Below are 55,999 nucleotides of genomic sequence, written 5' to 3'. Positions count from 1 at the left end.
ATACGAGAGCACGATATCGACACGCGGCCAGTCGACCTGCGTTTCAGCAGCGAGAAGGCCGGGAGCGGCCAGCGCGGCCGCACGACGCGCGTCCGTCAGTGCATGCCGACGCCAGACCACCTGTGCGTCCGCGTCGACACGTGCCAGCGGGCCGAACGGTGGTGCCTCGAACGCGTTCAGCTCGAAGCTCGACGCCTTGCTGACGTCCCGTGCGTCAAAGACCAGTCCGTCCATCACGACCAGCACACCGGCGCCGCGCGAGGCGGGCGCGCTGGCCACCGCCACTGCGGCCCGCAGGTTCGCTGCGACGTCGCTGCCCGCGGTGTTCGCGGGGCGCTGCGCGCCGGTCAGCACCACTGGCGCGTCGAGCGAGAGGGCCAGCGACAGAAACCATGCGGTTTCTTCCAATGTCGCGGTCCCGTGAGTCACCACGAAACCGTCGATGCCCGGGTCGCGCGCGGCGTTCTGGTGAATCAGACGCGCCAGCGCCAGCCAGTCGTCCGGGCCGATCGAGACGCTGCCGAGACTTCGGAAGGAAAGCGGCAACAGCTCGACGTCGGGCGCGATGTCGCCGAGCGTGCGCAGCAGATCGTCGATTGGATGCACGACGCCGCTCTCCGCGTACTCGACCCAGTCGAAGCGGTGCCGCGCATGCATCGCGAACGTGCCGCCGGTGCCGATTACCGCGATGCGCGGCCGTCTGCGTTGCGCCGGCGCCGATGCGGCGGCCGTCGCGCCGTTGGCACGGCCGCGGCCTGGATGGTCGGCGCTGCTCATGCGCTCAACCGCACCAACAGTTGCCCGTCGGTCACCTTCACCTGGTGCCGGCGCGTGTCCCGCACGATCGGCGCGGTCAGCGCACAACCCGTGCGCACGTCGACGAGCCCGGCATGCAGCGGGCATTCGACTTCGTGACCTTCGAGAAAGCCGTCGCTGAGCAGGGCAGCGCCGTGGGTGCAGATGTCGTCAAGCGCGAAGAACTCGCCGTCGACCCGGAAGATGCCGACCTTGACGCCGTCCAGCACGGTGCCCATGCAGTCGCGGCTGGCAAACAGGCTGGCGACCTCGCCAACGGTGTGCCAGCCCGTCTGGTCCTCGGTGGCAATGGTGCCGGTAGCGTTGACAACACTGTTCATAGCGGTGCTCCTCCCTGTTGCAACGGGATCGGTTCGTGGGGGCGCATGGCGCCGATCAGGCTGCGCAAGGCCGAAATGCCGCGGCGTTCGCAAAAGGCCGTCAACTCGTCGATGACGCTGGGCATGGCGGTCGGCGAGATGAAGTTGGCCGTACCGACCTGGATCGCCGTGCAGCCGGCGAGCATGAATTCGAGTGCATCGGCGCCCGAGGCGATGCCGCCGCAGCCGATTACGGGGATCTGGACCGCCTGTGCGCACTGATAGGCAATGCGCAGCATGATCGGTTTGGTCGCCGCGCCGGTCAGGCCGCCCATCATGTTCGCCACGCGTGGGCGGAAGGTCTCGACATCGATGGCCATCGCAAGGATCGCATTGCTGACGACGAGCGCCTCGGCGCCAGCCTCCTCGGCCGCAAGCGCGACCTCGACGACGTTGCCGGCGTTCGGCGTCATCTTTGGCCAGATCGGCAGCCCGCTCGCCGACTTCATCGCGCACACCACCTGATGCGTCGCCTCGGCGTCCATGCCGAAAGCCTTGCCGTCTTTCTTGAGATTCGGACACGACACGTTCGCTTCGATGGCGGCGACGCCGCTGCCCGCCAGCTTGCCGGCGAGCGTGCCGAACTCTTCGATGGTGTTGGCCGAAATGCTGGCAATCAGCGGTGGGCTGTAGCGCCGGTAGAACGGTACTGTCTCTTTCAGGTAGTAATCGCCGCCCTTGCTCGGAATGCCGATCGAGAACAGCGTCGCGTCGCGGAATTCGGCGACGCGTGGCGGGGGCACGCCGTCGCGGATGTCGTCCGTGATCGTCTTGGTCACGATCGCGCCGAGCCGGTTCAAATCGAAGAACTGCGCGTTGCCTTCGGCGAACGTGCCGGAGGCGGGCATCACCGGATTGGCCAGCGTCAGGCTGCCCAGGTTCACACTGAGGTCTACCATGGCAGCGTCTCCTGGATGTCGAACACCGGACCGTCCCAGCACACGCGTCGATAGCTGCGCCGCCCGACGTCGCCTTCGGCGCGGAACGGACGCACGCACGCATGACAGGCACCTATGCCGCAGCCCATCAACTGCTCGATCGCGACCTGACCAGGCACGCACCATTCGGCGCCGAGCCGCTGGAGGAGGGCCAGCATGCGGTTCGAGCCGCAGGTCGCCAGGAAACTGAACGGGTTCGATCCATGCAGCACCCGCAACTTCGCTTCGAGCGGGACCAGGTCGCTGCTGCGGTCGTCGTCCAACACGATGTGCGCATGTGCACCGACCTCGCGCAAATAGGCTTCGGACATCACCAGTGCACGGCTGCGCGCGCTCAGCACCGCGGTGACCCGAGCCCCCGCGGCGACCGCATGGCCGGCCAGCGGGGCGAGTGTCGCGAGACCCACGCCGCGTGCCAGCAGCAGCACGTGGTCGCAGGCGTCGGGGAGCGCGAAGCCGTGACCGAGCGGTCCGAGCGCGTTGAGCGTGTCGCCCGCGACCATCTCCGAAAGGCCCTGCGTGCCGACGCCCTGCACCTTGTAGAGGAATTCGATACGACCGTCGGCCGGCTCGATACGGTAGACGCTCATCGGGCGCCGCAGATAGGCGGTGCCCCGTTGCCCCGACGGACATTCGAGATGGAAGAACTGGCCGGGACGCGCTGCCAACGCAGCGGCGGGCGCACTCACAACCATGTGCTTGTACTCGTCGTTGACCCACTCGTTCGAACGGATCACGCAGAGATGTTGAGCCATCGTCCCGGCGCAACCATCGCCGGGGCTGTCGGAACCGGATTCAAAGGGTGCGGCGCAGGCGCCAGCGGTCCCGTCCGTGTGGGCGCCGTCGCGCAGCGGCGGCGCGTCCGACATCGATATCGCTTGATTCATCGTTGGGTTTCCCGAGAGATCATGCTGCGGAAAGTGTTGAATGCCTCACCGGCGTGCGTCGCTTCGATTGCCGCTCAGGGCATCGAGCGCCTGGAAATTGGTCGCGAGCCTGGCCTCGTCTTCCGCCAGTGCAAGCATGTGCAATTGCTCGAAACGCATGCGTGCAATGCGCCAGTCGCCGGTCGGCTCGCGCCGGTAGTGCTCACGCGTGACGCCGCCCAGCCAGACGGCGCGCCCGTTGTCGTTGCGTATGGCGACCTGCGTCAGCCGCCAGACCGCCTCTGCGCGGTTGGTGTCGACGTCCACGCGGATCGATTCGCTGGTGTAGCAGTGCATCGCGAAGCGCCAAGGCATGCGGCGAAACCAGTCGTGAAGCGCCGGGCGGCCAGTCAGGTCGCCGCCGAATCCGTCGCCACCGGCCCACACGGCGTCATCGGTGAAGCACGCTGCCTGCAGGCCCGCGATGCGGTCGAGTTCCGCTGGTTCGCACGGTAGACCGCTGGATTGGTACTTGGCGTCGGCAAGCGCGCCGTAGTGCGCTTTCAGGGCGCGGATCTCCTCGATTGCCTCCAGACGCGCGAGCCGTGAGGCGATGTCGCCATTCGGCGTGGCGGCGGACGGTGGCAGGCTGGACAAGGTCATCGCGCGAGCTCCCGCAACGGGACGGTCGGGTCCGCGAGTCGGCCGACATCGACCGTGCCGCCGCCGGCCACCAGTTTTTCGAGATGGCGCCGCTCACGTCCCTGGTCGATCAGCACGCATGCTCCCAGGCGTTCCCCGCGGAGCAGCATGATGGCTGCCGGTCCGTCCGCGGGCGCGCCGCGTGTCACGGCGACGTCGCCGGCTTGCGGAACGCCGATCACCTGGATGTTGCGACCGTATTGGTCGGTCCACATCCATGGCGTTTCGCGATACGGCTCGATGCGGCCCATCAGGAATTCGGCGACAGCGCGGCTCTGATTCTCCGCATTGCGCCAAGTCTCCTGCCGCACGTTTCGACCGCTCGCCGGGTCTGGCGTGCAGGCCACGTCGCCGGCCGCGTACAGCCAGGGATGAAGCGTGCTCCTGCACCGTGCGTCGACGACGATGCCGTCCGGGCCGGCGATGCCGCTATCGGCGAGAAAGTCGGGCGTGCAATCAACCCCGATCGAGAGCAAGACGGCGTCCGCATCGAGCCGGAAGCCGGTGCCCTCGCGATCCTGACCAAGCACGACGAGGGCGCGCTCGCGGCCCGGTTCGATGCCATTGGTGCGGGCTTGCATGAACTGGCGCACGCCACGGGCTTGGTGCTCGCCGGCGAGCCATAGCGACACGTCGGGGGGCAGACAGCGCGCCATGATGTGCGTGCCGGCTTCGATCACGGACACCTCAGTGCCCATCGAGACCGCGGAGGCGGCGACCTCCATGCCGATCACCCCCCCGCCAATCACCACCAACCGGCGCCCGGGGCCGAGTACGCGGCGCAGCGCCAGGCTGTCTTCGATTGTGCGCAGCACATGAACCCCGTCCAACGATGCGCCAGGCACGCCGTGGCGGCGCGGGCGCCCGCCGGTGGCCACCACCAGTCGATCGAAGTCGATGGTGCGACCGTCGGCCAGGCTCAGACGGCGTGCGTCCGCATCCAGGTTGCCGACCCGCGTGCGGATGTGCGCGATGCCAGCCGCGTCCAGCGCATCGGCATGCCAGAATTCCGTGGGGCCGAGCGTCAGTGCTTCCGCTTCGAGGCTGCCGTCGAGCAACGCCTTGGACAGCGCCGGCCGCTCGTAAGGGGCGTGGACTTCGTCCCCGATCAACGAGATCGGACCGCGATGACCCAGCGCGCGCAAGTGCTGCGCGACCCGGCCACCGGCGTGCCCGGCACCGACGATCGCGACGCGCATCGCTGACTCGTCACGCGACTCGGTCATTGCGCGGCCTCCTCGTCATTGGCGTTGCTCGCGCCCGCGGTTGCAACGGCGGCGCGATACAGCACGCCTCGCGCGGACCGGCAGGCAAAGCGGCGCGCTTCGTGCGGCGGAATCAGGATCGCCTCGCCCGTTGCCAGACGGTAGTGCTCGCCAGCGGCGTCGATCTCGAATTCCCCCTCGAGCACGGCGGCCACTTCCTCGCCTCGGCTACCCTCGGCCGATTCCCGGACTTCGTCCCGCGCGAGAATCTCGATGCCCATGGTCAGCGTATTGCCGGTGACCTCGAAGCGGCCCTCCGGCCGTGCCTGATCCTGCCAGGTGTCGCCGACCGGCAGACGCTGGCAATGCTCGGCGGCCGGCGCCGCGTTCTGCTGGTTCGATGCGCTGCTCATGTCTGCCGGTCCGCCAGAGGGTAGTAGGGTTGCGGGTCGGCCTTGCCGTATTCGGCACGCGGCGGCGACACCACGTTCAGCCGCATGCTCACCCCAGCGGGCCCGTAGCGGTTGACCCCGTAGTGGCTCAGACCGGCCGGGATGATTACCGCGTCGCCCTGTTCCATCGATTGTTCGGTCTCTGTCGAACGATCGCCCGGGACTTCGAAAATCGAACACGCGCCAACGATCTGCAACGACGCTTCCTCGCCGTGATCGTGCGCCTTGGCCGGTAGATCCTTGCCTTTCGCTTCGACAAACTTGACGACTGCCACGCTCATCGTTTCGCCGAGCATGGTCTTCATGTAGAGACCGTTCTCGACCACGGTGCTGAGCCCGTCGTCTATCCTGAAAACTTGACACCGCGCCATGCTGTTCTCCTGTCTATGTGAGTCGTCGGGGCCGCTTACGGCCTTGGCTTCATCAGGAAGTCCTCGTCCGCGACGAAGCGGCGCGTGTCATAACCGTCGATCACGCCGGGCTGCTGGTAGAACTCGACCGCCGGCGCCACCTCAGCCAGCGACAGCAGCAGATACATCAGCGTCAGCGCTTCCTCGTTTTCCGAGAGGGTCGCCAGTTCGAACTGGTTGAGCCATGCGACGACTTCGTCGACCTGCGGCAGCAGCGCGTCCTTGAACGCGACGATGGCTTCCATGCCGATGGTGTAGCGTTGTGTGTTGCGTTCCGTCTCGGTCGCGAGCGCCCAATCGGCCACGAACGGCGAAAGCGCCGCGAATTGCGCCGGCAGCGGGCGCGGCGCGGCCGGTTTGCGGCTGGGTGTCAGATAGATCGGCTGTTCCATGTCTCAAGCCTCCTGAATGGCTTCGCCGGCCGCCAGCAGGCGCTCGACGACGTGATAGCTGTGCCGGACGAGAAGCTCGTTGTCCTGCAGAATCATGTGCTTCTTCGCGCCGGTCTCGGCAGCGCGCTGGGTACGTTCAAGCGTGCTGAAGTCCTCCAGCAGGACGTCGCGCAGCGCCACCTTCATGTACTCCAGGAAGAAACGACCGCCGGGCGTGGTCATCTCCGGGTAGTAGACACGCGCTTCGACCAGCGTCTTGTTATGGGCGACGGGACGGAAGTTGTACGCCTGGCAGTAGTTCGGCCGCAGCGACAGGTAGAAGTCCGGGAACACGACGTTGATGTCGAATAGCCAGTTGGGGCTGTTGGTCCAGTTCAAACCCGCCGGCAAGGATTCGAGCGGAAAGCTGTGACGGGCGCTGCCGATTCCCGCGCGCAAGGCCGCGGCGGCGATCGGCCGCTTGCTGGCGGCGTCCGACAAGGCCTGCTTGGCGGCCTCACCGCCGGACGTCACTGCCTTCGGATTGCCGTAGACCGACTTCTGGTTGCCGGCCAGCGACAGGCGACGGTGATATTCGCCGCACAGTGCGTCGAGTGGCGGCATGCTGTCGTTCTCGGACTTGTCGATGGCGTCCGCGATCGAGTTGCCATGGACATAGGCGACGTGATACGCCTCCTGGAACGCGTCGAGTGCCAGTTTCCAATTGCAGTTGACTACCGTGCTCCAGGAGAACCCCGAGGTCAGCTTCTCGAACGGATAGCCCTCGATGCCGGCGTACATCGGTTTCAGGAAATCGGCCAGCGAGACGGCCGGTTCCGGATCCATATTGACGAAGATGAAGCCCTGCCAGACCTCGCACGCGACGCGGCTCAGGCCGAACTGCTCGCGATCCAGTCCGAAGAAGCACTTCTCGTCGGGCACGCCGGTCAGGTTGCCGTCCAGGTCGTACGCCCAGCCGTGGAACTTGCAGAAGAACTTGCGGGTCTTGCCCCGCTTGTCGTAGACGATCTCGTTCAGCCGGTGCGCACAGACGTTGTGCATCGCGCGAATCTGGCCTTCGCGATTGCGCACCACGATGATCGACGTATCGCACGCCGCCAGATCGCGCACGAAATAATCGCCGGCGGTCGGGATTTCCTCGACCCGTCCGACGTGCAGCCAGGTCTTCTTGAAGATGTGCGCCTTCTCGCGTTCGAAGTACTCGGGCGAGATGTACGGTTCGACCGGAATCGGCCCGGTACCCAGTTCCGGGTACCGGGCGGTGAGCGTTCCTTCGGGGGCAGGGGACAGCAACATGTCGATGGCCTCACTAACGAATGCCGTTTAATAATGAATGACATTCTGTTTTCGACAATTTTCGATGTCAAGCGGAAAAGCCCGCGTCGTCCGCCGACCCGATGGTTGAATGATTTGCCCGTCCGCGGCCGATCAAGGCCGGAGCGGGGCGTTTGCTAAAATGTGCGCGCGCAAACATCAGTCGGGGGAGACGTGCCGCAGGTAAAAAAGGCCGATCGGCGAGAGGCCATCTTGGAGGCAGCCTTCGAGCTGTTCAGCAGCCAGGGCTACAGTAGCAGCACGATGTCCCAGATCGCACGTGCGGCGGGCATGACGGTGGCGAATCTCTACGTCTACTTCGATTCGAAGCTGTTCATCCTCTACGAGATCTATCAACCCTGGCTGTACGAGCAACTTGACGCTTTGCGCTCACGCGTCGAGGCCCTGCCGAGCGCGCGTGACAAGGTCAGGCAGATCCTCATTGGGGTTTGGCGCGACATTCCTGCCGCCGACCATTCGTTTGCCAACGCGCTGATCGAGGCGCTCGCCAGTGCGCCGCCGCAGTCGGGTAAACCCGTCAAGCTGCTGACGGCGGTCGAGGATTTCCTGACCGAGCTGCTGATGAGCGCACTGCCGCGTGCCGCGCGCGAGCGCGTTCGCGATGGCGTGCTTGCCCACATCATCTGGATGGCATTCGACGGTTTCGTCATCAACCAGCGGATTGGCGACGTGCGCGACATCGAACCGATCGCCGATCGCATGAGCGATCTCCTTCTCGGGCGCTCCGCGAACGCATCTGCTTGAGAGCCTGCGCGCGGCGCATCGCGCCTTGTAGAACGCCTGATCCGTCGTCCTCCTTCCCACGACGGAAGCGTTCATGGTTTTCCCGTATTCGCGAGATGCCAGCGCGTCGCTGGTGGCCGCACCTGCTTGGTGCGCGATCCAGCACGCGCCAATAAATAGTGGTGCAAGGGTCGTCGCGCACATGCTGCAACCCTCGGCAAACCCTGCCCGGACGAATTTTGAAAAGCTTTGACGTGCCAGAATAAATAATGGCATTCTTTATTCGTCGCCTCGACTGGTGCGTCGCCGTGGCCGACATGCTGTTCGACCCGCAGTAAGCAGTGCCTCCTCCATCAACGCGATAGCCGGTCTGAGACGGAGCACGAACTTCCCATATCAGGAAGCGTGACAGTCGCTTCAGCTGGTAGATACGTTCTACTAAATAGAAGGCATGAAACCCACATCCGCAACCAATGCGTTGCCCGGCCTGTCCCCGACGCCGCGCACCACCTACACCGTACTTCTGCTCTGTTTCCTCGCAATCGTCTCCGAGGGCTACGACGTTGGCGTCATGGGCGTCATCGTTCCGGCACTCCTGCACGATTCGCAATGGCATTTGACGCCGGTCCAGATCGGCGAAATGGGCAGTGCGGCGCTGTTCGGAACGTTGTTCGGCTCCTACTTCATCGGCTTCCTCAGCGACATGCTTGGGCGCAAGCCGCTGATGATCGGCTGCGTAGCGTTGTTTTCGCTTTCGATGATCGGGGCAGCCTGGGCGCCGTCGCCGCTGGCGTTTTCGATCGCTCGCTTCATCGGCGGGCTCGGCCTGGGTGGCGTGATTTCAGCGGCTGCGGCACTGACTGTCGAATATTCGCCCGTGGCGCGGCGCAACCTCAATTTCGCGCTGATGTATTCCGGCTATTCGCTGGGTGCGTTGCTGTCGGCGTTGATCGGCATGGCGTATCTGCCGTCGCACGGTTGGCGCTTCGTCGTTGCGCTGGGCGCGGCGCCGTTGCTGCTGGTGCCGGTGCTGATGATCTACCTGCCCGAATCGCTGCAGTTGCTGGTCGAGCGCGGCAAGACCCGTGAGGCAGGCACGCTCGCCGCGCGTCTCGGCTTGCGTGATTTCGATGCCAACGCGCTGCGCGTGGTGCGTGGTCCGTCCGAAGGATGGCTGGCATCGGTGCGTGCGATTTTCTCGCGCGGTCAGGCGTCGACGACCTTCTGTCTGTGGTTGGCGCAGATTGCCGCGGTGATGGTCATCTACGGGCTTGGCACGTGGCTGCCGCAGATCATGCGCAAGCTCGGCTACGAGCTGGGTCCCAGTCTGTCGTTTCTCGCCGTCTTCATGCTGTCATCGGCGGTCGGCGGTGTCGTGATGGGACGGGTGAGTGACCGGCTCGGCGCACGCAGGACGATCGCCGGCGGCTATGTGATTGGTGCACTCGCAATTGCGCTGTTGACGGTGCCGGGGGGAGGCCTGCTGCGCAACTACACGCTCGTCGCGCTGGCCGGGCTGGGCAGCGTCGGCGTCGCGATGGTGCAACTCGGCCATATCGCGACCTATTACGCTGCCAGCATCCGCGCCAGCGCCACGGGCTGGGCGGTGGGCGTCGGTCGCTTCGGCGCGATGGCCGGACCAATCATCGGCGGCTATCTCGCTGCGCAGAGCGTCGACGTCAAGTGGAACTTCTACGTTTTCGCTTGCGCCTCGCTCGTCGCCGGCATCGCCATCATCTCGACGCCACGGACGTCGGTAACCGTCGCGGATGCCGTCGGCAAGGACGCGCAGCTCGACACACCCGCGCACTGAGCACGGGCGCCTCGCCGCGTCGTCAGCCGCCTCGCGCAGGCACCGCCTCCGGGCGGCGATAACCAGTTTCCCTCCTGAACGATCCAACGGCAGCAAGCATCGACTTGCGCCGTGTGGCACAACGCACGTCAAAAAAATGAAAGGAATCAAGCGCAGTGCGAGAATTGCAGTGGTCGTGTCGAGCAGCGCCGTGTGGAGCGCGGCGGTTGCACAGACCAGCGCCGTGACGCTTTACGGCAGCATCGACGAAGGCATTACCTATGTGAACAATCAGGCCGGCGGCGCCGCCTGGATGACCGGGGTGGTCGCGGTGCCGGACAAGTTCGGTTTCAAGGGAACCGAGGACCTGGGCGGCGGGACGTCCGCGATCTTCCAGCTTGAAAACGGCTTCTTCTCGAATACCGGAACCTTCGCCTCGTCAGGGACGATGTTCAATCGACATGCGTGGGTAGGCTTGAGCAGCAAGCGCGCGGGTGTGCTGACTCTCGGGCGCCAGTGGGACCTGAGCAACGAGGTATTCACGCCGAATGCGAACGGCGCGGTCGAGTACAACAACTATCTGTACCATCCCGGCAACCTCGACAATTCCGCGGTGACGCCGGTCAACAATTCGATTCGCTATACGACGCCGCGCTTCGGTGGCTGGTTCGCGCAGGGCATGTATGCGTTCCGCGACACCTCGTCCGGTCAGGGCCGCTACGTTGGCGCGACCCTGCGGTATTCGGCGGGCCCGCTCGACGCCGGTTTTGTTTACAGCGATACCAACGGGCGCACCTACGCCCTCAAGACGCTGCTGGGCTATGCCTCCTTCATGGGGCAGGACTTTTCCGGCGGCGCCTCCTTTCGGGCGCGCAATACGACCATCATGGGCCTGGCGGGCACTTACCGCGTGACTCCGCGCTGGGCCGTACACGGCATCCTCGATCACGTCCGCATCGAGACGGACGTTCGTTCCACGACTGCCTACAACGCCGAGCTCGGCATCGAATGGCGCGTGACCGCCGCGAACGCGATCACGCTCGGCGGCTTCCGTGGCGGTGTGGATGGCAGGCAGTACACGACGGTCGGCATTGCCGACCTGTATCACCTGTCAGTGCGTACGATGGTCTACGCGGAGGCAACGACGCAATTTACCAGTCGTGGAACGGGCGCCACGCTGCCGTCCTTGACCAGTTCGTCGAATTCGCATCAACTTGCATTGCGCATCGGGGTGCAGCACTTCTTCTGAACCGTCTGACCAGGCGACGGCGCTGCGTTTGTCGCAGTGCGGCGCACGTGATCGCGATCGGGATAGGCCGCGACCGCGCGGTGGCAAGGTGGGACGCAGCGGCGCTCAGCGTGCGCCGCGCAGCGTATCGAAGTCCCGATCGAGGCTGGCCAGCGCACCGTCGATCGTCGCGCGTCGCGTGGCAATCCATTTGGACTGCGCGTCGATACGTGCGCGGGCTTCCGCCAGCATGCGGTTCATCTCGGCCGGCTGAGGACCGCCGCTGGTGGTCCGGTGCGCGACGATCGCGGCCGGATCCAGCGTCGCCCGCCACTCGCTCTCGCTCATTGGCAGCGTGCCGGCGTATGGCGTGTCGCGCACCGTATCGGCGTAAATGCGCTGCGCTTCAGCGTATGGGAAGTCGAGCGGCTTGATGTCGTGCGCTTTCGCGTAGCCCACGACATTCGACGCGAAGTGGTGCCCGACGCGGAAGGGCAGGTGATACTTACGCATCAGCACGTCGGCCACTTCCTGCGAGGCCGTCCAGTCGCTGTTCAGTTCCTCCAACGCCCGCTGCGGGTGCACGACCAACGCTTTCAGGACGCGGTCCCAGCGGCGCAGTGCGTCGACCGCGCTATCGACCATTGCGCTGTTGGCACGCACGTCTTTGGGATCGCTCATGCCGGGCGTGATGTTGTGCGCCTGCAGAACCACGCCATTGGCGAGCGCGATCGCGGTCGATGCCTCGCTGCGCGTGTCGTTGAGCAGGCCCGGGTTGCGTTTCTGCGGCATCGCGCTCGACACATACGTATTGCCGCCGCCTTCCTGCAGCAGGATCCAGGGCCGCGACTCCGCATATTGGGTCATGACGTCCTCGACGAAGCTGCCAGTGTGCAGCGACACGCTGGTGACCACCGCGGCGACCTCGACAGGTTCGTCGACCGACGAAATCTGCGATGCGTCATAGGCATTGTCGACCACCGCACTGAAGCCCAGGTAGCGCGCCATCCGCGCGCGGTCCAGCGGCCAACTCGATCCGTTGAGCACGGTCGTACCCATCGCGCATCGATCGACTCGCGCGTAGGCTTCGCGCAGACGCTGTGCATCGCGGTCAAGCGCGGCAGCAAATCCGAGCAGGTAGTGGCCATAGCTGTTCGGCTGCGCCGCGACGCCATTCGTGTAATTAGGAACGATGGTGCCCGCATAACGGCCCGCCAGTTCGACCAGCGTCGCCGACGTGGTGTTCAACTGCGTCGCCAGCCGAAGCAGGTCGTCGCGCAGGATCGCGGAGCGGTAGGTCGCGTGCATGTCCTGGCTCGACCGGCCGGCGTGCAGAAGCGTGACGTCCTCGCCGCCCGCCGCAATCATCAGCGGTTCGAACGTGATGACCGTGCGCGGGCGCTGGCCGCCGGGCTGGTCGCCAGCCGTCAGCACGCGCTGCAACGCGTTCGCGATGCCCGGCGCAAGCTTGGGGTCCAGCAATCCTTCGTTGGTGTTGATGACCGCACTGGCCTTGTTGATCTCCCCGAGCCAGAAGAATTCGTCCCGGCGCGCACGCGGACGCGCAGCGATTGCGTCGCTTGTGCTGGTCGATTTTGCCCGACCTGCGCCTGCGGCCGCATCGCTCGCCGCAGGCGAAACGTTCTGGGTGGTTTCCGCGGAGAAGGCCGGCGCGCCGAAGGCAAGCGCGCCGATCACCAGAACGAGGGAGGAAGATTTCATGGAGAGCCTGTGGGCAGTGGAGCAACGAAGTGCCGGGGCCGACCCGCAGGGGCCATGCCGAAGGCATCGATTGTAGCGACGCCGGCTTTCGTGCGCCTTTCCGAGCAGGCGACCGCAAGTGCCGACGCGTGTCGCCAACCGACACGGCGCGGCATGTCGGCGTCCGGGCCAAGCCACGCCGAACGCCACTCCCCCGTTGTCGATCGGCTCGTCCCGTCCGTTGGCGGGGGCGTCCAGGCCGCAACCTGCTGTCTGCCGCCATGACGACTCGGCGGCGGGCTCACCCGGCCGTGACCGCCGAGGCCACCGCTTCAGGAACCGCCTGCGGCGTATTCCTTGTCGAGCCGGTCATACAACGGCTTGTCGACCAGGCGTTGGCGCTCCCTGAACGGCACGACGATGTTCGGGTCCTCGTCGAGCCGTCCGCTGTCACGCAACAGGCCGAGCGCGCGTTGCATGCCGACGACCGCACCTTGCAGGGCCGCGTTCGCATACAGCACCAGTCCATAACCCAGTTCGCCAAGTCGCTGCCGAGACTGCACCGGCGTCTTGCCGCCGATCACGATGTTGATCAGTTGGGGTGTATCGAAAAGGGCGGGGAGCCGCTCGATGTCCTCGATCGATTCGGTCGCTTCGATGAACAGGATGTCGGCGCCTGCCTCGATGAAGCGGTGTCCGCGCTCGATCGCCGCCTCGATGCCGTGTACCGCCGCCGCGTCGGTGCGCGCCATGATCTGGAGGTTCGGATCTTCGCGTGCGTCGACCGCCGCGCGCAGCTTGCCGACCATCTCGCTTGTCTCGACCACAGCCTTGCCGGAGAAGTGGCCGCACTTCTTCGGCATCACCTGGTCTTCAAACTGGATCACGTCGGCGCCACAACGCTCGAGTGTGCGCACGGTATGCCGCACGTTCAGCGCGTTGCCAAAGCCAGTATCGGCATCGACGACCAGCGGAAGCGAAACGGCGTCGCGCACCCGCGCGGTGTGTTCGGCGATTTCATGTAAGCCGACGAAGCCGAGATCCGGCAGGCCGAGCGACATGTTGGTCACGCCAGCGCCGGTGAGATAGAGCGCTTCGAAGCCGGCATCCTCGATGATGCGCGCACTCATTGCATTGAACGCGCCCGGCATCAGGACGGCTTGGCGCGCCTGGATGCGCTCACGAAAGGCGGCGCGGCGCGCAGCGGAGGGGGAAACATAGGACATGGTCGCCTCTGGAAGTGGACACCCTTTCCATGCACCTGCCATGCCATCAACGCTATCTAAAAAATCGTTTGGATTCATGGCCTTGCTAAATCGCCGGCTTTTTCGCGTCTACCGTGGAACGTTTCCCGGCATAATCTCGGTTTATGAAACGTTCCACGGAACGCCATCATGTTCGATCATCAAACCGCCGATCGCCCCGGCGTTGCCCTCGTCAGCATCAGTCGGCTGCGCACGCTTTGTGAGACGGTGTCGCCGCGTTACGCGCATCGGGGCCGCTTCATCTCGCTGACGGAGGGTTATGGCGCTGCCGTGACGCGCCTTCGAGCGCTGGTGGCTGCGGGCGACGTAGACGTCGTCCTGGCGGCCGGGTCCAATGGTGCTTACCTGCGCGAACATCTGTCCGTGCCGGTCGTCACGGTCCGGGTCAATGGCTTCGATGTGCTGAAGGCGGTGGGCGAGGCCGCCGGTACCTGGCCGGGAGCGCCGATCGGCCTGGTGTTGCACGAGGCCGTGTCGGAAGAACTTGCGTCACTGGGCCGGTGGCTGCAAGTCACCCTGCTACAGCGTGGGTACCGCTCGATCGACGAAGTCACGCGTGCCGTCGACCATCTGGTCGCGCAAGGCTGCAAGGTCGTGATCGGGCCCGGCATGGCCTGCGATCTCGCCCAGGCAGCGGGCGTGGGCAGTGTGTTCCTGTATTCGATCGGTGCCGTGGAGGAGGCATTCGAACGCGCGCTGGAATTGGCTGTGGTGCACCGTCAACAGGAAGCGAAGCGCCACCGGCTTGACCGCATTGTCGCCCACCTGCGCGACGGTGTGGTCGCCTTCGACAGCGACCGTCGCGTCGAAGCCGTCAATCCGGCCATGCTGGAACTCCTGGGCCTGCCGGCCGGCAGCAATGCGGATGCGCGGCTGGCCGCGCATTTCGACACACTGGTCGATGAGGTCGCGCGCGAAGGCGCTCCGATCGAAGAGCGCGTGACGCGCAGCGGTGCGCGGTCGCTGATCGTCAACTGTCTGCCGATCGTCGAGCATGGCATGTTCGCGGGGGCGGTCGTTACGGCGCAGGACGGCAACGTGGTGCAGCGCATCGATCGCACGTTGCGCAGCGAGCAGCGCCAGCGACATGGCGGCGCGCGGCATGCGCTGACCGACGTGGTTGGCGCATCGCCTGCGCTGATGCGTGCCAGGACCCTTGCCGAGCATGCCGCAGCGCGAGACGTAACGGTTTTGCTAGAGGGTGAGAGCGGTACCGGCAAAGAGCTCCTGGCGCAAGGGATTCATCGGGCCAGCAGGCGCCGGCAGCAACCGTTCATCGCGTTCAACTGCGCCGCACTGCCCGAGGGGCTGATCGAGGCGGAGCTGTTCGGTCACGAGGAAGGCGCCTTTACCGGAGCGCGCCGCGGCGGCAAGCCCGGCCTGTTCGAAATGGCGGACGGCGGCACGATTTTTCTCGACGAGATCGGTGACATGCCGCTGGCCATGCAAAGCCGGCTGCTGCGCGTCTTGCAGCAGCGGGAGATCACGCGCCTTGGCGCGCTGCGCCCCACCCCGATCGACGTACGTGTCATCGCCGCGACGCATCGCGATCTCCATGCGCTGACCGACGCCGGACGGTTCCGCGCCGATCTGCTGTTCCGCCTCAACCTGCTGCCAATCCGGCTGCCCGCGCTACGCGAGCGGCGCGACGACATCCCGGCGCTGGCCGCCCATCTGCTTTCGCACGGCGACACGGCGTTGCCTGCGCCGCAGGCGGAACGCGTGCTGGCCTTCATTGCGCCGATGTTGGACGCCTACGATTGGCCGGGCAATGTACGGGAGTTGGACAACCTGCTGCAACGCGCGGCAATCCATCTCGAAAGCGGTCTCGACGACGATCGCGATCGCATGGCCGATATGGAGCGGCTCGATCGCGTCTTCCCCGAATTCGCGCGCTTTCGGCGCAAGGTGGCCGACACGCTCGCAGGCGGAACGTCGAGCGCGTCGGCATCCGACAACGCGCGTCAGGCGCCGGCCGAACACGCTCTCCCCTATGCCCCCTATGCCCCCTATGCCCCGAACGGCAAGCCGGCAGCGCCCCCGGCGCGTTCGATGCCTGACTTCGAGGCGGTGGAGAGCGCATTGGCACGCCATGGCGGCAACCGCGCGGCGGCCAGCCGCGCACTCGGCATCGGCCGAACCACGCTGTGGCGGCTGCTGCGGGAGCGGGATCAAAGCCGTTCGCGATAACGCTTCGGCGTTTCGCCGAAAGTGCGGTGGAACGCGCTGATGAAGGCGCTCGGCGACGCATAACCGAGATCGAGCGCGATGGCCGTCACCGGGCGTCCCGCCGCGAGCATTTCGAGCGAGCGCATCATGCGCGCACGCTGCCGCCACGCGCTGAACGAAAAGCCGGTCTCGCTGACGAAGCGGCGGCTCAGCGTGCGGGCGCTCACCCCGCCCCACCGTGCCCACTCGTCCAAGCCACGCTCATCTTCGGGGCGCGCGACGAGGGCCGCGGCGATCCGCAGCAAACGGGGTTCGCGCGGTAGCGGCAGGCCACAGGGCTCGACCGGCAGCGTCGCGATTTCATCCATGATCACCCCCGCCAGCCGTGTCTGTGACGGATTCAGCGGCGCAACCGGCCACGTCGCGGCGCGCACGATGGCTTCCCGCAACAACGGCGACACGCGTATCGTGCGCACCGAGGCGGGTAGCGCCGCGCAGGCGTCCTCCGCAATGTAGACGCTCCAGCCGAGGAAGGGCCCGTGCGCATGCCCCCAGTGCAGCTGCATCGGCGGCAGCCAGGTGGCATGCGTTGCCGGCATCACGTGCACCCCTTCATCGGTGCCGATCGACAGCAGGCCGCGATGAAGGCCCACGAGTTGGCCACGCCCATGGCAGTGCGCGGACGATGGCTGCACGGTTGCCTCGCTGCCCTCGGCAACGATCAGCAAAGGACCGCCCGGGTGGGCGATTACCTCGAACAATACGGCGTGATCAGGCATCGAGCGTCCGTGCAGCGCGGCGTCGGGTCCGATCGCCGGATGCCGTTCCGCAGGTTCAGTACAGGTCTGTCTTTACCGCTTTCTCGTAATGCGCATCGATGCCGGCCGCCTCTTCCGCTTTCATGCTGACCATCGCCGCCGCCATCTGCCCAACGCTTGGCACATCGTTGCGGGCCAGTCGCGAGGTGTCCGCCCATAGTCGCGCGCGATTGATCGCCTTTCCGCAATGGAACAGCACCTCGTCGACCGACACCACCATCGCGGTTTTCGGAATACGTTCGCCTTCCCTGAGGCGTTCGAGCAGCGCGGGTTCCACGGAGAGACTTGCCCGGCCATTGATGCGCATGAACACCTCGAGCCCCGGGAACAGGAACAGCATGCCCACCCGTGCGTCGCGTTCGACGTTCTTCATCGACTCGATGCGATTATTGCCCGGCCAGTCTGCAAACGCCACGGTGTGCGGGTCGAGCACATGCACGAATCCCGGCGCGCCACCACGCGGCGATGCGTCGAGTCCGTTGTCGCTGCCGGTGGCGAGGCAGAAGAAGGTGGCTACCTTGAGATACGCTTCGTGGAAGCCGATCAAATGATCGAGCACGCCCTGCTGGATGCGTTCCGCAGGAGGGTTGTAAAGTGCGGCAAGGTCGGGAGCGTCGTGGCCTGTCATGAATGTCTCCGCGTCGACTGATCGATTGCGTCGGTGCGACGCATCGTCGGAAGCGCTTGCAGTCGCTGGCAAGCCGACACTATAGGACGCGGAGAATGGCATGTGTGCATCCGAAGCGCCATGCAATGTCGCACAGGCGCCAAGTTTCGGCTCAAGCGGGCCGGTGGCTGCCCTGACTGCGGCGGCTCGGCCGGCGCCAGTGCGACGGCCCGAAGCTGGCGTGGAGCGCATGTGTTCGCACGCCGATCCAGTCCATCGGCGCTGGACGGCCGCCGCCATGGTCAGCGCGCTGCGATGCGGCCCGCCGCCGATCACGACGCAGCGTGGCGATCGCACAGCGATCCGAACGTGCATGTCAGCAAGCGGACGATTCACCCGCGCCGGTCTCTCAAGATCGCGGCCAACGCTTGAAGATCACGCTCGCATTCACGCCACCGAAACCGAAACCGTTCGAAATCGCATAGTCGAACTCCCACTGCCGGCTGACGGGGCCGACGATGTCAAGCCCATCCGCCAACGGATCGGGTTCGACGAGATTGAGCGTGGGCGGCACGATCTGGTCGCGCAGCGCCATGATGGTGAAGATCGCCTCCACGCCGCCTGCGGCACCCAGCATATGGCCGGTTGCCGACTTGGTTGCGCTGATCGCGAGCTCGGGGGCCGGACCGAATACAGTCCTGATTGCCGCCAGTTCGCCACGATCTCCGACTGGCGTCGACGTGGCGTGAGCATTGAGATGCCTGATCGCACGCGCCGGAACGCCCGCCTGTGACAGGGCAGCGTGCATTGCCCGGGCCGCGCCCTCGCCACTGTCAGGGCCAGCGGTCAGGTGGTACGCGTCCGCGGCGGTGCCATAACCGACGAGTTCGGCCAGCGGTGCAGCGCCGCGGTTCAACGCATGCTCCAATGACTCGATCACAAGGACGCCGGCACCTTCGCCCATCACGAATCCGTCGCGATGGCTGTCGAAGGGGCGGGATGCGGCTTGCGGCGTGTCATTGAAGCCGGTGGACAAGGCCTTCGCCGCCGCGAAGCTGCCCAGACTGACGCGGTCGATTGCCGACTCGGTGCCGCCGCAGACGGCAATGTCGGCTTCCCCGGCTCGAATGAGGCGAGCCGCATCGCCGATGGCCTGCACGCTGGCCGCACAGGCGGTGGCGGGCGCGCCCAATGGACCCCGGAAGCCGTGCCGGATCGATACCCAGCCCGCCGCCATGTTCGATAGAAAAGAAGGCACGGTAAAAGGCGACAGGCGTTGCGCACCCCGTTCGTCGGTGGTTCGAACAGCGCGGGCTATGGCGGGAAAGCCGCCTATGCCGGACGCGATTACGGTTGCGGTACGCGCGCGCTCGATCTCGGAACTTGGAAACCAACGGGCCTGGGCAACCGCGTGTGCCGACGCGCCGAGCGCAACGGCGATGAAGCGGTCCATCTTCTTCAGATCCTTCGTCGATACATGCGCGTCCTCGTCGAACCCCGACGGTTCGTCGCGGTCGGGGACGAGCCCCGCCACTTGGCATCTAACATCGGGCGCCAGATCGGCCGCGAGCCGTCGCACGCCGCTTTCGGAAGCCAGCAAGCGACGCCAGGTCGGGCCCACGCCGCAGCCAAGAGGAGAAACGATTCCGGTACCGGTGACCACGATGCGCAAGCGATCAGGAATATGCATGTTGAGCCAGACTGACTGTTGACGATGAAAGGGACCAACGTTGTTTTCAAGCGAACACGTCGATGACGGGGCGTCTTGCCAAATCCAAACGAATCACGCCGATGCAGCGACCGAATGCGGCAGTGATGGCGGCGTCGCGCGGGATCATCCGATGTCCGCCTGCAAGAGCCGCCTTGTTCCTGCAATGGCGCGGAGCAAGGTCTCATCGCGAAGCACTTTGAACGACGAAATGAGATTAGCAGTGCGTAAAGAGTAGAAAACGAAGATTGACGGGCATGCGGGATCCACCGGTGCAAGGCCGGCACCGACGGGAATCATTTGTCGCATGCGCCATCGAGTCGCCGTCGGGCAGACATCACAACTGCGCGACGTTTCCGGCAGCGGCGAAACGCTGTAGCGACGCATCGAACAAGGTCCCGCTCACGCTTCCAGTCCAAACTGCCGGCGAACGGCGGCGCGGGTTTGCTTCAGGAGCGCATCGGAATGCTTCCGGCTCTGAAGGGTTCGTGCGAGGATCACTGCCCCGATCATTTGCGCGAGGGCCGTATTTGCGTCGCTTTCCGGGTCGTGCCGCCCGAGTCTTTCCAGATGGCCCCGAACGAGCCGAACCATCCCTTCGATGCCTTGAGAGAGGCGCTTACGTATATCGTCACCGAGACGTGGACTGTCGCCAGTAAGGAAGGGCAGCGGACAGCTTGCCGTGCGCATGTCGCGATGGTCGGGCGAAAGATAGAAGTCGATGAAGGCATTGAGCGTGTCTTCCGCGCACTGGTCCTGGGCACCGCGCAGGATGTCGACAGGACTATCGTCGAACATCTGCTCCACCGCCGCCAGGACGAATGCGTCCTTGGAACCGAAGTGGGCGTAGAAGCCGCCATGTGTCAGGCCCGCATCGCGCATGACACTGGCCAGTGCTATTCCATGGGGTCCCCGTTCACGTATCTGCTGTGCGGCGGCCTGCAGCATACGGTCACGCGTGGCCTGCTTATGATTGGCGTCGTATCTCACGGCTGCATCTCGAACTCGCTTATAGAAAGTGTGGAATCGTTGGGCGCTGCGGAACCGATCCGCGTGGCATGCGGACGCGCAGCGAATCACATCGCCCGTCCATTGAATGATGGCCATCATATCATAAGGTATGATGGCCATCATTCAATGGACGGTGGCGCGAAGGCTGACTCTCTGCCTTTTGAAAAGGGCAGTAAAACGTGCGCTGGGCATGACAGCCCGCCGCCGCCTCGACCGCGAAGAGGTGTCGAGCCATTGACTGAGCATGCCGCGGCAGTCATCGGTGTAGGCTTCCACAGTCTTTTAATTCCCCGGGTGGTGATCGCCGGTAGGACTTCCGGCACGAATCAAATAGCGCGCCGGAAGTTCTTCTTCGCGACAGGCGAATCATCCTGACCATCGCTCGTGGCGGCGTCTACGGCGCGGGCTCGCCGATTGAGCATCGGCAACACGCGGAAAGTTATCTTCGTACCGTGTTCGGCTTCGTGGGCGTTCCGAACGTCGAGGCCATCGCTACGAAAGGCATCGCGCTTGGTACGGAACAGCGTGGCCAAGCGATCGCCCAAGCCGATGCGCGCAGTGCGGCGCTGCTGCAGTGGGCACGGACCTACCGCACACGTGACGGCTCAAGTTCGTTTGCCGCGCATGCGGCCATCTTTGCGTCTTTCTCAGGCGACAAGGAACGTCTGATGACGCGCGAGCAGGTGAGCGCCTTTGCGGAGCGTGCGGGTCGACATCGTGTGCAAACACGGCCCGAGCGGGCGCCCGCGTCGCGCGATGCCTGAGAGGCGGCCGCACTGGGTGTTTGGATCGTTCGCATCGTTTTTGCATCCTGTCCGCGCCCTGTTCGCGTCGGCCGGCCGCCTTCGACGTGAACGTGCGGAAGCGGCGACGGCCGATGTCCCTCGCTGCATGACGTGGCGTACCGCTCAGGGGCATGAAGTCGATGCCGCAACATGGGCTGCGGTTCGACAGTCACGCTGAGATTGCCGTGGAGAGGGGCTTGGTCCACGCGGCAGACGACCGCCGTCGTCGACGGCGGTCGTTGCACGCTTCCCACGTCTGGCCCCTGAGGGCATTTGCAGCACGGCGGCAAGGCCGCGCCTGGCCGTGAGGGAAGCGAGTTGAACGCGTCCGCGTCGCAGCGGGTCGGTGCCGATCGCTCGCGCCGTGCCGGACAGCGCGGCAACGAACCCAGGGTCGAATTGGCGTCAGGCGAGCGACGGCAGCGGTGCGCCCCGTGCGACCGTCGTCAGTGCCACGTGCGCCGGCGCGAAGGCTGCCGTCACATGATCCAGCGCCCGTTCCGGTTGAGCGGTGCCGCACATGAAGATGTCCAGCGCCGCGAAGCCGTGCTCGGGCCAGGTGTGAATGCTGAGGTGCGACTCGCCCAGCACGACGACGCCGGTTACGCCGGCCTGGCCGCCAAAATGGTGGAAATGCGCGCTGAGTACCCGCGCGCCGGCGGCTCGCGCGGCTGCGACGAGCAGGGCTTCGATGCCAGTGGCATCCCGCAGCGTCACGGCGTCGATGCCATGCAGGTCGGCCAACAGGTGACGGCCCGACGCCACTGATTGGTACGTGCTCATTTGTGCGAGCCGCTCGAGGACCAGCCCGATCGACCGGAAGTCGAGCCGCCCCAGCCGGAGCCGCCGGACCGGGTGCTGGAGAGTTCGGTCTTCGTGACGGCGCTGACGATGATGACCAGATAGATGATGTACAGAATCCGGCCGATCATGGTTTCGAGCCCTTCCACAGCAGTCTGAGCGCAACCAGGGGCATCCAGATGAAGAACAGCCCCAGCAGCACGCGGATGAACCCGCTCCCAAAAAGGTTGCCGCTATTCATGAACAGCAGCGCCAACGAGGCGATCCACGCCGGACCGGTCAGGTTGCTGTTGCCGCTCGTCACGCGGGTCGCGCGGGTCTTGCGGCCTGCCTTCGCCAATTCCGGGCGCTTGAACCATTCGGCCAGCTGCGCCGGTTGGATGTCGTCCGACGCTGACCAGCCGAGTTCGCTGTCGGTCTGCTCGCGCGTGAGCATGTTCGGGGCCTTGCCGTTACCCGCGGCGTAGTCGGTTACCCGGCTCGTGTAGCCTTGGCGCACGCGCCAGTTGAAGGCGCCGAGCGCGACCTGTACGGTCGACGTGTATTCCTCTTTCCTGGTGTACCGCCGGTCGTTCAGCAGCACGGTGTTGCCCGTTTTCGGAAGCAGCGGCCAGCGATCGCACACGCGCGCGCGGCTCCACCCGTCGTCGGTCTCGACCAGCCAGAGAAATCCCGCCTGCGGACTGTGCAGAAGATATTCGATCCAAACATAGGGTTTTTCGGGATCGGAGTCCGTGCAGCGCATCAGGCCGATCAGCGTGTAGGCAACGCCGTCGATCACGGCTTTCTCACCCAGCGCCAGCGTGGTCTTGAAGGCCGCCACCTTGCGCTGCTTCGCGATGACTATGGCGGTGTCGCCGCTGCAGTCCACGACGGCCTGGCATGACGGGCAGTTCACCTGCGTCGCCAGGGCCGCCGCAAAGGAAATGGGCGCGCCGCAGTTCGGACAGTCGAGCGCCTGGATCCGCCCTTGGAACACCCCGGCTGTCTCTTCGATCAGGTGCGCGGGGCGCAGCGAGCCACGCTGCAGGGCATCCAACCCGATGGCTTTGCCGAGATAGACGGCGGGTGTATCGCCGTCGGAATAGTCCAGCGTGAGGAATTGGTCGGCGGCGCGGTAATCCGCGACGCGGGCCTCCCAGCCCGCTTCGCCAACGGCGAACGGCAATTCTCCTTGCCCGCCGGTGCTGCGGCAGGTGCGCACGTCGGCCGCGGCGAAGAGGCGGCCCCGCAGGCTGAGCGTCTGACCGGGCTGGATGTCGCCGAAGGTCGGTAGGCGCGAGCTGATCTTCGTGGCGTCGCATGCTCGTGTAACGGCGTACTGGCCGGACGCATCGGAGAGCCAGCCACCCTGGCCATCGTCGAACCACAGGTACCATTCGTTCCAGAAACCGTCGTCATAGCGCAGTTGCAGGCGGCCGACGACGTCGAAGCGCTTGCCCTCGAATCGGCCGGTGGTGCCGATCTGGATTGGCGAGTAGTCTTCCAGCACCTCGGACATGGTGCCGATGCGGCGCACGGCGTCGGCGTCCTTCAGCAGGGTGCTGCGGCATGCGCCGCACACCGCCATCACCGAGGCAGCCGACTGGAACTTGACTGGCGCGCCGCACTGGGGACACAGGATCTGCTGCATGGGCGTCGTGTCAGCCGCCCGTGAGCTGCTTGAGCACTGCCGCCTTGGCCGCGTCGTAATCCTGCTGCGTGATCAGGCTCTGGTCCAGCAGGCTCTTAAGTTGCATCAACCGCTGGCTCGGGTCGCCGGCGGCCGCCGACGGTGCCGCCGCGCCCGGGGCCGCGCCGGCCAGACCGCTCGCCATGGTTTGGCCGAGCGCGGCGCCTGCCGCGAGACCCGCACCGACGCCGGCGATGCCGCCTTCATTGGCCGCGGCAATGGGGATCGACGACGCCGTCTGATATTGCGTGTACTTGCCCATGTCGCCAACGATACCCATCGAGATGCGGGTATCCAGCGTCTTCTGCAGTTCTTCCGGCAGCGAGACGTTCTCGACCGTGAAGTTGTCGAGCTCGACACCGTAGCGGGTGAAGACCGGCTTGAGGGCCTGCGCGATGTTCTGGGACATCAGCCCCTGGTTGGCCGCCATGTCCAGAAACGGCACTTGCGAACCACCCAGCGTGGTGCTGATCGACGCCACCACCATGTTGCGCAGCTGTTCTTCGAGTTCGTCGACCGTATAGGTGGCGCGCGTGCCGCTGACCTCGCGATAGAACAGCGCCGGGTCTGCGATGCGGTACGAATAGATGCCATAGCCGCGCAGCCGCACCATGCCGAACTCGCTGTCGCGCACGGTGACCGGCTGAGCCGTGCCCCAACGGCGGCCCAGTTGCAGCCGCGTGCTGAAAAACACCACATCCGACTTGAACGGCGACTCGAACAGCTTGTCCCAATTCTTCAGGTAGGTGAGGACCGGCAGCGTCTGCGTGGTGAGCTTGTACATGCCGGGCCCGAACACGTCGGCGACCTTGCCTTCGTTGATGAACACCGCCATCTGCGATTCGCGCACGGTCAGACTGGCGCCGTACTGGATCTCGAAGCCGTCCATCGGATGACGCCAGGCGAGCACGCCGTCGGTCTCTTCGTTCCACTGGAGAACGTCGATGAACTGCTTGCGGATGAAGGATCCCAGGCTCATGGTGGTTCCTGTTCGGTCTCGTGTTCTGGTCAGGTCAGGCAGGCCGCATTGACGATGCCGACCGCCAGCGCGATGCCGCCCATCAGCCCACCCATCGCGACGTTGTTGTCGTGAATGGCCTCGTTCATGCCGCGGATGACGCGCGATATCACCACGTAGACCAGTACCTGGGTGACCATCGCGCCGAGCGCCCACACGATGAACATCTGCCAGGTGGCATGCGAGGCGATGCTGGAGAACAGCGTGAGGCTGAAGCCGACCAGCGCGCCACAGCACGACAGGGCGGCTGCGCTGTTGCCTTCACGGATCAAAGTCATTTCGTCGAAGCGCGTGATGCGTGCGTACACGAGCGCGAAAATGCCCAGCAATGCGAGGGCCGAGACCAGGTAGATCAGGTAAGCGTAGGCTTGCTGCATGAGGCTTCCATGGGGCACGCGAAGTCGACAGTATAAGCACGAGCGTCCGATATACTGCCACCGTTTCATTTCCCCGGGAAGATTCCATGCGCGAACGCGCGCTGATACTGTCGGTATTGATCGTCGCCTCGTGTGGCCTGGGTTACGAGTTGATCGGCAGCGCCCTGTCCAGCTATTTGCTGGGCGACTCGGTATTGCAGTTCTCGACCGTCATCGGCTGCTACCTGTTCGCGATGGGCGTGGGCTCGTGGCTGTCGCGCTTCGTACGCGACGAAGACGTACTGGACCGTTTCGTCGACGTGGAGCTGCTGGTAGGGCTGCTGGGCGGCATGTCGGCCGCGATCCTGTTCGTGGCCTTCGCGTGGCTGGCAGTGCCGTTTCGCAGTTCGCTGTACGTCACCATCTTCGCGATCGGCATGATGGTCGGGATGGAAATTCCGCTCGTCATGCGCATCTTCAATCGCCAGCGCACTGAGTTTCGTGAACTCGTCAGCCGTGTGCTGGCCTTCGACTATCTTGGCGCGCTGGCGGTGTCGTTGGTCTTTCCGCTGCTGTTGGCCCCGCGCCTCGGGCTGCTGCGCACCAGTTTCCTGTTTGGCATGCTGAACGCGTGCGTGGCCTTGTGGGTGACGCATCTGTTTCGCGCCGACCTGCGGCGGCCCAGGGAGCAGGCGCTGCGCGCCGCGCTTGTGTTGGGCTTGCTGGGCACAGGCTTCGTGTTCTCGAACCAGTTGACCAGTTGGGCCGAAAAGGGGCTGTATGGCGACGAAATCATTCATGCCGAGACCACGCCCTATCAGCGCCTGGCGGTGACGCGATGGCACGACGATCTGCGACTGCACATCAACGGCAATCTGCAGTTCTCCTCGCGTGATGAGCATCGGTATCACGAGGCGCTGGTGCACCCGGGCCTCGCTGCCCTGCCGTGGGCGCGCAACGTCCTGGTCCTGGGCGGCGGCGACGGGTTGGCGGTGCGCGAGATCCTGAAGCATCCGAACGTGGCGCATGTCACGCTCGTCGACCTCGACCCGGCCATGACGCGGCTGTTCTCGACATCGCAGCCATTGCTTGCGTTGAACAAGGGGTCGCTGACGGACCCACGGGTGCGCGTGATCAACGCCGACGCGGGGCGCTGGCTGGAAGAAAACACGGACATGTTCGACTTCATCGTCGTCGACTTCCCCGATCCGACCAACTTTGGCCTGGGCCGCCTGTATTCCGTGCCGGTGTATCGCCTGATGGCGCGCCATCTCGCCGAGCAGGGCTATATGGTGGTGCAGTCGACTTCGCCATACTTCGCGCCGCGCTCGTTCTGGAGCATCGCTGCCACGTTGCGGGAAGCCGGCTTCCATACCTGGCCGTATCACTGCTACGTTCCGTCGTTCGGCGACTGGGGCTTCGTGCTGGCGGGCAAGCGGAGCGACTACACGGTGCCGCGCGCGGTGAGGGTGCCGACGCGCTATCTGGACCCTGCCACGATGGCCGAGCTGTTCCACTTTCCGGCGGACATGCAGCCCTTGTCGATGCCGGCCAACCGTCTGAACGAACAGTCGCTGGTGCGCTATTTCGACGAAGACTGGCGCAAGGTCATTCGCTGATGCGCCGGCGCGCGTTCCTGCTTGGCACCGCCGCCTCGGCCGCCGCCGCGGGCCTGGGCGCCGCGTGGCACGGCGGCATGCGCGAGGTCACGCCGACGATTGCGTACCCCGGCATGCGTGAAGGACACGGGCTGCGCGATGGCGCGGCGCTGCCCACGCCGTCCGGTGAGCGCGAGGTCGGCGTGGCGATCCTTGGCGCGGGCGTGGGCGGGCTGTCGTGCGCCTGGCGGCTGGCCCGCGCGGGCTTCCACGATTTCGTGGTGGTGCAGGGGCCCGAGTTCGGCGGCAATGCCTCGGGAGGCGGCCACGGCGAACTGGCCTATCCGCGCGGCGCGCATTATCTGCCGCTGCCGTCATTGGCCAGCACGCACGTGCGCGAGATGTTGGCCGAGTTCGGCGTCATCCTGGAGGGCGCGCAGCAGGCACGGCCCTACTACGATGAAGCGGTGATCGTGCATGGCCTGGACGAGCGCCTGCTGCGAGATGGACGCTGGGAGGACGGCCTGGTGCCGCGCGGCGCGACATCCGCCGAGCAGGCGCAGCACGACGCCTTCTTCCGCTATGTGAACGCGCAGCGCAGCGCACTCGGTGCCGATGGCCGCAAGATCTTCAGCATTCCGCTGGCCCTGTCTTCGCGCGATCCCGAGTGGCTCGCGTTGGACAGGATCACCTTCAAGCAATGGCTGCAGCAACAGGGTTATACGTCGCCTGGACTGCACTGGTATCTCGATTATTGCTGCCGCGACGATTATGGCGCTTCGTACGAACGCGTGTCGGCTTGGGCGGGATTGCATTACTTCTGCGCGCGCGACGGGCACGCGGACAACGCGCCCGACGGCGCGGTGATGACCTGGCCCGACGGCCTGGCGCCGCTGGCGCGGCAACTGCGGGACGCGGTCACGCGCCGCCTGGGCCACGCGAAGTGGCTGTTGCCGGGATTCGCATCTCGCGTGGACGAGCGCGCCGCGGACGCGGTGCGCGTGCTGGTGTCCGACCCGTCGGGCGCGGCCGGCACGCTGTGCGCGCGGCGGGCCGTGTGCGCGATGCCGCTGTTCGTGGCGTCGCGGGTGCTGGACCTGTCGCGCCATGGCTTCGATTCACAGCGTCACCAGCCCGAGCATGCGGCGTGGCTGGTCTCGAATTTCTCGCTCGCCGGGTACCCTGCGGAGGCCGAGGGCGCGCCGCTCGCCTGGGACAACGTCGTGTACGGCGGTGCGGCACTGGGCTACGTGGTTTCCACCCATCAGTTGCTGCGCGTCGCGCCGTCACCGCGCACGGTGTTCACCGCCTACGAAGCGCTGTCGCATCTTTCGCCCCAAGCCGCCCGCCAGTGGCTCGCGGCAGCCAGCCCCGATGCGCTGCGCGAGCGCGCCGCCGCCGACCTGCTGGCGGCATATGGCGCCACGCTCTGGCGGCACGCAACAGGGCTGGAGATCACGGTGCGCGGCCACGCGATGGCCACGCCCACGCCCGGCTTTCTGTCCAACGATGGCCTCGCCGCGCTGCGCGCGGCCGACGGCCGTGTGTTGTTTGCCCACGCCGACCTGTCCGGCTATTCGGTGTTCGAGGAAGCGTCCTGGTGGGGCGTGCGCGCGGCGGCGCGGATCCTCGGCGAGGAATGAGGCGGTGGGCGGCGGTGCCTGCAGGAATCGCGGCGCGGGCCGGCTGAAGGCTGCACCGGCCGACAATGCGCGGTCGCAGCCGGTGGGCGCGGCGGCGCCGATGGCTTGACCGGTCGCGCTGCGTCGTTCGGCATTGCGTTGAGGTGCTCGTTGTGCCGCTCGTCAACGGTTCGGCGCTGCGCGCAAGCGCAGGCGCTGGCGGCAGCGGCGTCAGGCGCCATGCATCGACTTCTTGACGTGGTCCGGGACCTTGTCGATGCGAGGCCTTACCGAGTGGCGAACGCGTGCCGCAACGCACCGCGCCGACCTTTCGTCGGGGCGTGCCAGGCTCGTGTCAATGCGCGGTCGAACACGCGCGAAGAAAATCGCGAAGGCGCATTACGGCTGCGGTCTGCGTAAAGCCGGCCCGAGTCACGATTCCGTATGGCTCGGCGCTGGACGTGATTTGCAGTTTGATCCGCCGGAGGACCTTTGACCGCTCGAAAAAGTCGATGGTCTCACCGGAAAGCAGCGCCAGAAGCTCATGGCTCTTGTGAACCATGAGTGCGGTTGCGAAGGTCGAAGAGGTTTCGATGAAGCTGTGTATCGATACGTTCTGACTCGCAGCCTCGCGCTCGAGTAATGTGCGCAACGGCATATGGCTCGGGAACAAGATCCACGGGTACTGCGACGCCTGTGCCAGTGTGACCGTTTCAAACTGCGTCAGTGGGTGCGAAGGCGAGGCCGCAACCCCGACTACCTCGTTACAGAGCCACTCGAAGTGAAAGAGGCCCGGGTGAGTCGCGACTGACGTCCGGCACAGAGCGATATCGATCGCGCCGCTTTGCAGTTGCTCGAGCAGGTGGGCGGACGTGTCTTCATAAAGGTCGACACGAACTTCCGGGTGCGCGCGGCGAAACGCCAGTAGCGCGTTGGCAAGCACCGCGGCCAGCGCGCCCGCCACCGTGCCAATGGCGATGTGCAGCCCGTTGCCGCGCGACAGCGCTCCGAGTTCCTCGTGCATGTGCGCCAGACTCGCGCACATCAGCCGCGCGTGCCGGATTGCGCATCGGCCCATCTCGGTCGCGATCAGGCCCTGCGGCGAGCGGGCAAACAGTGTCGTGCCCATCGCATCTTCTATTTCCTTGAGCGCCTTGCTCACCCCCGGTTGCGACATATGCAACAGCTCTGCGGCGCGATGAACCGAACCCATATCCTCGATCGCGATCAGGAGCTTGAGCTGGCGGAATTTGAGACGGGATCCGATGGCGTGCAGGCTCGCCAACTCGGGGAAACGACCTAGGGATTTATCCGGAGATTCCATTTTCGCTTTGGCTGCCACGAAGTGGCATCAGGATAGCGCGTCACGCGACGATAGACTCAACCTTCCATTTTTTGCGAGCCAGGAAGGAGTCGATATGAAGTTCTTGCGATACGGGCCGGTGGGAAAGGAGAAGCCGGCGGTGCTCGATGGCGATGGGCAGATCCGCGACCTGTCGGCGCTGACGCGCGACATCGATGGCGCATTCTTCGCGAGTGAAACCGTCGAGCGCATTCGCAAGATGGACCTGAACACCTTGCCGCTGGTGACGGGGACGCCCCGGATCGGACCGTGCGTTGCCGGTATCGGCAAGTTTGTCTGTATCGGGCTCAATTATGCGGACCACGCCGAGGAATCGGGCATGCCGATCCCGGCCGAGCCAGTGGTGTTCAACAAATGGACGTCCGCTGTCGTCGGCCCCTACGACGATGTGAAGATTCCCCGGGGGTCCACGCAAACCGATTGGGAAGTGGAGCTGGGTGTGGTCATCGGCAAGGCTGCGTCGTATATCGACGAAGCGCGCGCCTACGAACACGTGGCGGGCTATTGCGTGATCAACGACGTGTCTGAGCGCTCGTACCAGATCGAGCGCGGTGGCACATGGGACAAGGGCAAGGGCTGCGACACCTTCGGACCGATTGGACCGTGGCTGGTCACCCGGGACGAGATTCCCGACCCGCACCAGCTGAATCTCTGGCTTGAGGTGGACGGCCAGCGCTACCAGAACGGCAATACGGAAACGATGATCTTCCGGGTGCCGAAGATCATCGCCTACCTCAGCCAATTCATGACGCTCCATCCAGGCGACGTGATCTCGACGGGCACGCCGCCCGGCGTGGGCATGGGTATCAAGCCAGCGCCGGTCTACCTGAGGGCCAATCAGGCGATGCGCCTCGGCATCGACGGGCTCGGCGAGCAGCGGCAGCGTGTCGTTGCGGCCTGACGATCATTCCAAATCAGAGCGGAGTTTCCGGCGTGAACGAATTCGATTTGAAGGGCCGCGTTGCCGTAGTCACCGGCGGCGCGCAAGGGATTGGCTATGCGATCGCGCAGCGTTTGCTGGCCAGTGGTGCCAGGGTCGCGCTCTGGGATCGCGACGCGGCCGCGCTGGAGACGGCGACGATGACGCTGGCGGGCGGGACGCAGGTGCAGGCCATGCAGGTGGACATCACGCGCCTGGCATCCGTCAGAACTGCCGCCGACGCCACGGCTGCGACGCTCGGGCCCGTCGACATACTCGTCAACAGCGCAGGCATCGCGGGCGCCAACGCGGCTGTGGTCGATTACCCGGAGGAGGAGTGGCACCGCGTCATCGACATCAATCTGAACGGCACCTTCAACGTCAATCGAGTGCTTGTCGAAGGGATGATCTCGCGCGACTACGGCCGCATCGTCAACGTCGCATCGATCGCGGGGAAGGAGGGCAATCCCAACGCGTCGGCGTACAGCGCGTCGAAGGCGGCGGTGATCGCATTCACCAAGAGTCTGGGGAAGGAGACGGCCGGCAAGAACGTTGCCGTCAATGCGATCACGCCGGCGGCGGCGCGGACTCGAATTTTCGAACAGATGTCCCAGCAGCACATCGACTACATGCTGTCGAAGATTCCCCGTGGGCGCTTCGTTCGTGTCGAAGAAATCGCTGCCATGGTTGCGTGGCTCGTCAGCGAAGAGAACTCGTTCACCACCGGTGCGGTTTTCGATCTATCCGGCGGACGCGCAACCTACTGATCAAGTTGGACCATAAGAAAGAGGAGACACCACATGAGCCTGACGGCACCTGTCGAAGAGAGATCGTCGCAATCGCTGCCGCATGCGTCGGCGATACAGCAGATATACGCCAAGGTCTTCTGGCGCTTCATCCCGCTACTGGTGATCTGCTGGGTGATCGCTTACCTTGATCGAGTCAACATCAGTTTCGCGAAGCTGCAGATGCAAAGTGAGCTGGGGCTGTCCGACGCGGTCTACGGTTTCGGCGCGAGCGTGTTCTTCATCGGCTACTTCCTCTTCGAGGTGCCCAGCAACATGGTGTTGCACCGCGTGGGCGCGCGGGTGTGGATCATGCGGATCATGGTGACGTGGGGGATTGCGTCGGCGTGCATGATGTTTATCAAATCCGAGGTCGGCTTCTACGTGATCCGCTTTCTGGTGGGCTCGCTCGAGGCCGGCTTCGTTCCGGGCGTGCTGTACTTCTTCACGAAATGGTTCCCGGCCGACCGGCGCGCCCGCATCAATACAATCTTCATGTCCGGCATCGCATTTTGCGGGATCATCGGCGGTCCGATCTCTGGCGGCATCATGAAGTTCGCCGATGGCGGCCTCGGTCTGTCCGGCTGGCAGTGGCTGTTCCTGCTCGAGGGCATACCGTCGGTCATCCTCGGACTGATCGTGTGGAGATACCTCGACGACGAGGTCAAAGACGCTACCTGGCTTACGGAAGACGAAAAAGCGATGTGGGCGAGTCAGGTCGCGACGGACGCGCGCGCGGCGGAGGCGCATAACTTCGCCGCGGCACTGCGGGAGCCGGCCACCTACACCCTTTCACTGATTTATCTCTGTCTTGCGGGCGGGATCTACGGCCTCGTGTTTTGGGTGCCGCAACTGATCAAGACCGCCGGTACCCAGGATACCTTCGTCATAGGGCTCATCTCGGCGCTGCCTTACTTGGTTGCCGGGATCTCGATGATCCTGTTGGGCAGGAGTTCCGATCGCCGGGGCGAACGCCGTTGGCATCTCGCGCTTACCACGCTTGCAGGGGGCGTCGGATACTTTATCAGCGGCTTCTACAGCAGTCACTCGGTCGCCTTGCTGGTGGGACTGATCATCGCCGCGACCGGCATCATTTCGGCCATTGGTCTCTTCTGGGTGTTTCCACAGCGCTTCCTCGGCGGCGCGGCGGCGGCCGGCGGCATCGCCTTGATCAACGCAGTCGGACAGTTGGGCGGCATCATCTCGCCCTATATGGTCGGCAAGGTGAAGGTTCTGACCGGCAGCGCCACCTTGGGACTCTACGCGATTGCTGTTTCCTGCGTGCTGGCATTCGTGCTGGCAGCATGGGGTTTGCCAAAGCGGTTCTATCTGCGCAACTGACGTACGACGCGTGCCCGGCGAGGCAGGTCCCGGGGCAGGGTCGAAGCGTTACGCGCTCCGGAGCGATCGCTCCGCGCGGGACCGCCGGATCGGTACAAGGTGCTCGCGTCGCGAGATCGGCGAAGCCGCCAGGCGGCATCGGCGGCTGCATTCTCCCGCACCGTTCCCTCACACCGTTTGCCGCTACCTCGGACGACAGGTTCATCCGTGTCGCGCCGCTGGGCGACGCGTTGCGCGGACGCGGTGCGCCTATACCAAAGTCCGCGGCCGGGCCGTGACGAACGACGGCCACTGCAGCCCGTGTCGAGCTCCTGTTGCCCGCTCGATTCCCGGTGCCCTCACAACCAGCGAAACCGCGCGGTGAAGTTGCGCAACAGCGTTGGCTCGTAAGTGAAGTCGAGTCCGCGAATCGAAGATGCGTGGCGCGCGACCGTGGCGAGGCCGTCCGCGACGTAATCCATGTGATCGTTGGTGTAGACGCGCCGAGGAATGGTGAGCCGCATCGATTCGAGCGGTGCTTTCTCCTGTAGCCCGGTGTCCGGGTCGCGGCCCAACAGCAGGGAACCGATTTCGACGGCACGCACGCCTGATTCCAGATAGAGCTCGCATGCGAGTGCGTGAGCAGGAAACTGTGCGGACGGAATGTGGGGCAGCAAGGCGGCTGCATCCACGAACACCGCGTGACCGCCCGTCGGGTACTGGATCGGAATGCCGTGCTCACGCAGGCGTTCGCCAAGATACGCGACCTGTCCGACGCGGTATCTCAGATACGCCTCGTCCATCGCCTCTTCCAGCCCGACCGCCAACGCCTCCATGTCGCGACCGGCGAGGCCGCCGTAGGTGATGAAGCCTTCGCGCACGACGCAGCCTTCCTGTACGGCGCGGAAGAGGGTTTCGTCGTCCCGAAACGAGCAGAATCCGCCGATGTTGACGAGGCCGTCCTTCTTCGACGACATCACGGCGATGTCTGCGCAGCTCATCATTTCCTTGACGATGTCGGCGACACGGCGGCCTTGTTGAGCGATCTCGCGGGTGCGGATGAACCAGGCGTTCTCGGCGAAACGGGTAGCGTCGATCACCATCGGGATGCCGGCCCGTTTTGCAAGGGCTGCCGCGGCTTGCAGATTCTCCAGCGAGATCGGTTGGCCGCCGGTGGTGTTGCAGGTGATCGTCGCGACGACCGCGGCGACGTTCTGGTTGCCATGCGCGTGGATCAGTCGGGCCAGTTCGTCCAGATCAAAGTTGCCCTTCCAATCGAAATACGTGCGCGTGTCCAGCGCTTCGGGGGTGAGCGCATTGATCGCGCGTGCGCCCGCAAGTTCGATGTGTACTTTCGTGGTATCGAAGTGGAAGTTCGACAGGAAGACCGGCTGCGTGGATTTGCACCGCTTGACCAGTTCGGGGTAAAGGATCTGTTCCGCCCCCCGACCCTGATGCGCGGGGACGGTATGTTTGTGTCCGAATACGCGTTCGATGGTTTCGGCCAGTCGATAGTAGCTGCGACTCCCCGCGTAGGCCTCGTCCGCTGCCATCATCGCCGCCCATTGGCGATCGCTCATCGCGCCAGCACCGCTGTCGGTCAGCAGATCGATGTACACGTCGTCGCTACGCAGCAGGAACGGGTTCAGGCCAGCGTCTACGAGCGCTTGTTCGCGGTACTCGCGGCTGGTCATTGCGATTCGTTCGACGGTCTTGATCCGGAACGGCTCGGGAATGCGTTTCATCGTGGTTGCCCTTTGCTCGAAGGTGGGAGTCGGATCCGATCGGGTCGGGTCACAACGCAGTGCGCTTGCCCGACCGGCCAAGCGAATACACGCCGGTCAACGCAAGAAAACGCCGTAGCGAACCGCACCCCGAGGCCCGTTGGTGACAATCGAAATTGTCGTCATATCCCCGCGAAACGGGGTATCGTTTTGGTACCAACCACGAACTTGCGATGAAAGGTCATTGCGTCATTTGTACCGATATGGAGAATCCCTTGCATGCTGTCAAACTTGACCGGCTCGACCGTCGTCTCCTGGCGGTTCTTCAGGAGCGCGGGCGGATCACGAATCTCGAACTGGCGCAGGCGGTTGGCCTGTCTGCGGCGCAATGCAATCGTCGCCACCACCGTTTGGAGGAGGAGGGCGTCATCGAGGGCTACGAGACGCGTCTGAACGCGGCGGCGGTCGGTTTGAATGTGATGGCGTTCGTGCAGATCGGGATGGAGCGCGGCCATATGCGCGATCTGAAGCGATTCAGACAAACGCTGACCGAGATGCCGGAAATATTGGAATGCCACTCCGTGACTGGCGACGTGGACTACATCCTGAAAGTGATCGCGCGCGACCTGGCTGCGCTCAGCGCATTCCTGACTGAGCGCTTGGCGCTTCTACCCGGCGTCAATTCGGTACGATCAAGTGTCTGTCTCGACGAACTCAAGCGCCACGCTGCGCTGCCGCTTGCCGCTCATCCATAGCGAGATGCGCGGTGCGGCGCCCGTTCGCGCTTGACACCTGCGGTGTCGGGGCGACCCTCTGCGCGCAGCGAAAGCGCTGACATCAGCAACCGCTCCTGCGCGGGCGAGCCGAGGGTGCCGCGGGGCATCGCGTTGATGCCTGTTTCTACGAGCGGGGCCTGTGTCGCGCGAGCTGGTTTGGCAACGCCGTACATCGAGGCACTTACCGTGTTGCAACGGTGAAGGATCCGTCAGGGTATTGTTCGCACAGGAACTCAACGAACGCGCGGACCTTGGGACTTTGCAGGCGGCGGGAGGTATGCAGCACCCAAAGCGCCACTTCGTCGTCTGCCGTACCCCATGAGATCAGTTCGCCTTCTTCGAGCTGTTTCCCGATGATCGACCGCGGCAGCAGGGCGACGCCCGCGCCGGCGGCAACCGCATCCCTTACCGTCAGCAGCGAGGAGACGCGCAACACGGGTTGCGGCTCGATGCAGAGCTGGTCGTTGCGCACGGACCAGACTTCTCCGTCGCGAAATGTCGGCATGACGACCGCCGGCAACGGAAAGCGATGGCCCCGGCGTCCCTTGGGCTGCTCGAACGATGGCGCTGCCGCCAGCACGAGCCGGTCCCTGGCAAAGCATCTGCCGACCAAGGTGTTGTCCGCGCGTGGATTGGTACGAATGGCGACGTCGAAGTGCTCGTCGACCAGGTCGACCAGGCGGTCCTCGGCAACGGCTTCGATCTGGACATCCGGATAAAGCGTGCGGAACGCCGCGGCGATGCGGCCCAGCGCCACCTGTGAAAACAGCAGCGGTGCCGCAATGCGCAGGCGACCTCGCGGCGTTGCAAAACCGTCGCGCGCCGCTGTCATCGCCTCGTCAACCTCCCGCATCGGCCCTTCGGTTCGATCGATCAGCAGTCGGCCCGCCTCCGTCAGTTCCAGGCTTCGGCTGCCGCGTTCGATCAGGCGAAGACCAAGCGTGTCCTCCAGATCCGCGATCCGGCGCGACAGCGTCGCCTTGGATCGGCCGCTGGCACGACTGGCTTTGCCGAAACCGCCGTGAGCGGCAACGAGCTGAAAATCCTCGAGCGCGTTGAGATCCATGGTGTCTTGAATTTGATACGAGATGTCTCGATTTTAGAGTCTTTGTTGCGTAGATGGAATGGCCTAAAGTTCCATCACACCAACCTGACCTCTTCAAGGAGCCACTGTCATGACCATTCTCGTAACCGGTGCAACCGGCAACGTCGGCAGCCAAGTCGTCGCACAACTCGTCAAGCGCGGCGCCGACGTTCGCGCACTCGTGCGCGATCCAGCCAAGGCGGACTTCCCGGCAGGTGTTGGCGTGGTCCAAGGAGACCTGCTCGACGTCGATGCACTGCGCAGCGCTTTTTCCGGCGTCTCGACACTCTTCCTGCTCAATGGCGTGGTATCCGATGAATACACGCAGGCGTTGCTCGCGCTCAATCTCGCTCGCGAGGCCGGCATCGAGCGGATCGTTTACCTCTCGGTGATCCACAGCGACCGCTATGTGAACGTGCCGCATTTTGCGGGCAAGTACGGCGTCGAGCGCATGATCGACGAGATGGGATTGCATGCCACCATCCTGCGCCCGGCTTACTTCATCGACAACGATCTCACCATCAAGGACGTGGTGACGGGCCATGGCGTCTATCCGATGCCGATCGGCGGCAAGGGCCTCGCGATGGTCGACACGCGGGATCTGGCAGAGGTTGCGGCGATCGAGCTCCTGCGCCGCGAACGATCGGCCGCGCCGTTGCCCAGCGAGCGGATCAATGTCGTGGGCCCCGAGACGCTGACTGGCTCTGCGGTCGCGGCTATCTGGAGCGATGTGCTGGGTCGCCAGATCATATACCCGGGCGATGATCCCGCTGCGTTCGAGCAAAGCCTGCGGCAATTCATGCCCAGCTGGATGGCTTTCGACATGCGCTTGATGAGCGAGCGATTTCTTACCGAAGGGATGGTGCCGGAAGCGGGAGACGTCGAGCGGCTGGCCACGCTGCTCGGCCGACCACTTCACACGTATCGCGAATTTGCGGCTGGCTTGGTGCCATCGGCGTGATGTCGACACAATCGACCCTCATGAACTCATCACAGCAAGGAGCGTCATCATGATCTATTCGACCGCCACCGTCCCGGTGAATCCGGCAGGAGAGACCGCACTGAACCGCGCGCAGGTCTGGCAAGGCCTTGTGCTCAAGGCTCGCGATGCCCGCTTGTTTCTTCCGGATGGCCTTTGCACGCGCTGCGACGTGGTCGAGGAAGCCGCGACGCACTTCGTGAGGGACGCCGTCATCGGTGGCACGGAACTGCGCGAGATCATCGTGCTGGAGCCGCAGCGCAAGGTGACCTTCTTCCAGACGACCGGGCCTCGGGAAGGGGCGATCTTCAACGAGCTGTTGGTAGACGAGACGGGCGAACTTCAGCTTCGTTTCTATTGCTACCTAGGGCTGCGCGGCAAGGAAGCGGGTGGCATCGCAGAGCAATCCGAGCAGGCGCAGTTCGATAGCGAGCACGGCTACAAGGCCGCGCTGTTGTCCACGCTGAAACGGACGCGTCAACTGCTCGCCGACGGTCTGCTCTGAGTGGCGGCCAGCGCCGCGCCGATCGGTTGGGCACGCTTCGCTGCATCGAAACGTCGGCTGCCCGACCGATCGCATTGCTTCGCGTCGCATGCGCGACGGCGGCTGCTGTCTCGGTCTCGCCGCGATGTTTCTGGCCATCATCGACGACGTAGAACCCATTCCCCGGGCAGCCGCCGTCAGGTGGGCATGGCCGATCAGACGCCCCACCACGAGATGCCGGAATGCGCTGCCCGGCGCGCTGCCGAGCAGGGGCAACGGACCCGCCACCGGTGGGCGGAGCATTCACCGTCCCAACGACGATTTCAACGACGCGAATTCGAGCGTTGGTGCCGCGTTCTGGAGTCGCTTGGTTGAAACGTAGCTCGCGCCATCTTCGGCCCGTCTCCACGGGCGGACAGTCATGTTCTCGCCAGTCGGCTGGCACCGGGAGGTTGTCCAGTGATGCGTTTGTAAGCTCGGCTGAAGGCCGCTTGCGATTTATAGCCGAGGCGCTGCGCGACGACATCGATGGACAGGCGCTTCTGGGTCAGCAACTGACTCGCCAGGCGCATCCGTAGTTCGGTCGCATAACGTAGCGGCGGCATCCCGATGGTTGCCTGAAAGCGCTCGGCGAATACCGAGCGGGATGCATGGCACTCTGCCGCCAGTTCCGCCACGTTCCAGTCGCGCCCCGGATGCCGGTGCAACGCTAGGATGGCCGGAGCCAGCCGCGGATCGCGAAGCGCAGCGACGAGGCCCGCCGCATCGTCACAACCGCTTTCCACCCAGCCGCGTACGATCATCGCCGCCACGACGTCGGCCAGGCGAGCTAGGATGCCGGCGAAACCGATCCTGCCGGAACAGATCTCGCGTTTCATTGCATCCAGGATTGGCACGAGCCCCGGATATTGCCCATCCGTGGCGTCGACCGCCATCGCACTGGGCATCAGTGGTCCGAGGCCTTGCATGCCACCGAGATCGAACGCCATGCAGCCGTGAAACAGAATGGCGCTGGGCGTGACGCTCGTGCTTGGGCAGGTGTCCATGCCGCTCACCGCCTCGCCAAGCGGTGCCACGTCGAAGCTGTCGATGTCCGGCGCCGTCACCTCGGCACTGGATAGAAGGGCGTGGCTTTCTCCGTGCGGCATGTATACAGCGTTGCCAGCGGATAGCGCGTGCAGCGTGCCGTCCCGCGTGCGCAACACTGCGGAACCGACGGCGAGATAGTGGAAATAGGCGTGCCCCGGCCTGTCGTTGAACTTCATGCCGAACACCGGTCCGGTCTGAATGCGGCGGTAATGCACGCCATGCAGCCGCATGCCGCTCAGCAGTTCGCTGATCAGTTCGGACGACAGTGCAAAACGATCCGTCGTATTCATTCAGGTGTTTCGATCAAAAAAACAGGACGTTTCATCATAGATCATCCCGATTCAGGCGCCTAGACTCCGATGACTCGGACTCTTTCAAGGATGTGTTCTTCGATGAACAGGCATGCAAACGGCAACCGCAATGAAGCTGCGGTCGCCGACACGGCACCGGCATCACCGGCATGGATGGCGGTCTTTTCGATGGCGGTGGGCGTCTTCGCGTTGCTGACGGCCGAATATCTTCCGGCCAGCTTGCTGACCCCGCTGGCTGCCGGTTTCGGCGTGTCGGAAGCGCTCGCCGGCCAGGCGGTGACGGTCACCGCACTGGTCGCGCTGCTCGCGGGGCTGCTGGTACCCGGTTTGACTCGCCGGCTCGACCGTCGCGTGGTCCTATTGAGTTTCACGATGCTGATGATCGCATCCAATGTACTTGTCGCGTTGTCGTCCAGCGTGGCAGTGTTGCTTGCGATGCGGGTCTTGCTTGGGATCGCACTGGGCGGCTTCTGGAGCATGGCGGCGGCGGTCGCAATGCGCCTTGTACCGGCAAGATCGGTACCGCGCGCCCTGTCGATCATCTTCAGCGGCATCGCGGTGGGCGCGGTCGTGGCAGTGCCCCTCGGCAGTTATCTCGGCGGCCTGTTCGGCTGGCGCAGCGCCTTCGCGGCCGCCGCCGCAGTCGGTGTGGCGACGTTGTTGTTCCAATGGCTGACGCTGCCGCGCATGGCAGCACGCGGACCGGTACGAACCGTATCGGTGGCGGCGCTGCTGCGGCGGCCCGGGATCGGCATCGGGATAACGGGATGCATGCTCGCGCATACCGGACAATATGCGCTGTTCACCTATATCCGGCCTGCGCTGGAAAGCGCGCTCCGTCTCGATGTCAATGCGCTGTCCTTGATGCTGCTCGGCTTTGGCGTCGCCAACTTCATCGGCACCTTGCTCGCCGGCTGGCTGCTCGAACGTAGCCTGCACCGCACCATGGTGATCATGCCGGCGCTGGTTGGCGTCGCCGCGTTGGGCATGGTGATTCTGCCAGTGCATCTGCCGGGCATGGTGCTGTTGGTGGCGCTCTGGGGCGTGGCGTTCGGCGGTGTGCCGGTGGCCTGGTCGAACTGGGTCGCGCGGGCGGTGCCCGATCAGGCTGAAAGTGCGGGCGGCATGGTCGTGGCGTCCGTGCAGTCGTCCATCGCCGCCGGGGCCGCCGCCGGCGGCGTGATGTTCGGCTTGGGCGGTATCGCCGGCGTATTCGTTACCGCGGGTGTCGTCATGCTACTGGCGGCGCTCGTCATCGCGCTTTGGGTGAAGGCGGAGGCGCCCCGGCACGCGTTGACGGCCGGTTCGAACCTACATCTCTGAAACGCCGAATGCGCGCAGGCGTTGTGTGACGGCCGGAAGGTCGGCGCGCTGCAGATGGAGCGGCAGGTCGAGCGGCTCGACACCGATCATGCAGCGTTGGCGAAGACACGGCTCGAGCCTTGCGTACCATCATGATCGCGCGCGTCGGCCCCTCCGAACGCTGGCGCAACCCGCTCGCGTGCCCGGAACTGGGAGACTTCCTCGACGTAGCGCTCGTTGCGATGTGCGGTGCTGTTCGTTCCGGCGCCACTCAGCGCTAGGATCGTGACCGTGCCACTCTCAACGCCACGCCGGAAAGCGCGACAGCGGCCGCCAGAGCTTCGGCAGCGATGAACGCTCACCGACAAACGCTCACCCGGTAGCGCGGCGGACATCAGCAGTGCGACAGCTGGCGAGCCGTAGTTGAACGTGTTGGCGATCGTCGGGGAGACGTTGGCGTTCACTGCAGGGAAGACTGCATAACCGGTCAGCGTGCCCGCCATGGCCAGTTAAGCCAGAGCCCGCCAGGCTGCCGGTTCGAGGCAGGTCACGTCGGTCTGGCCGGCGACGCCGCTGCTCGCGTCGATGAGCCAGCGCACCTCGGCGCTCGCTGTCAGGTGCGTGGCCAAGCCAATCACCGGATCGTCAGCCAGGCATCAGCGTCGCGCCCACCGCGATCCAACGGCCCAGCTCGCAGGGGCGAAGGGCGTCAGTCCTGCGCCGGCGTACTGAAGCTGCCACTTGCGGAGGTCACCCACGCCGTCAGCGCCAGCGCGGCGAGCCCGGCGGCGACACCGCAGCTTTGCCTGGCACGCAACGGCTCACGCATCACCGTCCAGGAGAAGAATGCGATATAGAGCGGCCGAGCCGATCCCAATACCAATGCCCGCCGGCGCGAAGCGGATGCGTGCCAAACATGCTCGTCGACTGAGCGCCAAGCAACATCGTCGCGCGGCGTCCTGCTGCGGTAAGCAACTGCGATGGCCGCGCTACACGCGAAAGTAGGCGTCACGGCGTGAATGGCCGGACGCATGCTGCTGCCAACGCAAAACGCAAAACGCAAAACGCAAAACGCAAAACGCAAAACGCAAAACGCAAAACGCAAAACGCATGGTCGCGTGAACGAGGGGCGCGGATGGAACGGGTGAAGCGCGTCGCCACCGACCCTCAATGCAACGAAGTTCGTGCCGTTGTCGAACCATTGCCAGGCAACGGCGAAGACCACCATGGCCGGCGCGCTGTGCGCAAGCCGCGCGCCGGGTCGAAACGACCGTTCGATGATGAGGGCGCTTCGGTTCGAGCGCTTCATGGCCTGGGCGGTGTGAGACGCTTGTCTTGCAGCCACGCGCGGATGGCTTGTACGACCTCCGCCTTGCGCTCCAGCGGCAACCAGTGGGCGCCCGGCAGATTCGTCACGGAGAGATCCGCGCAGGCCAGCCTCATCGGCTCGCCGAGGCGGTTGCCTTCGATGCTGTTCATCAGATCATAGTCTCCGTTGAGGAACAACACGGGCAGCGACAGGTGGCCGCTGTCGGGCGCGCGACGTGCATACGCGATGTTGGCCTCGTCGTTCAGGTACCACGCGCATGGCGCGCGGAAACCGTGTTTCTCGAACGTCCGAACCAGCTGGGCAAAGTCAGCCGCCGGCCAAAGCGCGGTGTCGGGCCGCGTCGGCGGGGCGCGATGCGCCGCGCCGAAACGTCCTCCGTTACGCGTCACCGTGGCGTTCGACGCAGGCGTGCCGACGCTGGCCGGGTCACCTGCACGGAAGATGGACGCCAGCGACGCTGCCTTGTCCGCATCGAGGTCCGCCAAGGCCGCTTCGAAATGCGTGTTGTAGTAGCGGTAGTAGTCCCACTGGCCGTCCGGGTAGCGCTCGGCCGGATAGATCGTGCGGTCGACGAGTGGCACCAGGGTCGGCAGGGCGTTTGCATCCGGGAAATACGGGACCGAGATCAACACCACGCCTCGGCAGCGCGGCCGCTCATGCGCTGCCAGCGAACCCGCTATCACGCTGCCCCAATCGTGGCCGACCCACACCGCGGGCCTGCCGCCGAGGTGGTCGTGGAGCGAAACCATGTCCATCACGACTTGCTCGTTGGTGTAGGCCTGGCTGGCTGCCGGCGCGGACGAGTGACCATAGCCGCGCATGTCGGGCGCGACGCAGTGCCAGCCCTCGGCCGCGAACGCCTCGAGCTGCGCGCGCCAGATCAAGCCGAGCTCCGGCCAGCCGTGCAGAAAGAACATCAGCGGCCCGTCGGCCGGCCCGCTCTCGACGTAATGCGTGGTGTGGCGAGGCGTGTGCAGGGTATGCGAGCGCAGCGCGGCGGGACCCCCAAGCGAATGCGGGTGGGGGTCGACAAGATGGGTGGTCGAAGTCATTCCGGCAGCGTACATCGAGCGAAGGCATCCGATTAGCCCCATAATTCCCCATGTGGCTTAAAGCACATCTTCAAGGTCAGTCAATTGCGGCACAAAGACTTTCTCGAAGGCGTGGCGGTCTTCGTCGCCGCTGCGGAGGCCGGCAGCTTTTCCGAGGCAGGAAGGCGGCTCGGCATCTCGGCGTCGGCAGTCAGTCAGGCAATCCGCGGCCTGGAAGAGCGGCTCGGCGCGCCGCTGTTTCTCCGTTCGACCCGTAGCCTGAGCCTGACCGATGCAGGAAGTACCTACCTGCTCGCAGCGGCGCCCGCCCTGTCGCAGTTGCGACAGGCCGCTGAAGAGACGTCGCGCCGGAGCGGACGGCCTTCCGGCCCGCTACGCCTGACGATGCCGCGCGCGCCCTTCGACCTGCTGATCGCGCCATTGCTGGGCGCGTTTCAGCAAGCCCATCCCGATGTGCAGCTCGAGATCGCTGTCGAGGCGCGCCTGATCGATATCGTGAAAGCGGGCTACGACGCGGGGCTGCGCCATGGCGCATGTCTCGACAAGGACATGGTGGCCGTCCCGGTCGCGCCCGCTTCGGAAGCCATTCTCGTGGCATCGCCGAGCTATCTTGACGGCCGCACGGTGCCGCGGCAGCCGCCTGACCTGCTCGATCATCGTGCAGTGGTCTGCCGCAGCCAAGGCAGCGGCCTGATCATGCCGTGGACGCTTCAGTCCGCCGGAGAGACCGTGCGGATCGTCCCGGCAGTGGTTACGATTGTGCATGATCTCGCGTCCCAGATCGATCTCACGGTCAGAGGCCTCGGCATGCTAAGCGCACCCGCCGCGATGGTGCGCGATTTGATCGACGCCGGAAAGTTGTCGCATGTGCTACCCGAGTGGTCCACCGCCATCGAAGCGCTTTATCTCTACTTCCCCGGCCGGCGTCAGCAATCCGCGGCGCTGCGTGCCTTCGTCGCGTTCTTGAGGGAGCGTACGCCGCAGCTGCAGCGCCTGGTGTGACCGCTCGAAGGCGGTTCAGACGCGGCGCAGCGAACCCCACCATGGCGCCGAACTTCGCCCTCCAGCCGTGGTGCGCGACGCTCGATACGCGACGCTGGGCCACGGCGCCGCCGGCTTCGAACCCGCTTTCGCGTCAGCCTTTGCTGCCTCCGGAGTGACGCTGATCGATTCGCCGCCCAATCAGTTTTCCCTGCCGCTCTGTCCTGGAATGGACACCGGACTGTCAACGGACCGAGCCCGTGGCGCCGATGACTGCCGAGCCGAGCCGAGGCGATCGTGAACGCGATCGTGAACGCGAAAGACGGCGGCACTGCACCGGCCCTCGCGTTAGGCAGGCTCTCTCGCAAAGCCTGCAACAGCGGTGTCTCAAATATAGCGTTTGCTCAAGGCGAGCAATTCCGGCGTGCCGATCAGTTCATTGAGCCCGTTGAATGTGAGCATGTCTGGCCACATCGGTTCCGTGGTGCCGTGCTCATGCAGACTCGCGTAATACCGTTGCAGGCCATGCGCGACGAAGCGCGCCGTGCCGCCGGGAAAAATGACGATCCGATAGCCACGCCGGCGCAACTCCCGCATGCTTCGCACGGGCGTCTGGCCGCCTTCCACCATGTTCGCCAGCAGCGGAATGCGTTCGCCAAAGCGCTTGCACACGCGATCCATCTGCTCGGTCGTGTTGACGGCTTCGATGAACAGCGCGTCCACCCCGCAGGCAAGATACGCCTCGGCGCGATCCATCGCCGCATCGAATCCTTCAACGGCGATGGCATCGGTCCGGGCGAGGATCAGCGTGTCGGACACGTGGCGAGCGTCAAGGGCCGCACGCAGCTTTCCGCACATTTCGGCACACGACACCAGTGTCTTGTCGGCCAGGTGACCGCAGCGCTTCGGAAAGCCCTGATCTTCGAGCTGCACCATGGCCGCGCCGGCGCGCTCGAAGTCGCGCACGGTTCGCTGTGTGTTCAGGGCGTTGCCGAAGCCTGTGTCGGCATCGACGATGACCGGCGTGCGCACGCGGTCGGTGATACGCCATAAGGTGTCAATGGCTTCCTTGGCCGTCGTCAGGCCGACGTCGGAGCGCCCGAGCGATGTGTATGCGACTGCACCGCCGGACAGATACAGCGCGTTGAACCCCGCCTGTTCCGCGATGAGTGCGCTAAGCGCATCGTAAACGCCGGGGGCGAGCACCGTCTCGCCCGCGGCGAGACGGTGCTTCAGGTCCGCGCGGGGTCTGCCGGCCCGCGATGCATCGTCATGCGGCGACATGCGCGTCTCCGACAGCCGTGGTCGGCTCAGCCGCCGTGCCGTCGAGGCCCGGCTTCAGCAACATGTTCATGCGTTCCGCCTGACGTTTCTCGAAGCGCAGGAACGCATCGGTGATGTAACTGCCGCGCACGCCGCCGCGCACCGAACCGGGACGCACGTCGCCAAAGTAATACTCCCATTCGGGCGGCAGCGGCGCGGCATCCGGCACAGACAGCCAGAGGCGCAGCAGGTGACGTCGCTTCGTCTCGTCCTCGAAATCCTCGAACTCGGTACGCGAATGCAACATCACATAATTGTTCAGCAGTTGCAGGTCGCCTTGTTCGAGCCACATCGAATAACACAGACGCGGGTCGGCGGCGAGCTCATCGAGCAGGTCGAGCGCCTCGGTCAGTTCGGGCGTGAGGCGCGGCACTTCCGGAAAATCCGCTTGCGCCGCATTGGTATTCTTGCGATTGGCGCGCAGCGCGAAATGGCCGGGCAGCGAGCCGATCACCGGACAGTTGTAGTAGCCCGGGCGGCCGGGCGCCTGAGTACCCTGGTAGCTGTGAAATACCGGTCCCTTCAGCACGTCGATCAATTCCGGACGGCGCTTGCGGATTTCTTCGACCAGCGCAAACGAACTGGTGATCTTGCTCTGGCCACCCGCTCGCGCCGGATGCAGGCAGAGCAGCGCAACCACGTCGCAGGAATCGGCGTGAAAGTCGAGCGCCGCGTTGGTGTTGTAGCCGCGTCCGTTCTTGGACTTGTAGGTCGAGCCGGAGTCGCGGACATCGTTCATGATTTCGCTGGCGCGATTCTGCGTACGCGCCACGCCGACGTGCAGGCCTAGCCCCCAGTAAGCGAGCTTCGCTTCCTCGACCGACCATTTATGGACCGGAAAGCCTTTTAGCAGGCACATGCCCCACCGCTGCTGGGTGGCACGAAATGCGCGATGCAGGATTTCGGCAGACGCGGTCTCGAGTGGAAAGTCGTCCGACGTCATGTCGAGCAACGGCTTGCCCAACGATTTCGCGTGACGCATGGCCTTGTCGAAACCCGCCGCGGCTTCGGCACTCATGCGAAGCGTCCAAGACTGATCGCGTTCGAGGTCGGTGCTATACCAGATCTCGGGCTTGGTCCGATACGTATTTCCGGACTCGGACGCGGACGGCTTTGTCGGCGCTTCAATCATCTTCATCTCCTTGTCGGCAGCGCCGGTAGCGCTTTTCTCACGGGGATCGATTTCCTCACGACACAGAATAAGGGCAGGGCCTCGTAAGCTAAAATGGATATTTTCTGACGAAACTCGACAAAAAATCTAATGAAGATCGAAGTCTTCAACACGTTGCAGGCAGTACTCGACGGGGGCTCGCTGGCGGGCGCGGCGAAGGCGCTGCATCTGACGCCCAGCGCTGTGAGCATGCAAATGAAGCAGCTGGAAGCGTATGTTGGCCAGCAGCTTTTCGATCGGTCGGGCCTGGAGGTCAGGCCGCTGCCGGCTGCTTACGAGCTGTCGGAATTGCTCGGCGGCATGCTGACGCGGCTCGATGCTTTCCGCCGGCAGCCCAGCTTTCAGGTCGAAGGGCATGTGCAGCTGGGCATGCTTGAGTCAATGCTGCCGGTCGTGCTGCCGGAGCTACTCAAGCGTCTCAGATCGCGTTACCCGCTCTTGCACGTGCAGACTCGACGCGGCAAGAGCGCCGAACTGACCAATGCCGTCAAGGCGGGAGACCTCGACGCGGCCGTAGTGGCGCAGCCCGCTCGCGGCGTGTCTCGCCTGCATTGGCAGCCGCTGCTCAAGCGCGGCCTCACGCTGATGGTTCCTCCCCAAGAGCGCGAGCGGTCGCTGACCGCGCTGCTCAAGCGCTACGAATGGATCCGCTACGACCGCAATACGGTCTCCGGCGCGATGGCTACCAAATACATTTACCAGCGTGTCGGGAGCAAGCCGGCGGGAGACCTGGAGTTCGACAGCGTGCGTGCGATTGCACCACTGGTGAGCGCAGGGCTCGGCATCTCCCTGGTGCCGTTGATGGAACCGGCCATCGCCACGCTTTATCCGCTTACCACGATCGCGCTGCGCGATGCACCGGTCCTGCAATTTTCGCTTGTCATGCGCAAGACCGACATGGAAAGCCGGCAATTGCTTGCGCTTCAGGAAATCCTGCTCGCAGCCACGCGCGTGGCGGACCGCGACGCCACGTCGGAGATCGTCTGAGGCGTACGTCACCGCGAAGTCCGTTCGACGTGCTGCGCAACTAAGTCAAAAACATTGATGTGAAACTTTAAAAGGATTCAATCAATGTTTCCCTGCTTATCGCCTTAATATGGATCAAGCCTTTCCTGCCAAGCTGGCAGGACGTGCCCGGTTGACGACCTCGCAGGTGCTTCATCGGCTGGTTGCAACGATGCACGGTGTAGAGAGCGCTCCCATGAGAACGCCCACACGGCTCCGATGGCCAAAACAGGAGACGACACTTGAGCCAACCTCACACGTTGCGCGCCCATTCAGGCGCACGCCTCGACCGGCTACCGGTCGGCCGATTTCACTGGCGCCTGGTGGGCATGATCGGCGCCGGTCTTTTCCTCGACGCATTCGATATCTATCTGCAGAGCGGCGTGCTGGCCACGCTTGCGAAGAGCGGATGGTCGACACTGGAAAGTAACGCTGCGTTCATTTCGAGCACCTTGATCGGCATGTGGCTGGGTTCGCTGATCGGCGGTTATATCGGCGACAGGTATGGACGCAGGATGGCTTATCAGTTCAACCTCGCGGTGTTTGGAGCGGCGTCGATCGCCGCCGTGTTCGCGCCGAGCATGACCGTCCTGATCGTGCTGCGATTCGTGATGGGCGTGGGCCTGGGCGCGGAGCTCATCATCGGCTATGCAACGCTGGGCGAGTTCGTTCCGAGCCTTGCGCGCGGGCGCTTCGGCGCGATTCTCGCATTGCTCACCAATCTGTCGGTAACGGTGACGGGGATCGTCGGGTATTGGGCCATTCCGGCGCTGGGCTGGCGCTCGATGTTCGCCTTGGTTGGCCTCGGCGCTGTCGGCATCTGGTTCATGCGCAAGTCGATGCCCGAGTCGCCGCGCTGGCTGGAATCACAGGGACGTCACGAGGAAGCAGACGCACTATTGCGATCCATCGAAGCCGGCTTTCCCGACCTGCCTGCGTGGCATGTCGCATCGGCGCCCGCCACGACGGCGCCGGCGGACGCGGCGCCCGCCGCGGCGACGCCTGGCTATCGCGCGCTGTTCAAGCGTCCGCTGCTCTCCCGCACGGTGCTCACGATGATCATGTCCACGGTCAATATGTCGGTGCTCTACGGTCTGATCGCCTGGTTCCCGACATTTCTCGTCAAGCAGGGCATCGCCGTCACATCGACCCTCGGCTACACGGCGGTGATGGGCATCGGCACGCCGGTCGGATGTTTGATCGGCATGGCGCTCACAGACCGCGTGGGACGCCGCGTGAGCATCGTCGGCGTGCTGGCGCTCGAAGCGGTCGCAACGGCGCTGTATCCGACGGTTCACTCGCCCGCCCAACTGATGGTGACTGGCGCGGTGATCATGATGTGTTCCGCCTGCATCACCTCGCTCGCTTTCGCCGTCTATATCCCTGAGCTGTTCCCGACGGAATTGCGCATGCGAGGCTCGTCGCTGTCCGCCGCGGTTGGGCGTCTCGCGTCGGCCGGAGCACAGGCCGGCATCGTCGTGATTTTCGGGATGGGTGGAATCTTCGGCGTGACGAACTTTCTGATCGGCTTGATCGTGCTTCAGATCCTCGCGTTGATGGTGCTCGGCGTGAACACGCGAGCGCGGACACTTGAAGACATCGCGCCCGAGGCCGGAGCACAAGCTGAAAGGGCGGCGAAGGTGGCCCAGTCATCGGCGATGCACGGCCGCGGCGCTGGCGTGTCACCCCAGCGGTGATCGCGTCGCGCACGGTACGGCGTCGCAGTGGTCGCAGCGGCGCCGCGTCTTGCCTCTCAATGCTGGACGACAGGAACCGTGCGCGTTGCCAGTGCTCTCGCTCCTGTGGATCTCCGATCCCTGTGCACCTTGCCGCGGCCGTACCAGGCGGCTTCGAGCAGGCCGTAGGCGCACCTGAGCCCCTCAGAGGGTCGCCCGCTCCGTTGCGCACAGGCGCATCGAGCGCTGGCTGACGGCCGTCGAGACGTTCGAGGAAAGCGCCGGCACGTTGGCTGGCGAAGTTCTCCGGGGCCGACTGCATGCGGTCGATGCGCGACTGCACGCCGAGCGAGCGTCCCACCGTCAGCGGGGCGCAAAGGGCGGCGGCTTGCCCCTGGGTGACACCTGGCCGCATGGTCGGCCTCCCGGCCTGCAACACCGCGCCGCGTCACGACCGAACTCTCGCTCGGTGCCGGCGGTCCGTCAGTGCGGCGGTCGGATGCCCGAGCCGAGTTCGGCATGCCTTTTCCTATGGACCCGGTACAAATTCGTCGGATCGTGCGACCCAGACCCCAGCCGAGATAAACTTCGGCATGGATGCGCTCAAGCATGCATCGTCCGATCGGCTCCGAACTGGGAGAAAAGCAGTGGCGATTTCGCCCGAGGGAACCAAACCGCGCGTGCGCCGCAGCAGCGGGCGCATTACTTTGGCCGATGTGGCGCGCACTGCAGGTGTGGCGCCGATGACGGCCTCGCGTGCGCTGAATTCACCCGCGACCGTCAATCCCGACATGGTCGAGCGGGTGCGCCGCGCCGTCATCGAGACCGGCTATGTGCCTAACCTGCTGGCGGGCGCGCTAGCCTCCGCGCGCAGCCTGCTGGTTGCGGTGGTTGTGCCGAGTATCGCCTCGACCATCTACCTTGAGTTCGTGCAGGCGCTGCGCGGCGCGCTGGCGAGCAGGGGCTACCAGGTGATCCTCGGCGAAAGCGACTACGCGCATCAAAGCGAGCCCGCGCTGCTTGAAGCGTTGATCGCGCGCCGCCCCGACGCCATCGTGACCGTCGGCGCCGTCCGCTCCGAGGCAGGCCGCAAGCGGCTGCTGGCGTCGGCGATACCGGTGATTGAGACGTGGGACATGACGGTCGAACCGGTCGATATGCTGGTCGGCTTTTCGCAAGAAGACGTGGGACGCGCCGCCGCGGACTTCTTCTTTGATGCAGGGCGCCGCTCGCTGGCAATCATCAGTGCGAGCGACGACCGTGCCGCGATGCGCGCACAAGGTTTTCTCGCAGCGATTCGCGCGCGTAACCCCGGAACCGAGGTGCCATCCGTATTGATTCCGGCGCCCAGTACGCTTGGCGCAGGCCGCCGTGCGTTCGTCGATCTGCTCACGCGCCATGCGTCGATCGACGCGGTGTTCTGCACCTCGGACATGGTCGCGCTCGGCGTGCTGACCGAAGCCAAGGCGCGCGGTCTGCGCATTCCCGCCGACGTCGCGGTGATGGGGTTCGGCGATCTCAACTTCGCTTGTGATACCGACCCGCCCTTGACGACGATACGCGCCGACGGCAAGACCATCGGGCGCGAAGCCGCACGGTTGATTCTGGAACGATCCGGCGCTACCGCGCCGACCGAACGCATTGTCGATGTCGGCTTTTCGGTGGTGAAGCGAGCCTCGGCCTAGCCGTTCCTCCTGCCGGAGCTTGTCGGCGCCGACGCCGTACACCTACGCCGTACACCTACGCCCCCGTGTACCGCGCTCTGCAGCGCCTTCAACCGGCCGTTCGTCGACCTGTCTTGCGTGTGGAATCAGTGTAAACCCGCTTGTCGCTCGCATGAGATAGCGCTATCTTATCTAAAGGTAGCGCTATCTCGCGCCTTATTGACTGCGGAGACGATTGATGAGCAAGATTTCCCGAGTCGAGATTTTCGACTTCGAATATGAGGTGCAGAACCTGGCGGCTGCCGGCGAGCATACCCACAACCATGTGGCGTACAAGAAGGGCGGCCGCATGAAGCTGCAGAAATACGCCGTCGTGATCGAGACCGATGACGGTGCGCGCGGCGAATACGTGGCGATGTGGGGTGGTACTCGCCCGGCACTCGCGCAGTCGATCATGCTCGCGCCGGACTTGCTCGGCCGGGATCCGTCGCAGCGCGAGGCCATTTACGACGAATTCAAGCGCAAGCTGCATCACTTCGATCATATGGGGCACGGCCCGGTCGACATCGCGCTGTGGGACCTGACGGGCAAACAATTGAACGCGTCGATCGGCCAACTGCTGGGCGGCTACCGCACCCGTCTGAAAGCGTACGCGAGCACTTTCCACGGCGACCGCAACGGCGGTCTCGACAGTCCGCAAGCGTATGGCGACTTCGCCGTGCGTTGCCGCGAGATGGGTTATCGCGGCTTCAAGATCCATGGTTGGTTCGACGGCAATCCAAAGGAAGAAGCCGCTGCGATTCTGGCCACGCGCCGGGCCGTCGGCAACGAGATGGACCTCATGTACGACGGCGCGTGCGACCTGAAAACCTTCGCGGATGCGCTGTACGTCGGCCGGGCGTGCGACGAGGCCAACTATTTCTGGTTCGAGGACCCGTATCGCGATGCGGGCCTGTCCGCGTTCTCGCACAAGAAGCTGGGCGAGATGCTGAAGACGCCACTGCTGATCGGCGAGCATGTGCGCAGTCTCGAACCGAAAGCCGATTTCATCATGGCAGGCGGCACCGATCTCGTGCGCGTCGACCCGGAATATGACATGGGCATCACCGGAGCGATGAAGACGGCGCATCTGGCCGAAGCCTTCGGACTCGACGTCGAGATTCACGCGGTCGGCCCGGCGCATCGTCATGTGATGGGCGCGATCCGCAATTCCAACTACTACGAAATTGCGCTGGTCGGCCCGGACTGCGCGAACAACATCCCGCAGGTCTACGCGTGCGACTACTCCGACCAGATCGACTGCATCGATTCGGCCGGCACGGTGCCGGTGCCGACGGGGCCAGGCCTTGGTGTCACCTACGACTGGGAGTACATCAAGCGGCACACGAAGCAGCATCACGTGTTCGATCTCAACAAGCGTTGAGCCGATCGTAGCGAACGCCAGACACGCGCTGAACTTCGCGATCAGGCCAACGAGGTGGGTTGAGGTCAGGCGTTGCCAGAAGAGCTGGAAACCAGCCACGGCAGCGTGCCGCGCAGGCGGCGGCCCGCCTCGTGATGGCACCCCGTCATCATTCGAAACTGGAGACTTTCGATGAGTGCGCAGGCAGTTCTCACCGCGGTACGTGCGCGGCACCGCTATGTGCGTTATTACGTACTCGCGCTGATCCTTCTCGTCACTGCCGTGAACCTCGGCGACCGCGCCAATCTGTCGATCGCCGGCGCCCCGCTCGCGAAGGAATTGGGCCTCGGCAGCGTGCAGATGGGTTACGTGTTTTCCGCGTTCGCGTGGGCTTATGTGATCGGGCAGTTGCCCGGTGGCTGGCTGCTCGACCGCTTCAGTTCGATCAAGGTCTACGGCGCGGCGCTGTTTCTATGGTCCTTCTTCACCTTTCTGCAGGGCTACGTCGATCTGCTGTCCACGGCGTCGGCGGTTGCCGCACTGTTTGCGCTGCGCTTTCTTGTCGGCCTTGTCGAGGCGCCGATCTATCCGGCCAACAACTACATCGTCGCCGCATGGTTTCCGCTGAAGGAGCGGGGCTTGGCGACGTCGATCTTCAGCTCCGCGCAATACGTGGCGGTGGTGCTGTTCGTACCGTTGATGGGCGCATTGAGCCATGCGCTGAGCTGGCACTGGGTATTCTGGTTCATGGGTGGATTCGGCATGCTGCTCGCGGTGTTCTGGCTCGTGGTGATGCGCGCGCCGGACCGGCACTCGCGCGTTAGCCCCGAGGAACTCGCCTATCTGCGCGAGAACGGCGCGATGATCGACATCGAGGCCAATAAGCGCAACAAATCCGCCAACGCGCACGCCACGGCCGCGCCGGCCGGCTCGCTCCTTGTCCTCATGAAGAGCCGGATGATGGCCGGCATCTACCTCGGTCAGTACTGCATCACCGCGCTGCAATACTTCTTCATCACGTGGTTCCCGATCTATCTGGTGAAGGGGCGCGGCATGGACCTGTTGCAGGTCGGTTTTGTCGCGGCACTGCCGGCGATCTGTGGCTTCGTCGGCAGCGTGCTGGGTGGAGTGATCTCCGATCGCGTGCTGAAGCGAGGCGGCACCGTCACGATGGCGCGAAAGATCCCGTTCATCAGCGGCATGTTGCTCGCCAGCCTGCTCGTGCTGTGCAATTTCACGGATTCGACCGCGGTGATCGTCGCACTGATGTCGCTTGCGCTGTTCGGCAAGGGCCTCGCACAGATCGGCCTCGCGGTGGTTGTCGACACGTCGCCGCCGGAGATCGTCGGCCTGGCCACCGGTCTGTTCGGTGTGGCGGGCAACATTGCCGGGATCGTCACGCCGATCGCGATCGGTTACCTGCTCGCCCTCACGCATTCGTTCACCGGCGCGATGTATTTCGTCGGCGCGCATGCCATGATCGGCGCGCTCGCTTACCTCCTCGTCGTCGGCAAGCTGCGCCGGCTCGAACTGCCGCTGGCACAGCGCAAGGCGACGACCGGAGGCGCAGGGTAATGCACCGGATCATGCTCTCGCGGCCGATGCAGCCCGCCGTCATGGCGCGCGCGCGCCAACGCTTCGACGCGTACGTGCCGGACCATGCGCTGACGAACGACGAGTTGGTCGCGGCAGCCGTCGAGTGGCGTGCGCAAGGCCTGCTCTTTTCAGGCGCGCTGCGTCTGGATGCGGCGTTGCTCGCACGCTTGCCGCGCACGCTACGGGTGGCCGCCACGACGAGCGTCGGCTTCGACCATGTCGATCTCGATGCGGCGAGCGCAGCGGGGATCATCGTGACGAATGCGCCGGTCGTGACTGAATGCACTGCGGACGCGACGATGCTGCACATCCTCGCCGCTTGTCGGCGGGCGCGCGAACATCTCCGGGTGATCGAGGACGGCTGGGGCCGGAGCCTCGGCCTTGCCGAACTGCTCGGCCAGCGTGTGAGCGGCAGCGCGCTCGGCATCGTCGGAATGGGGCGCATCGGTCAGGCCGTCGCGCAGCGTGCGCGCGGCTTCGGCATGCGCGTGCTGTATCACAGTCGCCGCCGCGTGCGTGCGGCCGACGAGCAGGGCGCCCAATACTTTTCGAGCCTGCATGAGATGTTGCCGCAAGCGCAGATCCTTTCGCTGCATCTGCCCGCCGTGGCAGGCGCCGCGCCGTTGATCGGCCGCGACGCGCTCGCGCTGCTGCCGCGCGGTGCGATCGTCGTGAACACGGCGCGCGGTGCGTTGATCGACGAAGACGCGCTGATCGACGCGCTTACGGACGGACGGATCGCGGCCGCCGGACTCGACGTGTTTCGCAACGAGCCGCATGTCGACGCGCGTCTTCGCGCGCTGCCGCAGGTCTTCATGACGCCGCACACTGGATCGGCGACAGTGCAGACGCGCAACGACCTCGGCTTCCGTGGACTGGACAATCTCGCGGCCGCGCTCGACGCGCGGATGCCGCCGGACGCGCTCAATCCTTCCGCTTTCACCCAGACTTTGAACGCATGATTGCATCGAACCACAACGCGGACATCACCGAGGAAGCGCGCTTCGCGCACCAAGACCTGCTCGCCTTCGGCAAGCAAGCGCTAGAAAGGCGCGGCATGCGCGCGGAACAGGCCGAACAGGTTGCTTTGCGCCTGCTCGACGCCGATCTGCTCGGCCATCGCAGCCACGGCTTCTGGCTGCTCGCCACCTATCTGGAACGGCTCGAAGCGGGACAGATTGCCGTGGAGGGCGAGGTGCGCGTACTCAACGACTCGCCGGCCGCCTTTGCCTGGCACGCGAACCGACTGCCCGGCGCATGGGTCATGCAGCGCGCCATCGACACGGTACGCGAACGGGCCCGTGCGCAGGCGATGGTCTGCGCCACCATCGCCGAGTGCTCGCATATCGGTTGTCTGCAAAGCTATCTGCTGCCACTGGTCGCCGATAATCTGCTGGTCATGCTATCGGCCACCAATGCAGGCGTGGCGTCGGTGGCGCCGTTCGGCGGCATCGATCCGGTGCTGACCACGAACCCGCTCGCGTTCGGCATTCCGACGCGCGGCGCACCGATCCTGGTCGATCAGTGCACCTCGCTCGGCAGCAATACTTTCTTCACGGCATTTGCGCAGCGCGGCGAATCGCTCCCCGCGCAGTGGCTGCTCGATGCCGATGGCGCGCCGACCGACGATCCGACAGTGTTGTCGGCCAACCCGCCAGGCACCGTGCTGCCGCTTGGCGGCATCGACTTTGGTTACAAGGGCTTCGGCCTCGGGCTTGCGGTGGAAGCGCTGACGCTTGCGTTGCCGGGCTCGGGCCGTCGGACGCGACCTGACAAGTTCGGGCAGGGCGTGTTCCTGCAGGTCATCAATCCAGCGATGCTCGGGGGGCTTGACGCGTTTCTCGATGAAACCACCTGGCTTGCCGACGCGTGCCACGCGAGCCGCGTGCGGCCAGGCGCGCCACCCGTGCGTCTACCCGGCGAGCGCGCGTTGCGATTGCGCCAACAACAGCTCGTCGAGGGCATCACGCTGTCCGCCGACGCCGTTCAACGCACGGCTGCATGGGCTGACAAGCTCGGCCTGGCGATGCCTGTCGAAAAGAAGGCTGAAGGGCACGCCGCGCACGCGCGCTGACTACTTTTTCCGTATTGGAGTTCTTTCATGCTGCACACCACTGATGGTGTTTTCATTGTCACCCAAACCCCGTTCGCCGATAACGGTGCGGTCGATCTCGACAGTATCGACACGCTCGTCGATTTCTACGTCGAGCATGGCGCGGATGGCTTCACCGTGCTCGGCGTGAGCGGCGAAGCCGGCAAGCTCGATCAGCGCGAGGCCTTACAGGTGGCCGAGCGCTTCATCAAACGTGCGGGT

53 protein-coding genes (2 of these 53 running past the window's edge) are annotated in these 55,999 nt (G+C 64.8%); 23 read left to right on the top strand and 30 right to left on the bottom strand.

The genetic code is table 11. The features are described from left to right. The 10 genes in view from BLU54_RS05410 to BLU54_RS05365 are tightly spaced (at most 45 nt apart) and all read right to left on the bottom strand, a layout consistent with a single transcriptional unit that may run on beyond the window. A protein-coding gene (locus BLU54_RS05410; protein ID WP_091905753.1) for an asparaginase crosses the window boundary here: on the bottom strand, window positions 1-777 show its 5' portion. The gene continues 315 nt to the left of window position 1, outside the view; the window shows 777 of its 1,092 coding nt (coding positions 1-777); it begins with the start codon at window positions 775-777; the stop codon falls past the left edge of the window. Continuing rightward, a complete protein-coding gene (locus tag BLU54_RS05405; protein WP_091905751.1) occupies window positions 774-1,136 on the bottom strand; it encodes a non-heme iron oxygenase ferredoxin subunit in 363 nt (120 codons plus the stop codon). The genes BLU54_RS05410 and BLU54_RS05405 overlap by 4 nt, the downstream gene beginning before the upstream one ends. Then, a complete protein-coding gene (locus tag BLU54_RS05400) occupies window positions 1,133-2,074 on the bottom strand; it encodes a dihydroorotate dehydrogenase (RefSeq protein ID WP_091905749.1) in 942 nt (313 codons plus the stop codon). The genes BLU54_RS05405 and BLU54_RS05400 overlap by 4 nt, the downstream gene beginning before the upstream one ends. Next, window positions 2,068-3,000 (bottom strand): dihydroorotate dehydrogenase electron transfer subunit, encoded by a 933-nt coding sequence (locus BLU54_RS05395; protein WP_235837800.1) that lies wholly within the window; start codon window positions 2,998-3,000, stop codon window positions 2,068-2,070. Before BLU54_RS05395 ends, BLU54_RS05400 begins: the two co-directional genes overlap by 7 nt. 45 nt (window positions 3,001-3,045) lie before the next feature. Beyond that, window positions 3,046-3,642: a nuclear transport factor 2 family protein gene (locus BLU54_RS05390; protein WP_091905747.1), complete on the bottom strand. Its 597-nt coding sequence runs from the start codon at window positions 3,640-3,642 to the stop codon at window positions 3,046-3,048. After that, complete coding sequence (locus BLU54_RS05385) at window positions 3,639-4,907, bottom strand: NAD(P)/FAD-dependent oxidoreductase (RefSeq protein WP_235837799.1); 1,269 nt, start codon at window positions 4,905-4,907, stop codon at window positions 3,639-3,641. The genes BLU54_RS05390 and BLU54_RS05385 overlap by 4 nt, the downstream gene beginning before the upstream one ends. Further along, complete coding sequence (locus BLU54_RS05380; RefSeq protein ID WP_091905745.1) at window positions 4,904-5,299, bottom strand: cupin domain-containing protein; 396 nt, start codon at window positions 5,297-5,299, stop codon at window positions 4,904-4,906. Before BLU54_RS05380 ends, BLU54_RS05385 begins: the two co-directional genes overlap by 4 nt. Further along, the gene (locus tag BLU54_RS05375) at window positions 5,296-5,709 is read right to left on the bottom strand and encodes a cupin domain-containing protein (RefSeq protein WP_091905742.1); all 414 of its coding nucleotides are present in this window, start codon (window positions 5,707-5,709) and stop codon (window positions 5,296-5,298) included. Before BLU54_RS05375 ends, BLU54_RS05380 begins: the two co-directional genes overlap by 4 nt. A gap of 35 nt (window positions 5,710-5,744) precedes the next feature. Next, entirely contained in the window at window positions 5,745-6,140 is a 396-nt protein-coding gene (locus BLU54_RS05370; protein ID WP_091905739.1) for a hypothetical protein, read from the bottom strand. Between the two features lie 3 nt (window positions 6,141-6,143). Continuing rightward, window positions 6,144-7,436: an aromatic ring-hydroxylating oxygenase subunit alpha gene (locus BLU54_RS05365; RefSeq protein WP_091905737.1), complete on the bottom strand. Its 1,293-nt coding sequence runs from the start codon at window positions 7,434-7,436 to the stop codon at window positions 6,144-6,146. Window positions 7,437-7,598: 162 nt separating this feature from the next. Here BLU54_RS05365 and BLU54_RS05360 point away from each other — a divergent pair, with 162 nt between their 5' ends. From BLU54_RS05360 to BLU54_RS05350, 3 genes are all read left to right on the top strand, one after another. Further along, window positions 7,599-8,219 (top strand): TetR/AcrR family transcriptional regulator, encoded by a 621-nt coding sequence (locus BLU54_RS05360; protein WP_328586096.1) that lies wholly within the window; start codon window positions 7,599-7,601, stop codon window positions 8,217-8,219. Between the two features lie 430 nt (window positions 8,220-8,649). Further along, window positions 8,650-10,011: an MFS transporter gene (locus tag BLU54_RS05355; protein ID WP_091905731.1), complete on the top strand. Its 1,362-nt coding sequence runs from the start codon at window positions 8,650-8,652 to the stop codon at window positions 10,009-10,011. 136 nt (window positions 10,012-10,147) lie between these two features. Continuing rightward, window positions 10,148-11,239: a porin gene (locus BLU54_RS05350; RefSeq protein ID WP_170845030.1), complete on the top strand. Its 1,092-nt coding sequence runs from the start codon at window positions 10,148-10,150 to the stop codon at window positions 11,237-11,239. Between the two features lie 105 nt (window positions 11,240-11,344). Here the strand turns inward: BLU54_RS05350 and BLU54_RS05345 are convergent, their stop codons facing one another. Both BLU54_RS05345 and BLU54_RS05340 read right to left on the bottom strand, forming a co-directional pair. After that, window positions 11,345-12,940, bottom strand: a complete 1,596-nt coding sequence (locus BLU54_RS05345) for an argininosuccinate lyase (protein ID WP_091905725.1) — start codon at window positions 12,938-12,940, stop codon at window positions 11,345-11,347. A 311-nt stretch (window positions 12,941-13,251) separates the two neighbouring features. Continuing rightward, entirely contained in the window at window positions 13,252-14,145 is an 894-nt protein-coding gene (locus tag BLU54_RS05340; protein WP_091905722.1) for an isocitrate lyase/PEP mutase family protein, read from the bottom strand. Window positions 14,146-14,313: 168 nt separating this feature from the next. Between BLU54_RS05340 and BLU54_RS05335 the strand changes: the two genes are divergently transcribed. Then, on the top strand, window positions 14,314-16,374 hold the full coding sequence (locus tag BLU54_RS05335) for a sigma 54-interacting transcriptional regulator (protein ID WP_091905718.1): 2,061 nt from the start codon (window positions 14,314-14,316) through the stop codon (window positions 16,372-16,374). Here BLU54_RS05335 and BLU54_RS05330 read toward each other — a convergent pair. From BLU54_RS05330 to BLU54_RS05315, 4 genes are all read right to left on the bottom strand, one after another. After that, a complete protein-coding gene (locus BLU54_RS05330) occupies window positions 16,356-17,132 on the bottom strand; it encodes an AraC family transcriptional regulator (protein ID WP_091905714.1) in 777 nt (258 codons plus the stop codon). The genes BLU54_RS05335 and BLU54_RS05330 overlap by 19 nt on opposite strands. A gap of 55 nt (window positions 17,133-17,187) precedes the next feature. Then, the gene (locus BLU54_RS05325; protein WP_091905711.1) at window positions 17,188-17,799 is read right to left on the bottom strand and encodes an MSMEG_1061 family FMN-dependent PPOX-type flavoprotein; all 612 of its coding nucleotides are present in this window, start codon (window positions 17,797-17,799) and stop codon (window positions 17,188-17,190) included. A gap of 388 nt (window positions 17,800-18,187) precedes the next feature. Then, on the bottom strand, window positions 18,188-19,468 hold the full coding sequence (gene fabF, locus BLU54_RS05320; RefSeq protein WP_091905708.1) for a beta-ketoacyl-ACP synthase II: 1,281 nt from the start codon (window positions 19,466-19,468) through the stop codon (window positions 18,188-18,190). Between the two features lie 420 nt (window positions 19,469-19,888). Continuing rightward, entirely contained in the window at window positions 19,889-20,593 is a 705-nt protein-coding gene (locus BLU54_RS05315; protein WP_211435302.1) for a TetR/AcrR family transcriptional regulator, read from the bottom strand. Window positions 20,594-20,862: 269 nt separating this feature from the next. Here BLU54_RS05315 and BLU54_RS24520 point away from each other — a divergent pair, with 269 nt between their 5' ends. After that, a complete protein-coding gene (locus tag BLU54_RS24520) occupies window positions 20,863-21,261 on the top strand; it encodes an NAD(P)H-dependent oxidoreductase (RefSeq protein ID WP_091905704.1) in 399 nt (132 codons plus the stop codon). A 426-nt stretch (window positions 21,262-21,687) separates the two neighbouring features. Here BLU54_RS24520 and speD read toward each other — a convergent pair whose 3' ends face one another. The 5 genes from speD to BLU54_RS05290 are packed head-to-tail and all read right to left on the bottom strand — an operon-like array spanning window position 21,688 to window position 25,150. Next, complete coding sequence (speD, locus tag BLU54_RS05305) at window positions 21,688-22,065, bottom strand: adenosylmethionine decarboxylase (RefSeq protein ID WP_091905701.1); 378 nt, start codon at window positions 22,063-22,065, stop codon at window positions 21,688-21,690. Next, the gene (locus BLU54_RS23615; protein WP_170844996.1) at window positions 22,062-22,232 is read right to left on the bottom strand and encodes a hypothetical protein; all 171 of its coding nucleotides are present in this window, start codon (window positions 22,230-22,232) and stop codon (window positions 22,062-22,064) included. Before BLU54_RS23615 ends, speD begins: the two co-directional genes overlap by 4 nt. Next, on the bottom strand, window positions 22,211-23,716 hold the full coding sequence (locus tag BLU54_RS05300) for a DUF4178 domain-containing protein (RefSeq protein WP_091905698.1): 1,506 nt from the start codon (window positions 23,714-23,716) through the stop codon (window positions 22,211-22,213). The genes BLU54_RS23615 and BLU54_RS05300 overlap by 22 nt, the downstream gene beginning before the upstream one ends. Before the next feature lie 10 nt (window positions 23,717-23,726). Then, the gene (locus BLU54_RS05295) at window positions 23,727-24,734 is read right to left on the bottom strand and encodes an SPFH domain-containing protein (protein WP_091905694.1); all 1,008 of its coding nucleotides are present in this window, start codon (window positions 24,732-24,734) and stop codon (window positions 23,727-23,729) included. A 29-nt stretch (window positions 24,735-24,763) separates the two neighbouring features. Then, window positions 24,764-25,150, bottom strand: coding sequence for a DUF350 domain-containing protein (locus BLU54_RS05290; RefSeq protein WP_091905691.1), 387 nt, complete (start codon window positions 25,148-25,150; stop codon window positions 24,764-24,766). An 86-nt stretch (window positions 25,151-25,236) separates the two neighbouring features. On the opposite strand from BLU54_RS05290, the gene BLU54_RS05285 reads away from it, so the two are divergent. Together BLU54_RS05285 and BLU54_RS05280 are read left to right on the top strand one after the other, a co-directional pair. Further along, on the top strand, window positions 25,237-26,748 hold the full coding sequence (locus tag BLU54_RS05285; protein WP_091905688.1) for a polyamine aminopropyltransferase: 1,512 nt from the start codon (window positions 25,237-25,239) through the stop codon (window positions 26,746-26,748). Then, the gene (locus BLU54_RS05280; protein ID WP_091905685.1) at window positions 26,748-28,370 is read left to right on the top strand and encodes an NAD(P)-binding protein; all 1,623 of its coding nucleotides are present in this window, start codon (window positions 26,748-26,750) and stop codon (window positions 28,368-28,370) included. Before BLU54_RS05285 ends, BLU54_RS05280 begins: the two co-directional genes overlap by 1 nt. Before the next feature lie 334 nt (window positions 28,371-28,704). On the opposite strand, the gene BLU54_RS05275 is transcribed toward BLU54_RS05280, so the two are convergent. Continuing rightward, window positions 28,705-29,673, bottom strand: coding sequence for a LysR family transcriptional regulator (locus BLU54_RS05275; protein WP_091905681.1), 969 nt, complete (start codon window positions 29,671-29,673; stop codon window positions 28,705-28,707). 94 nt (window positions 29,674-29,767) lie between these two features. Here BLU54_RS05275 and BLU54_RS05270 point away from each other — a divergent pair, with 94 nt between their 5' ends. From BLU54_RS05270 to BLU54_RS05260, 3 genes are read left to right on the top strand one after another with little or no spacing between them, the layout of a single operon-like run. Continuing rightward, a complete protein-coding gene (locus tag BLU54_RS05270; RefSeq protein ID WP_091905678.1) occupies window positions 29,768-30,613 on the top strand; it encodes a fumarylacetoacetate hydrolase family protein in 846 nt (281 codons plus the stop codon). Window positions 30,614-30,645: 32 nt separating this feature from the next. Continuing rightward, a complete protein-coding gene (locus BLU54_RS05265; RefSeq protein ID WP_091905675.1) occupies window positions 30,646-31,398 on the top strand; it encodes an SDR family NAD(P)-dependent oxidoreductase in 753 nt (250 codons plus the stop codon). Between the two features lie 33 nt (window positions 31,399-31,431). Then, a complete protein-coding gene (locus BLU54_RS05260; RefSeq protein ID WP_091905671.1) occupies window positions 31,432-32,757 on the top strand; it encodes an MFS transporter in 1,326 nt (441 codons plus the stop codon). Between the two features lie 338 nt (window positions 32,758-33,095). Here BLU54_RS05260 and BLU54_RS05255 read toward each other — a convergent pair whose 3' ends face one another. Further along, window positions 33,096-34,481 carry a tryptophanase gene (locus BLU54_RS05255; protein WP_091905667.1) on the bottom strand — a complete coding sequence of 462 codons (1,386 nt, stop codon included), beginning with the start codon at window positions 34,479-34,481 and terminating at the stop codon, window positions 33,096-33,098. A gap of 212 nt (window positions 34,482-34,693) precedes the next feature. On the opposite strand from BLU54_RS05255, the gene BLU54_RS05250 reads away from it, so the two are divergent. Further along, window positions 34,694-35,215 (top strand): Lrp/AsnC family transcriptional regulator, encoded by a 522-nt coding sequence (locus BLU54_RS05250; protein WP_407919394.1) that lies wholly within the window; start codon window positions 34,694-34,696, stop codon window positions 35,213-35,215. A 202-nt stretch (window positions 35,216-35,417) separates the two neighbouring features. On the opposite strand, the gene BLU54_RS05245 is transcribed toward BLU54_RS05250, so the two are convergent. Next, window positions 35,418-36,302, bottom strand: a complete 885-nt coding sequence (locus BLU54_RS05245; RefSeq protein WP_091905663.1) for a LysR family transcriptional regulator — start codon at window positions 36,300-36,302, stop codon at window positions 35,418-35,420. A 109-nt stretch (window positions 36,303-36,411) separates the two neighbouring features. Here BLU54_RS05245 and BLU54_RS05240 point away from each other — a divergent pair, with 109 nt between their 5' ends. Both BLU54_RS05240 and BLU54_RS05235 read left to right on the top strand, forming a co-directional pair. Beyond that, window positions 36,412-37,281 (top strand): SDR family oxidoreductase, encoded by an 870-nt coding sequence (locus BLU54_RS05240; RefSeq protein WP_091905660.1) that lies wholly within the window; start codon window positions 36,412-36,414, stop codon window positions 37,279-37,281. A 49-nt stretch (window positions 37,282-37,330) separates the two neighbouring features. After that, the gene (locus BLU54_RS05235) at window positions 37,331-37,804 is read left to right on the top strand and encodes an AtaL-like protein (RefSeq protein WP_091905656.1); all 474 of its coding nucleotides are present in this window, start codon (window positions 37,331-37,333) and stop codon (window positions 37,802-37,804) included. Between the two features lie 398 nt (window positions 37,805-38,202). Here the strand turns inward: BLU54_RS05235 and BLU54_RS05225 are convergent, their stop codons facing one another. Next, on the bottom strand, window positions 38,203-39,162 hold the full coding sequence (locus BLU54_RS05225) for an AraC family transcriptional regulator (RefSeq protein WP_091905650.1): 960 nt from the start codon (window positions 39,160-39,162) through the stop codon (window positions 38,203-38,205). Window positions 39,163-39,264: 102 nt separating this feature from the next. Here BLU54_RS05225 and BLU54_RS05220 point away from each other — a divergent pair, with 102 nt between their 5' ends. Continuing rightward, window positions 39,265-40,506, top strand: coding sequence for an MFS transporter (locus BLU54_RS05220; protein ID WP_091905647.1), 1,242 nt, complete (start codon window positions 39,265-39,267; stop codon window positions 40,504-40,506). Between the two features lie 86 nt (window positions 40,507-40,592). On the opposite strand, the gene BLU54_RS05215 is transcribed toward BLU54_RS05220, so the two are convergent. The 3 genes from BLU54_RS05215 to BLU54_RS05205 all read right to left on the bottom strand — a co-directional run bounded on the left by BLU54_RS05215 (window position 40,593) and on the right by BLU54_RS05205 (window position 42,867). After that, on the bottom strand, window positions 40,593-40,988 hold the full coding sequence (locus BLU54_RS05215; protein ID WP_091905644.1) for a hypothetical protein: 396 nt from the start codon (window positions 40,986-40,988) through the stop codon (window positions 40,593-40,595). A 206-nt stretch (window positions 40,989-41,194) separates the two neighbouring features. Further along, a complete protein-coding gene (locus BLU54_RS05210; RefSeq protein WP_091905641.1) occupies window positions 41,195-41,794 on the bottom strand; it encodes a hypothetical protein in 600 nt (199 codons plus the stop codon). Next, the gene (locus BLU54_RS05205) at window positions 41,791-42,867 is read right to left on the bottom strand and encodes an alpha/beta fold hydrolase (RefSeq protein ID WP_091905638.1); all 1,077 of its coding nucleotides are present in this window, start codon (window positions 42,865-42,867) and stop codon (window positions 41,791-41,793) included. The genes BLU54_RS05210 and BLU54_RS05205 overlap by 4 nt, the downstream gene beginning before the upstream one ends. A 111-nt stretch (window positions 42,868-42,978) precedes the next feature. Here BLU54_RS05205 and BLU54_RS05200 point away from each other — a divergent pair, with 111 nt between their 5' ends. Beyond that, entirely contained in the window at window positions 42,979-43,869 is an 891-nt protein-coding gene (locus BLU54_RS05200) for a LysR family transcriptional regulator (protein ID WP_139169503.1), read from the top strand. Between the two features lie 366 nt (window positions 43,870-44,235). On the opposite strand, the gene BLU54_RS05195 is transcribed toward BLU54_RS05200, so the two are convergent. Further along, complete coding sequence (locus BLU54_RS05195; protein ID WP_091905633.1) at window positions 44,236-45,132, bottom strand: isocitrate lyase/PEP mutase family protein; 897 nt, start codon at window positions 45,130-45,132, stop codon at window positions 44,236-44,238. Next, window positions 45,119-46,189: a TauD/TfdA family dioxygenase gene (locus BLU54_RS05190; protein WP_235837796.1), complete on the bottom strand. Its 1,071-nt coding sequence runs from the start codon at window positions 46,187-46,189 to the stop codon at window positions 45,119-45,121. The genes BLU54_RS05195 and BLU54_RS05190 overlap by 14 nt, the downstream gene beginning before the upstream one ends. A 243-nt stretch (window positions 46,190-46,432) precedes the next feature. Here BLU54_RS05190 and BLU54_RS05185 point away from each other — a divergent pair, with 243 nt between their 5' ends. The 8 genes from BLU54_RS05185 to BLU54_RS05150 form a co-directional block, all read left to right on the top strand. Then, on the top strand, window positions 46,433-47,329 hold the full coding sequence (locus BLU54_RS05185) for a LysR family transcriptional regulator (RefSeq protein ID WP_091905627.1): 897 nt from the start codon (window positions 46,433-46,435) through the stop codon (window positions 47,327-47,329). Window positions 47,330-47,589: 260 nt separating this feature from the next. After that, complete coding sequence (locus tag BLU54_RS05180; protein ID WP_139169501.1) at window positions 47,590-49,044, top strand: MFS transporter; 1,455 nt, start codon at window positions 47,590-47,592, stop codon at window positions 49,042-49,044. A gap of 626 nt (window positions 49,045-49,670) precedes the next feature. Then, the gene (locus BLU54_RS05175; RefSeq protein ID WP_235837795.1) at window positions 49,671-50,708 is read left to right on the top strand and encodes a LacI family DNA-binding transcriptional regulator; all 1,038 of its coding nucleotides are present in this window, start codon (window positions 49,671-49,673) and stop codon (window positions 50,706-50,708) included. Window positions 50,709-50,925: 217 nt separating this feature from the next. Next, window positions 50,926-52,110, top strand: coding sequence for an enolase C-terminal domain-like protein (locus BLU54_RS05170; protein ID WP_170845028.1), 1,185 nt, complete (start codon window positions 50,926-50,928; stop codon window positions 52,108-52,110). Between the two features lie 171 nt (window positions 52,111-52,281). Continuing rightward, window positions 52,282-53,664 (top strand): MFS transporter, encoded by a 1,383-nt coding sequence (locus tag BLU54_RS05165; protein WP_091905615.1) that lies wholly within the window; start codon window positions 52,282-52,284, stop codon window positions 53,662-53,664. Further along, a complete protein-coding gene (locus BLU54_RS05160) occupies window positions 53,664-54,647 on the top strand; it encodes a 2-hydroxyacid dehydrogenase (RefSeq protein ID WP_091905612.1) in 984 nt (327 codons plus the stop codon). Before BLU54_RS05165 ends, BLU54_RS05160 begins: the two co-directional genes overlap by 1 nt. Next, on the top strand, window positions 54,644-55,759 hold the full coding sequence (locus BLU54_RS05155; protein ID WP_091905610.1) for an Ldh family oxidoreductase: 1,116 nt from the start codon (window positions 54,644-54,646) through the stop codon (window positions 55,757-55,759). The genes BLU54_RS05160 and BLU54_RS05155 overlap by 4 nt, the downstream gene beginning before the upstream one ends. Window positions 55,760-55,786: 27 nt before the next feature. Continuing rightward, a protein-coding gene (locus BLU54_RS05150; protein WP_091905607.1) for a dihydrodipicolinate synthase family protein crosses the window boundary here: on the top strand, window positions 55,787-55,999 show its 5' portion. It continues 696 nt past the right edge of the window; 213 of the gene's 909 nt are visible here — the first part of the coding sequence; it begins with the start codon at window positions 55,787-55,789; its stop codon lies off the right edge, out of view.

This window comes from Chitinasiproducens palmae, from assembly GCF_900095735.1.
Lineage (GTDB): Bacteria > Pseudomonadota > Gammaproteobacteria > Burkholderiales > Burkholderiaceae > Chitinasiproducens > Chitinasiproducens palmae.
This window is presented reverse-complemented; position numbering and strand designations above follow the sequence as displayed.

Excerpts from the sequence above, each read along its gene's own strand:
- BLU54_RS05405 (WP_091905751.1), bottom strand. The coding sequence starts at position 1,136 with ATGAACAGTGTTGTCAACGCTACCGGCACCATTGCCACCGAGGACCAG.
- BLU54_RS05400 (WP_091905749.1), bottom strand. The coding sequence starts at position 2,074 with ATGGTAGACCTCAGTGTGAACCTGGGCAGCCTGACGCTGGCCAATCCG.
- BLU54_RS05395 (WP_235837800.1), bottom strand. The coding sequence starts at position 3,000 with ATGAATCAAGCGATATCGATGTCGGACGCGCCGCCGCTGCGCGACGGC.
- BLU54_RS05390 (WP_091905747.1), bottom strand. The coding sequence starts at position 3,642 with ATGACCTTGTCCAGCCTGCCACCGTCCGCCGCCACGCCGAATGGCGAC.
- BLU54_RS05385 (WP_235837799.1), bottom strand. The coding sequence starts at position 4,907 with ATGACCGAGTCGCGTGACGAGTCAGCGATGCGCGTCGCGATCGTCGGT.
- BLU54_RS05380 (WP_091905745.1), bottom strand. The coding sequence starts at position 5,299 with ATGAGCAGCGCATCGAACCAGCAGAACGCGGCGCCGGCCGCCGAGCAT.
- BLU54_RS05375 (WP_091905742.1), bottom strand. The coding sequence starts at position 5,709 with ATGGCGCGGTGTCAAGTTTTCAGGATAGACGACGGGCTCAGCACCGTG.
- BLU54_RS05370 (WP_091905739.1), bottom strand. The coding sequence starts at position 6,140 with ATGGAACAGCCGATCTATCTGACACCCAGCCGCAAACCGGCCGCGCCG.
- BLU54_RS05365 (WP_091905737.1), bottom strand. The coding sequence starts at position 7,436 with ATGTTGCTGTCCCCTGCCCCCGAAGGAACGCTCACCGCCCGGTACCCG.
- BLU54_RS05355 (WP_091905731.1), top strand. The coding sequence starts at position 8,650 with ATGAAACCCACATCCGCAACCAATGCGTTGCCCGGCCTGTCCCCGACG.
- BLU54_RS05350 (WP_170845030.1), top strand. The coding sequence starts at position 10,148 with ATGAAAGGAATCAAGCGCAGTGCGAGAATTGCAGTGGTCGTGTCGAGC.
- BLU54_RS05345 (WP_091905725.1), bottom strand. The coding sequence starts at position 12,940 with ATGAAATCTTCCTCCCTCGTTCTGGTGATCGGCGCGCTTGCCTTCGGC.
- BLU54_RS05340 (WP_091905722.1), bottom strand. The coding sequence starts at position 14,145 with ATGTCCTATGTTTCCCCCTCCGCTGCGCGCCGCGCCGCCTTTCGTGAG.
- BLU54_RS05335 (WP_091905718.1), top strand. The coding sequence starts at position 14,314 with ATGTTCGATCATCAAACCGCCGATCGCCCCGGCGTTGCCCTCGTCAGC.
- BLU54_RS05330 (WP_091905714.1), bottom strand. The coding sequence starts at position 17,132 with ATGCCTGATCACGCCGTATTGTTCGAGGTAATCGCCCACCCGGGCGGT.
- BLU54_RS05325 (WP_091905711.1), bottom strand. The coding sequence starts at position 17,799 with ATGACAGGCCACGACGCTCCCGACCTTGCCGCACTTTACAACCCTCCT.
- fabF (WP_091905708.1), bottom strand. The coding sequence starts at position 19,468 with ATGCATATTCCTGATCGCTTGCGCATCGTGGTCACCGGTACCGGAATC.
- BLU54_RS05315 (WP_211435302.1), bottom strand. The coding sequence starts at position 20,593 with ATGGCCATCATTCAATGGACGGGCGATGTGATTCGCTGCGCGTCCGCA.
- speD (WP_091905701.1), bottom strand. The coding sequence starts at position 22,065 with ATGAGCACGTACCAATCAGTGGCGTCGGGCCGTCACCTGTTGGCCGAC.
- BLU54_RS05300 (WP_091905698.1), bottom strand. The coding sequence starts at position 23,716 with ATGCAGCAGATCCTGTGTCCCCAGTGCGGCGCGCCAGTCAAGTTCCAG.
- BLU54_RS05295 (WP_091905694.1), bottom strand. The coding sequence starts at position 24,734 with ATGAGCCTGGGATCCTTCATCCGCAAGCAGTTCATCGACGTTCTCCAG.
- BLU54_RS05290 (WP_091905691.1), bottom strand. The coding sequence starts at position 25,150 with ATGCAGCAAGCCTACGCTTACCTGATCTACCTGGTCTCGGCCCTCGCA.
- BLU54_RS05285 (WP_091905688.1), top strand. The coding sequence starts at position 25,237 with ATGCGCGAACGCGCGCTGATACTGTCGGTATTGATCGTCGCCTCGTGT.
- BLU54_RS05280 (WP_091905685.1), top strand. The coding sequence starts at position 26,748 with ATGCGCCGGCGCGCGTTCCTGCTTGGCACCGCCGCCTCGGCCGCCGCC.
- BLU54_RS05275 (WP_091905681.1), bottom strand. The coding sequence starts at position 29,673 with ATGGAATCTCCGGATAAATCCCTAGGTCGTTTCCCCGAGTTGGCGAGC.
- BLU54_RS05270 (WP_091905678.1), top strand. The coding sequence starts at position 29,768 with ATGAAGTTCTTGCGATACGGGCCGGTGGGAAAGGAGAAGCCGGCGGTG.
- BLU54_RS05260 (WP_091905671.1), top strand. The coding sequence starts at position 31,432 with ATGAGCCTGACGGCACCTGTCGAAGAGAGATCGTCGCAATCGCTGCCG.
- BLU54_RS05255 (WP_091905667.1), bottom strand. The coding sequence starts at position 34,481 with ATGAAACGCATTCCCGAGCCGTTCCGGATCAAGACCGTCGAACGAATC.
- BLU54_RS05250 (WP_407919394.1), top strand. The coding sequence starts at position 34,694 with ATGAAAGGTCATTGCGTCATTTGTACCGATATGGAGAATCCCTTGCAT.
- BLU54_RS05245 (WP_091905663.1), bottom strand. The coding sequence starts at position 36,302 with ATGGATCTCAACGCGCTCGAGGATTTTCAGCTCGTTGCCGCTCACGGC.
- BLU54_RS05240 (WP_091905660.1), top strand. The coding sequence starts at position 36,412 with ATGACCATTCTCGTAACCGGTGCAACCGGCAACGTCGGCAGCCAAGTC.
- BLU54_RS05235 (WP_091905656.1), top strand. The coding sequence starts at position 37,331 with ATGATCTATTCGACCGCCACCGTCCCGGTGAATCCGGCAGGAGAGACC.
- BLU54_RS05225 (WP_091905650.1), bottom strand. The coding sequence starts at position 39,162 with ATGAATACGACGGATCGTTTTGCACTGTCGTCCGAACTGATCAGCGAA.
- BLU54_RS05220 (WP_091905647.1), top strand. The coding sequence starts at position 39,265 with ATGAACAGGCATGCAAACGGCAACCGCAATGAAGCTGCGGTCGCCGAC.
- BLU54_RS05215 (WP_091905644.1), bottom strand. The coding sequence starts at position 40,988 with ATGGCGGGCACGCTGACCGGTTATGCAGTCTTCCCTGCAGTGAACGCC.
- BLU54_RS05210 (WP_091905641.1), bottom strand. The coding sequence starts at position 41,794 with ATGAAGCGCTCGAACCGAAGCGCCCTCATCATCGAACGGTCGTTTCGA.
- BLU54_RS05205 (WP_091905638.1), bottom strand. The coding sequence starts at position 42,867 with ATGACTTCGACCACCCATCTTGTCGACCCCCACCCGCATTCGCTTGGG.
- BLU54_RS05195 (WP_091905633.1), bottom strand. The coding sequence starts at position 45,132 with ATGTCGCCGCATGACGATGCATCGCGGGCCGGCAGACCCCGCGCGGAC.
- BLU54_RS05190 (WP_235837796.1), bottom strand. The coding sequence starts at position 46,189 with ATGAGTGCCGAAGCCGCGGCGGGTTTCGACAAGGCCATGCGTCACGCG.
- BLU54_RS05185 (WP_091905627.1), top strand. The coding sequence starts at position 46,433 with ATGAAGATCGAAGTCTTCAACACGTTGCAGGCAGTACTCGACGGGGGC.
- BLU54_RS05170 (WP_170845028.1), top strand. The coding sequence starts at position 50,926 with ATGAGCAAGATTTCCCGAGTCGAGATTTTCGACTTCGAATATGAGGTG.
- BLU54_RS05165 (WP_091905615.1), top strand. The coding sequence starts at position 52,282 with ATGAGTGCGCAGGCAGTTCTCACCGCGGTACGTGCGCGGCACCGCTAT.
- BLU54_RS05160 (WP_091905612.1), top strand. The coding sequence starts at position 53,664 with ATGCACCGGATCATGCTCTCGCGGCCGATGCAGCCCGCCGTCATGGCG.
- BLU54_RS05155 (WP_091905610.1), top strand. The coding sequence starts at position 54,644 with ATGATTGCATCGAACCACAACGCGGACATCACCGAGGAAGCGCGCTTC.